45 protein-coding genes and 1 pseudogene are annotated in these 54,537 nt (G+C 73.0%); 15 read left to right on the top strand and 31 right to left on the bottom strand.

The genetic code is table 11. The features are described 5' to 3' along the window. Window positions 1-130 precede the first annotated feature (130 nt). Window positions 131-2,044: a DUF2264 domain-containing protein gene (locus ABD347_RS25405; RefSeq protein WP_344365441.1), complete on the top strand. Its 1,914-nt coding sequence runs from the start codon at window positions 131-133 to the stop codon at window positions 2,042-2,044. Window positions 2,045-2,285: 241 nt separating this feature from the next. On the opposite strand, the gene ABD347_RS25400 is transcribed toward ABD347_RS25405, so the two are convergent. The 6 genes from ABD347_RS25400 to ABD347_RS25375 all read right to left on the bottom strand — a co-directional run bounded on the left by ABD347_RS25400 (window position 2,286) and on the right by ABD347_RS25375 (window position 10,125). Next, window positions 2,286-5,021, bottom strand: a complete 2,736-nt coding sequence (locus ABD347_RS25400; protein WP_344365439.1) for an exo-rhamnogalacturonan lyase family protein — start codon at window positions 5,019-5,021, stop codon at window positions 2,286-2,288. A 135-nt stretch (window positions 5,022-5,156) separates the two neighbouring features. After that, window positions 5,157-5,720, bottom strand: a complete 564-nt coding sequence (locus ABD347_RS25395; protein WP_344365436.1) for a hypothetical protein — start codon at window positions 5,718-5,720, stop codon at window positions 5,157-5,159. Between the two features lie 4 nt (window positions 5,721-5,724). Then, on the bottom strand, window positions 5,725-6,579 hold the full coding sequence (locus ABD347_RS25390) for a carbohydrate ABC transporter permease (RefSeq protein WP_344365434.1): 855 nt from the start codon (window positions 6,577-6,579) through the stop codon (window positions 5,725-5,727). Then, window positions 6,576-7,577 (bottom strand): carbohydrate ABC transporter permease, encoded by a 1,002-nt coding sequence (locus ABD347_RS25385; RefSeq protein ID WP_344365432.1) that lies wholly within the window; start codon window positions 7,575-7,577, stop codon window positions 6,576-6,578. The genes ABD347_RS25390 and ABD347_RS25385 overlap by 4 nt, the downstream gene beginning before the upstream one ends. Next, entirely contained in the window at window positions 7,577-8,809 is a 1,233-nt protein-coding gene (locus ABD347_RS25380) for an ABC transporter substrate-binding protein (RefSeq protein WP_425575762.1), read from the bottom strand. Before ABD347_RS25380 ends, ABD347_RS25385 begins: the two co-directional genes overlap by 1 nt. Before the next feature lie 299 nt (window positions 8,810-9,108). Further along, complete coding sequence (locus tag ABD347_RS25375) at window positions 9,109-10,125, bottom strand: LacI family DNA-binding transcriptional regulator (protein WP_344365463.1); 1,017 nt, start codon at window positions 10,123-10,125, stop codon at window positions 9,109-9,111. 163 nt (window positions 10,126-10,288) lie between these two features. Here ABD347_RS25375 and ABD347_RS25370 point away from each other — a divergent pair, with 163 nt between their 5' ends. After that, window positions 10,289-11,527 (top strand): ABC transporter substrate-binding protein, encoded by a 1,239-nt coding sequence (locus tag ABD347_RS25370; protein ID WP_344365428.1) that lies wholly within the window; start codon window positions 10,289-10,291, stop codon window positions 11,525-11,527. Here ABD347_RS25370 and ABD347_RS25365 read toward each other — a convergent pair. The 6 genes from ABD347_RS25365 to ABD347_RS25340 form a co-directional block, all read right to left on the bottom strand. After that, window positions 11,521-12,498, bottom strand: coding sequence for an arabinan endo-1,5-alpha-L-arabinosidase (locus ABD347_RS25365; protein WP_344365425.1), 978 nt, complete (start codon window positions 12,496-12,498; stop codon window positions 11,521-11,523). The two genes, ABD347_RS25370 and ABD347_RS25365, sit on opposite strands and share 7 nt — an antisense overlap. After that, window positions 12,495-12,638, bottom strand: a complete 144-nt coding sequence (locus ABD347_RS25360) for a hypothetical protein (protein ID WP_344365423.1) — start codon at window positions 12,636-12,638, stop codon at window positions 12,495-12,497. Before ABD347_RS25360 ends, ABD347_RS25365 begins: the two co-directional genes overlap by 4 nt. Window positions 12,639-12,815: 177 nt before the next feature. Further along, on the bottom strand, window positions 12,816-14,381 hold the full coding sequence (gene arfA, locus ABD347_RS25355) for an arabinosylfuranosidase ArfA (protein WP_344365421.1): 1,566 nt from the start codon (window positions 14,379-14,381) through the stop codon (window positions 12,816-12,818). Between the two features lie 100 nt (window positions 14,382-14,481). Beyond that, window positions 14,482-15,312 carry a carbohydrate ABC transporter permease gene (locus tag ABD347_RS25350; RefSeq protein WP_344365419.1) on the bottom strand — a complete coding sequence of 277 codons (831 nt, stop codon included), beginning with the start codon at window positions 15,310-15,312 and terminating at the stop codon, window positions 14,482-14,484. Further along, entirely contained in the window at window positions 15,309-16,214 is a 906-nt protein-coding gene (locus ABD347_RS25345; protein ID WP_344365416.1) for a carbohydrate ABC transporter permease, read from the bottom strand. Before ABD347_RS25345 ends, ABD347_RS25350 begins: the two co-directional genes overlap by 4 nt. Further along, window positions 16,211-17,524 (bottom strand): extracellular solute-binding protein, encoded by a 1,314-nt coding sequence (locus tag ABD347_RS25340; protein WP_344365413.1) that lies wholly within the window; start codon window positions 17,522-17,524, stop codon window positions 16,211-16,213. Before ABD347_RS25340 ends, ABD347_RS25345 begins: the two co-directional genes overlap by 4 nt. A gap of 208 nt (window positions 17,525-17,732) precedes the next feature. On the opposite strand from ABD347_RS25340, the gene ABD347_RS25335 reads away from it, so the two are divergent. Then, window positions 17,733-18,470 (top strand): Clp protease N-terminal domain-containing protein, encoded by a 738-nt coding sequence (locus ABD347_RS25335; protein ID WP_344365411.1) that lies wholly within the window; start codon window positions 17,733-17,735, stop codon window positions 18,468-18,470. A gap of 256 nt (window positions 18,471-18,726) precedes the next feature. Here the strand turns inward: ABD347_RS25335 and ABD347_RS25330 are convergent. The 6 genes and pseudogenes from ABD347_RS25330 to ABD347_RS25305 all read right to left on the bottom strand — a co-directional run. Beyond that, window positions 18,727-19,461: pseudogene (locus ABD347_RS25330) on the bottom strand (alpha/beta fold hydrolase); the annotation flags it as partial. Beyond that, a complete protein-coding gene (pcaB, locus tag ABD347_RS25325; RefSeq protein WP_344365409.1) occupies window positions 19,458-20,714 on the bottom strand; it encodes a 3-carboxy-cis,cis-muconate cycloisomerase in 1,257 nt (418 codons plus the stop codon). The gene pcaB and the pseudogene ABD347_RS25330, both read right to left, overlap by 4 nt. Then, window positions 20,711-21,361, bottom strand: coding sequence for a protocatechuate 3,4-dioxygenase subunit alpha (gene pcaG, locus ABD347_RS25320; RefSeq protein ID WP_425575760.1), 651 nt, complete (start codon window positions 21,359-21,361; stop codon window positions 20,711-20,713). Before pcaG ends, pcaB begins: the two co-directional genes overlap by 4 nt. Continuing rightward, window positions 21,289-22,062, bottom strand: a complete 774-nt coding sequence (gene pcaH / locus ABD347_RS25315; protein ID WP_344365406.1) for a protocatechuate 3,4-dioxygenase subunit beta — start codon at window positions 22,060-22,062, stop codon at window positions 21,289-21,291. The genes pcaG and pcaH overlap by 73 nt, the downstream gene beginning before the upstream one ends. 20 nt (window positions 22,063-22,082) lie before the next feature. After that, window positions 22,083-22,718, bottom strand: a complete 636-nt coding sequence (locus ABD347_RS25310) for a CoA transferase subunit B (RefSeq protein ID WP_344365403.1) — start codon at window positions 22,716-22,718, stop codon at window positions 22,083-22,085. Continuing rightward, entirely contained in the window at window positions 22,718-23,497 is a 780-nt protein-coding gene (locus ABD347_RS25305) for a CoA transferase subunit A (RefSeq protein ID WP_344365402.1), read from the bottom strand. The genes ABD347_RS25310 and ABD347_RS25305 overlap by 1 nt, the downstream gene beginning before the upstream one ends. A 160-nt stretch (window positions 23,498-23,657) precedes the next feature. Between ABD347_RS25305 and ABD347_RS25300 the strand changes: the two genes are divergently transcribed. Beyond that, entirely contained in the window at window positions 23,658-24,170 is a 513-nt protein-coding gene (locus tag ABD347_RS25300; protein ID WP_344365400.1) for a MarR family winged helix-turn-helix transcriptional regulator, read from the top strand. Between the two features lie 187 nt (window positions 24,171-24,357). Here the strand turns inward: ABD347_RS25300 and ABD347_RS25295 are convergent, their stop codons facing one another. After that, window positions 24,358-25,728 carry an FAD-dependent oxidoreductase gene (locus ABD347_RS25295; RefSeq protein WP_344365398.1) on the bottom strand — a complete coding sequence of 457 codons (1,371 nt, stop codon included), beginning with the start codon at window positions 25,726-25,728 and terminating at the stop codon, window positions 24,358-24,360. 95 nt (window positions 25,729-25,823) lie between these two features. Between ABD347_RS25295 and ABD347_RS25290 the strand changes: the two genes are divergently transcribed. Further along, a complete protein-coding gene (locus ABD347_RS25290) occupies window positions 25,824-27,179 on the top strand; it encodes a phosphatidylethanolamine N-methyltransferase family domain-containing protein (RefSeq protein ID WP_344365397.1) in 1,356 nt (451 codons plus the stop codon). Here the strand turns inward: ABD347_RS25290 and ABD347_RS25285 are convergent. Genes ABD347_RS25285 through ABD347_RS25270 form a run of 4 tightly spaced genes read right to left on the bottom strand, consistent with a single transcriptional unit; the run spans window position 27,173 to window position 32,772 of the window. Next, on the bottom strand, window positions 27,173-29,248 hold the full coding sequence (locus ABD347_RS25285; protein ID WP_344365394.1) for a prenyltransferase/squalene oxidase repeat-containing protein: 2,076 nt from the start codon (window positions 29,246-29,248) through the stop codon (window positions 27,173-27,175). The genes ABD347_RS25290 and ABD347_RS25285 overlap by 7 nt on opposite strands. After that, window positions 29,139-30,320, bottom strand: a complete 1,182-nt coding sequence (locus ABD347_RS25280) for a Rieske 2Fe-2S domain-containing protein (RefSeq protein ID WP_344365391.1) — start codon at window positions 30,318-30,320, stop codon at window positions 29,139-29,141. Before ABD347_RS25280 ends, ABD347_RS25285 begins: the two co-directional genes overlap by 110 nt. Then, window positions 30,317-31,702: a cytochrome P450 gene (locus ABD347_RS25275; protein ID WP_344365389.1), complete on the bottom strand. Its 1,386-nt coding sequence runs from the start codon at window positions 31,700-31,702 to the stop codon at window positions 30,317-30,319. The genes ABD347_RS25280 and ABD347_RS25275 overlap by 4 nt, the downstream gene beginning before the upstream one ends. A 14-nt stretch (window positions 31,703-31,716) precedes the next feature. Next, window positions 31,717-32,772: an NAD-dependent epimerase/dehydratase family protein gene (locus tag ABD347_RS25270; protein ID WP_344365386.1), complete on the bottom strand. Its 1,056-nt coding sequence runs from the start codon at window positions 32,770-32,772 to the stop codon at window positions 31,717-31,719. Between the two features lie 137 nt (window positions 32,773-32,909). Between ABD347_RS25270 and ABD347_RS25265 the strand changes: the two genes are divergently transcribed. After that, window positions 32,910-34,256, top strand: a complete 1,347-nt coding sequence (locus tag ABD347_RS25265; protein WP_344365383.1) for an FAD-dependent oxidoreductase — start codon at window positions 32,910-32,912, stop codon at window positions 34,254-34,256. Between the two features lie 60 nt (window positions 34,257-34,316). On the opposite strand, the gene ABD347_RS25260 is transcribed toward ABD347_RS25265, so the two are convergent. The 4 genes from ABD347_RS25260 to ABD347_RS25245 form a co-directional block, all read right to left on the bottom strand. Beyond that, window positions 34,317-34,889, bottom strand: coding sequence for a hypothetical protein (locus ABD347_RS25260; protein ID WP_344365381.1), 573 nt, complete (start codon window positions 34,887-34,889; stop codon window positions 34,317-34,319). 16 nt (window positions 34,890-34,905) lie between these two features. Next, a complete protein-coding gene (locus ABD347_RS25255) occupies window positions 34,906-35,982 on the bottom strand; it encodes a DUF1295 domain-containing protein (RefSeq protein WP_344365378.1) in 1,077 nt (358 codons plus the stop codon). Between the two features lie 15 nt (window positions 35,983-35,997). Continuing rightward, window positions 35,998-36,312: a hypothetical protein gene (locus ABD347_RS25250; protein WP_344365376.1), complete on the bottom strand. Its 315-nt coding sequence runs from the start codon at window positions 36,310-36,312 to the stop codon at window positions 35,998-36,000. Window positions 36,313-36,389: 77 nt separating this feature from the next. Further along, entirely contained in the window at window positions 36,390-37,268 is an 879-nt protein-coding gene (locus tag ABD347_RS25245) for a class I SAM-dependent methyltransferase (RefSeq protein ID WP_344365374.1), read from the bottom strand. Window positions 37,269-37,568: 300 nt separating this feature from the next. On the opposite strand from ABD347_RS25245, the gene ABD347_RS25240 reads away from it, so the two are divergent. Further along, on the top strand, window positions 37,569-38,702 hold the full coding sequence (locus ABD347_RS25240) for an acyltransferase family protein (RefSeq protein ID WP_344365373.1): 1,134 nt from the start codon (window positions 37,569-37,571) through the stop codon (window positions 38,700-38,702). A 24-nt stretch (window positions 38,703-38,726) separates the two neighbouring features. Here the strand turns inward: ABD347_RS25240 and ABD347_RS25235 are convergent, their stop codons facing one another. Together ABD347_RS25235 and ABD347_RS25230 are read right to left on the bottom strand one after the other, a co-directional pair. After that, window positions 38,727-39,950, bottom strand: coding sequence for a flavin-containing monooxygenase (locus ABD347_RS25235; RefSeq protein WP_344365371.1), 1,224 nt, complete (start codon window positions 39,948-39,950; stop codon window positions 38,727-38,729). A gap of 99 nt (window positions 39,951-40,049) precedes the next feature. Further along, window positions 40,050-40,370, bottom strand: a complete 321-nt coding sequence (locus ABD347_RS25230; RefSeq protein ID WP_344365369.1) for an L-rhamnose mutarotase — start codon at window positions 40,368-40,370, stop codon at window positions 40,050-40,052. Between the two features lie 555 nt (window positions 40,371-40,925). Between ABD347_RS25230 and ABD347_RS25225 the strand changes: the two genes are divergently transcribed. Beyond that, on the top strand, window positions 40,926-41,630 hold the full coding sequence (locus ABD347_RS25225) for a helix-turn-helix domain-containing protein (protein ID WP_344365366.1): 705 nt from the start codon (window positions 40,926-40,928) through the stop codon (window positions 41,628-41,630). Here the strand turns inward: ABD347_RS25225 and ABD347_RS25220 are convergent. After that, on the bottom strand, window positions 41,590-44,040 hold the full coding sequence (locus tag ABD347_RS25220; RefSeq protein ID WP_344365365.1) for a glycoside hydrolase family 65 protein: 2,451 nt from the start codon (window positions 44,038-44,040) through the stop codon (window positions 41,590-41,592). The two genes, ABD347_RS25225 and ABD347_RS25220, sit on opposite strands and share 41 nt — an antisense overlap. Beyond that, on the bottom strand, window positions 44,037-44,795 hold the full coding sequence (locus tag ABD347_RS25215) for an HAD family hydrolase (RefSeq protein WP_344365362.1): 759 nt from the start codon (window positions 44,793-44,795) through the stop codon (window positions 44,037-44,039). The genes ABD347_RS25220 and ABD347_RS25215 overlap by 4 nt, the downstream gene beginning before the upstream one ends. Window positions 44,796-45,023: 228 nt before the next feature. Here ABD347_RS25215 and ABD347_RS25210 point away from each other — a divergent pair, with 228 nt between their 5' ends. The 7 genes from ABD347_RS25210 (at window position 45,024) to ABD347_RS25180 (ending at window position 54,495) form a co-directional block, all read left to right on the top strand. Next, the gene (locus ABD347_RS25210) at window positions 45,024-46,067 is read left to right on the top strand and encodes a tetratricopeptide repeat protein (protein ID WP_344365360.1); all 1,044 of its coding nucleotides are present in this window, start codon (window positions 45,024-45,026) and stop codon (window positions 46,065-46,067) included. Window positions 46,068-46,408: 341 nt separating this feature from the next. Next, a complete protein-coding gene (locus ABD347_RS25205) occupies window positions 46,409-47,398 on the top strand; it encodes a polyprenyl synthetase family protein (RefSeq protein WP_344365460.1) in 990 nt (329 codons plus the stop codon). Between the two features lie 433 nt (window positions 47,399-47,831). Next, a complete protein-coding gene (locus ABD347_RS25200) occupies window positions 47,832-48,053 on the top strand; it encodes a type A2 lantipeptide (protein ID WP_344365358.1) in 222 nt (73 codons plus the stop codon). 96 nt (window positions 48,054-48,149) lie between these two features. Further along, window positions 48,150-48,956: an HlyD family efflux transporter periplasmic adaptor subunit gene (locus ABD347_RS25195; protein ID WP_344365356.1), complete on the top strand. Its 807-nt coding sequence runs from the start codon at window positions 48,150-48,152 to the stop codon at window positions 48,954-48,956. Further along, window positions 48,953-51,184: an NHLP family bacteriocin export ABC transporter peptidase/permease/ATPase subunit gene (locus ABD347_RS25190; RefSeq protein WP_425575758.1), complete on the top strand. Its 2,232-nt coding sequence runs from the start codon at window positions 48,953-48,955 to the stop codon at window positions 51,182-51,184. The genes ABD347_RS25195 and ABD347_RS25190 overlap by 4 nt, the downstream gene beginning before the upstream one ends. Before the next feature lie 7 nt (window positions 51,185-51,191). Further along, complete coding sequence (locus ABD347_RS25185; RefSeq protein ID WP_344365355.1) at window positions 51,192-54,152, top strand: NHLP bacteriocin export ABC transporter permease/ATPase subunit; 2,961 nt, start codon at window positions 51,192-51,194, stop codon at window positions 54,150-54,152. Between the two features lie 121 nt (window positions 54,153-54,273). After that, complete coding sequence (locus tag ABD347_RS25180) at window positions 54,274-54,495, top strand: hypothetical protein (RefSeq protein ID WP_344365353.1); 222 nt, start codon at window positions 54,274-54,276, stop codon at window positions 54,493-54,495. Window positions 54,496-54,537: the final 42 nt, after the last annotated feature.

Genomic DNA, 54,537 nt, shown 5'->3' with positions numbered 1-54,537 from the left:
CGGCCCGCCGGCCCCGGGGCGGCGGTCCCGCCCGTCCCGCAGGCCCCGCCGGTCCCGTACGCCCCGCCCGGCCCGTGTGCCACGTACGCCCGGTACGCCCGGTACGCCCGGGCAGGAGGGCGTACCCCGCATGAGCGGGCGCCTGCGACTGCCTCCCGACGACCGGGAGCCGAGCCCGTACACCGGATTCACCCGCGTCCACTGGGAGGCGGCGGCCGACGGGCTGGTCCGGGCCGCCTGGCGCTGGGCGACGCCCCGCGGGGCGCTGCTGGACCTGCCGGGACGGCCGTCCGTCTCGGGGGTCCGCTCCGACGGGCTGGAGGGGTACGCGCGCACGTTCCTGGCGGCCGCGTTCCGGGTCGCGGGCGCCGGTGGCGAGGACCCGTACGGGCTGCTCGGCCGGTACGGGGACGGGCTGGCCGCCGGGACGCGCACGCCCGGCCGCGAGGACGCCGAGTCGTGGCCGCTGATCCTCGGCCACCGCGTCCAGGGCCAGCCGATGGTCGAGTCCGCGTCCGTGGCTCTCGGGCTGCGGCTGACCCGGCCGTGGCTGTGGGACCGCCTCGACGGCGACGTACAGGACCGTGCCGAACAGTGGCTGCGCGGTGCGCTGCGGCACACCCCCGCCCCGAACAACTGGTACCTCTTCCCGCTCACCGTCGCCGGGTTCCTCCAGTCCGTGGGGCGCGGGGACGCGGAGACGGACCGGGCGGTCGAGCGGGCCCTGGAACTGCTGGAGGGCTGGTACCGGGGCGACGGCTGGTACGCGGACGGCGACGGCCGGGCGTTCGACCACTACAACGGCTGGGCCCTGCACCTGTACCCGGTGCTGCACGCCCACTTGGCGGGCGACCAGGCGCTGCCGGCCGTGTACGGGCCGCGGCTGCGCGAGCACCTGGAGGGCTTCTCGCTGCTGTTCGGCGGCGACGGGGCGCCGGTGTACTTCGGGCGGTCGCTGACGTACCGGTTCGCCGCGGCGGCCGCGGTCGGGCTGGGCGCGCTGACCGGGCACACCCCGCTGGCACCCGGGGTCTCCCGGCGGCTGCTGAGCGGCTGCCTGCGGTACTTCCTGGACCGGGGCGCGGTCGACACCCGCGACGGGCTGCTGACGTCCGGCTGGCACGGTCCGCACGGGCCGACACTCCAGTCGTACTCCGGCCCCGCCTCGCCGTACTGGGCCTCCAAGGCCTTCGTGGCGCTGCTCGTCCCGGCGGACGATCCTCTGTGGACGGTACGGGAGGAGGCGGCGCCCGCCGAGCGCGGCGACCGCGTGCTGGCGCTGCCCGCGCCGGGGCTGCTGGTCCAGACGACCGGCGCGGACGGCGTCGCCCGGCTGCACAACCACGGCAGTGACGCCCTGCCGCCGTTCGCGGGAGACACCGCCGAGGGGCACGACGTGCTGTACGGGCGGCTCGCCTACTCCACCCGTACGGGGCCGTCCTCGGCCGCCAACGCGCCCGACAACCACCTGGCCGTCGAGGTCGGCGGGGTGGCGTCGGCGCGCTGCCGGATCCGGCCGCTGGGCGCGGGACACGGGGACGGCTGGGGCTGGGCCGCCTCGTGGCACCGGCCGGTGTTCCCGGCCGGGCCGCCGATGGTGCCGGGGCTGCGGGTGGAGAGCGTGACGGTGGCCCGCGGCCGGTACGAGCTGCGGGTGCACCGTTTGGTGGGTCTGCAACGCGGGGCCCGGGTGCGCCTGTCGGGCTGGGCGACCGGCCCGGACGAGCCGCTCACCTCGCAGTTGCTCGGCCTGCACGGGTGGGAGGAGGCGGACGCCGAGCGGCTGCGCGCCCCCGCGGGCACGGCGTTCACCCGCTGGGCGGTGCTCCCCCGGCTGACCGCCGCGCCGTCCGAGGTGGGCGGCACGGTCGTGCTGGTGGCGCTGGCGTCCCTGACGGCGGCCCCGGGCGCGGTACCGCTCGAGGGCACGGCGTCCGTGGAGCGGGCGGACGGCGAACTGGTCGAGGTGCGGTGGGCGGACGACGGGGCGCTCACCCGGATCGCGTTCACCCCGGCGCTGACGGTCACGCGCGTGCCCGGGTGAGGGCGCGGCCGGGGGACCTCGGCGAACGCCGGGCCCGGGTCACGCGCTGCTGGACCGGAGGGCGGAACGACCACGGTGCCGGCGGTGGGCCGCGGCTCGCGGCCGTGCACGGCGGTGACCGGGAGGTCGGGTCCGGTGCGCCCCGGCCGGCCGTCGGCAAGCGGGCGAGCGCCTCGTGGCGGGTCGCCGGCCGACCGGTGTCCCGCCCCGCCCCGGCAACCGGCGGTGGGGCGGGGCGGGTTCAGCGCGGGATCCTGTCGCCGATCAGTGCCAGGTTCTGGATGGCCGCCAGGCCGAACAGGGCCGTGGTGTTGGTACTGATCCACAGGTGTTCGTAGCCGGGTTCGAGGGCGGCGGGCCCTTCGACGGGTGTCTTGTCCCACTTCATGGCGGTGGTGTACCCGTCGCTGTTCAGGAACTTCTGCCAGGCGCGCGCCGCCAGTCGGTCGTCCCGCAGCTGAGCCGCCGCGTAGGCGTCCTGGCGCGAATGGCCCTGGAAGAGCAGCAGATTGCCGAAGTGCGAGCCGTACCGTGCCGTCTGTTCCGCCTTGGTGGCGTTGAAGTAGCGGCAGTAGTCCAGCCAGGCGTCCTTGAACGCGGGCAGGTCGATCAGGTCGATGAGCTCGGCGCACATCTCGACGAGCCCGAACATGGCCGACAGGTGGGAGACGCCGACGACCGGCTTGTCCGCGACCGCGAAGCGTCCGGTGTCGAGGTCGTACAGGCCGGTGCCCTGGACGAAGCCGTTGGGCTGGGCGGCGATGGTCTCCATGGTGGAACGCAGCCGTGCCTCCGCCTTGGCGGCCTTGGGCCCCCGGCGTTCCCACTCGGTGAGCCAGGCCGCCGCCAGGCCGCTCCAGTCGGTGCCGAAGCCGATGGACAGGGCGTTGCGGTCCGGGGTGTAGGGCTCGGTGCGGATCTTGCGGATCGGGTCGAGGACGAGGAACGTCTCGTCGGAGTCGACCAGGTCGCGCATGAGGTCGCCGACCCGCTCGTCGGCGGTGAGGAAGTAGTACGGGCGGCGGTAGACGGCGGTCGAGATCCGCTGCTGCTTCGCGCTGCACGCGAAGTGCTGTACGCCGTGCCGGGTGCCGAGCCCGGCCCACTTCCCCAGGTGGTACACGTCGACCTCGCCGGTGTGGCGGGTCATGGCTTCGGCGAACCGGAAGACGTCGGCGCGGCCGGAGCGGAGATAGGCGTACCAGAGCCACAGGTCGGGCGAGAGTTCGGAGTTGTCCCAGGCGTAGCCGCCGACGTCGTACCGCCACTGGTGGCGGTCCTCGTCGTAGGTGTGCATGATGTCGCCGTAGTCCCAGAAGCCGTACCAGCGGCGTTGCTCGACCTGGTCCTTGTAGTAGGTGAAGAGGAAGTCGAGCTGGTCCTCGATCCTCGCCTTCGCGGGTACCGAGCGGTCGACGGGTGAGAACAGGCCGCCGAAGACACCCGCGCGGGCGAGGTCGGCGGGGCTCGCGGCGAGCTGGGGAGGGGTGCGGACGGCGGCGGCCTGGGCGACGAGGGCGTCGGCGGACGGGGTGGCGGCGTTGGCCCAGAACATCAGCTCGCTGGTGCGGGCGATGCCGTAGGGGGTGCCGAACCCGGGCTCGTAGTCCTCGTAGGTGATGTTGAGGCCTTCGAGCTGCTCGGGGTGGGTGTCCTGGCCCATGCCGTCGTGGTAGAAGCGCAGGTCCATGGGCTGCGCCTCGGGCGACCAGAGCCACAGCGTCACCTCCGCCTCGTCTCCGGCCGCGCCCCGGATGTCGAGTTGGGCGGGGTGTTTCTCCCAGAAGTCCCGCAGTCCGAACGAGAGTCCGCCGCCGGCCCCTCCGACGTACCCGAAGCCGCTCGCCCGCCCGCCGCCCCCCGCCGTGATCCAGCCGTGGCCGGGGCCGGTGCGCTTGCGGAGGGTGAAGCCGTCGGCGGACAGCTGGGCGAGGGTGTAGTCACCCCACCGCGGAACGTATGCCAGGCGGCTGGTGACGCGCTGGTCCCAGGTCGCCGGGTCGGGCAGCTTCTCGCCTCTGACCTGTGCGGCGCGGACGGCGGCACCGGGGTCGCGGCGCAGCCCGGTGATCCCCTGGACGGCCTCGGTGAGGAAGCCCTCGCCCTCGCCCGCGATGCGGATGTGGCGGTCGTACGCGGCGTCGCGCATGGGCACGGTGAAGCGGACGCCGAGGCCGCGGATGAAGTCCTTGTCCTGGTCGCCGTCGTAGGTGATGGTGTGGACCATGCGGAACGACTCGGCGCCCGCGTAGAAGTACAGCCGTACGCTGAACGGCAGCCAGCGGCGGCGGCCCTTGCGGTGCTTGCCGTCGACACGGACGACCGCCCGTACGGGGCCGCGCTGTTCGACGGTCGCGCCGCTGATCTCGCCGTCGAACCGCTCCCACTTGGCGTTGCCCTGGTCGCCGTCGTCGAGGTCGCCCTGGCGCAGCAGGACGAGCCGCCCGTCGGTGGCGATCCTGGTCCCGTCCCGGGTGACGGACTCGACGAGCTTCTGGCCGTCCTTGGAGACGACGGCCCTGACCGTGCCGGTGTCGACGGTGATCCGGCGGTCGGTCTCGGTGACGGTGACCTGTCGGGCGGTGGCGGCCGGGGCCCCGGCGGTGAGGGTGAACTTCCCGGTCCCGGCCGCCTCGGGGCCGACCGCGTGGGCGGTCCACTTGAGGGAGCCGTCGGGCCAGTAGGCGGTGGCCCAGGTCTGTACGGGGACGCTCCGCCCGCCGTCGGCCGTGGTCAGGGTGAACGTCTGCGCGGCCGGGTGGGCGCCCTTGGGCCACGGGACGCCGAAGGTGGAGCCGGGCGCGGCTCCGAGCCCGCCGGGTTCCAGCCAGCCGACGCTCACCGGCGCGTCCCCCGCGGGGGCGGCGGCCGGGGCGGCCGCCCGGGCGGTGTCCTGGCCGAGCGTCCAGCTGAACTGTGCGGCGGCACCGGCGGCCGCAGCGGCCTTGAGGAGGCCTCTGCGCGCGATGGGAGTCATGGGTGTCCTTTCCGTGTACGTGCTGCTCCGGGCGTACGGGGGTGCCACGGAACCGTGGCGTGGGGGTGCCGTGGGGCGGGTCCGGCCGGCGGGGGCGGCCTGTACGGCCCGGTCGCCCCCTTCCGCTGCCGCTGCTCAGACGGGTGCTCGCCGCTCCAGCGCGAGAGCCGCCGCCGTGACGATGCCGAGCGCGGGTGCCGCGAGCGGCAGGGCGAACCACGCCGACGCCGCGACGACGGCGAACCCGCACACGAGCAGGAAGGAGCCCGCCGGGTCCCGTACCGTCCGCCGGACGGCGACGGCGGTCAGCGCCCGCCAGGAGGCGTCCGGCCGCCACGCCACGGCCGCCCGCAGCCCGGCGACGGCGAGGGCGAGCAGCGCCAGCACCCCGACGGCGCCGGCGAAGGTGCCGCCCGGCAACCCTCCCGCCCGTACGACCGCCAGGTCCGCCGCCACCAGGGCGAGCGCCGCCCATCCGGCCAGCCCGGCGAGCCAGCCGCGCCGGGCCGCGGCCCGCACGTCGGCCGCGTACTCGCGGAGCCCGCCGCGCTCGTGGGCGAGGTGGCGGCGCAGGTGGGCGGCGCCTGCGGCGACGGCCGCGGGCAGGGTGACCAGCGGCAGCGACGCGAGGGCGATCCACACGCCGGTGAGCAGGCACTCGGCGAAGACCCCGAAGCGCACCAGGCGCAGCGTCCGCATCGGCTCAGCCCTTCAGACCCGAGGTCGCCATGCCGTCGATCAGGTAGCGCTGGAAGGCCAGGAAGAACAGCAGCACGGGCAGCAGGGCGACCAGCGACATGGCGATCATGCTGCCGTAGTTGGCGATGCCGTCCTGGTCCACGAACATCTTCAGACCGAGCGAGACGGTGTACTTATCGGGTTCGTTGAGGTAGATCAGCGGGCCCATGAAGTCGTTCCACGCGTTGATGAAGGTGAAGATCGCGCTGGTGATGAGCGCGGGCCGGCACAGCGGCAGCACGATCGACCAGTAGATGCGCAGGTGTCCGCAGCCGTCCAGCCGGGCCGCCTCGTCCAGCTCCTTCGGCAGACCCCGCATGAACTGCATCATCAGGAAGACGAAGAAGGCGTCCGTGGCGAGGTACTTGCCGAGCAGCAGCGTGGTGTAGGTGTTGATCAGCTCCAGTTTCTGGAACAGCACGTACTGCGGGATGAGCAGTACGTGGTACGGCAGCAGCAGCGTGCCGATCATCAGCGCGAAGAGCAGGCTCCGCCCGGCGAACCCGATCCGGGCGAAGGCGTAGGCGGCGAGCGAGCAGGAGACCAGCACGCCGACGACCGAACCGAGGGCCAGGAAGAGGGAGTTGCCGAAGAAGGTGGAGACGGGGATGTCGGCGATGCCGTCGGCGAGGCGCCGGTAGTTGTCGGTGAGGGGGTTCGCCGGGAACAGCTCCAGGCTGCCGACGATCTCGTCGTTGGGTTTGAACGAGCCGCCGATCACCCACACCACGGGGTAGAGCACCACCGCCAGGACGGCGAGCGACCCGAGGTGCCAGGCGAGCGATCCGGCATGCCGGCGCGGGGACGTCACGGCGCTCATCGGGCGGCCTCCTCGTAGTGCACCCAGCGGCGCTGGGACCAGAACAGCACCGCCGTCACCAGGCCGACCGCGAGGAGCAGCATCCAGGCCATGGCGGAGGCGAAGCCCATGCGGCTGTTCTCGAAGCCCTGGACGTACAGGTAGCAGGTGTAGACGAGTGTCGCGTCGGCGGGGCCGCAGGTGCCGCCCTGGCCTCCGAGGATGTACGCCGAGCCGAAGATCTGGAACGAGTGGATGGTCTCCAGCAGGACGTTGAAGAAGAGCACCGGCGAGATCATCGGCAGGGTGATGTTCCAGAACCGGCGCCAGGGCCCCGCCCCGTCGACCTCGGCCGCCTCGTACAGCTCGCGCGGCACCTGCTTCAGGCCGGCCAGGAAGATCACCATGGGGGCGCCGAACTGCCAGACGGTCAGCGCCACCAGGCTGTAGAGGATCCAGTCCGGGTCGCCCGTCCAGCCGCCGACGTCCACGCCGAACAGGGCGCGCTGGGCGCGGTCGACGATGGCGTCGTCCGAGAAGATCGCCTTCCAGACGATGGCGACGGAGACGCTGGCCCCGATGAGGGAGGGCGCGTAGAACGCGGCCCGGTAGAAGGCCTGTCCGCGGCGCTTCTGGTTGAGCAGCAGCGCCACGCCGAGCGCGGCGGCGAGCTTGAGCGGGGTGCCGATGACCACGTACCAGAGCGTGACCTCGACCGACGTCCGCCAGCGGGGGTCGGCGAACATGTCGGTGAAGTTCTTCAGGCCGATCCAGCGGGGGGCGTCGAAGAGGTTGTAGTCGGTGAAGGCGAAGTAGAGCGAGGCGACCATCGGGCCTGCCGTCAGGAGCAGGAACCCGGCGATCCAGGGCGACATGAAGAGGTAGCCGGCGAGGTTGTCGCGCCGGCTCCGTCGGGTGCGGGGCCCGGTGGTGGCGACGGGGGGCGCCGGGGGTTCGGCCGTGGCCTTCGCGGGGGGTCCCGGTGAGGCCGTGCGGTGCTGTGTCACGGTGCTTCCCATCAGGACCCCAGGGCCGTCTTCGCCTCGGTGAAGAACTGCTCGACCGCTTCGGCGACGGACCGCTTGCCCATGGCCATGTCCTCGGCGACGCGCAGGAAGGCCGCTTCGGCCACGTCGGCACCGGCCGGGTGCGGGGTGATGGGCTCCAGTACGCCGGTGTCGACGAGCTGCTGCTCGTAGGCCGCGATCTGCTTGTTGACCTCGTCGGTCGGGGTGAACGCCTCGTACTGCGCCGTGGTGGCCGGTACGCCGCGGTCGTAGCCCATGATCTTCGCGACCTCGGGGTCGTGGACCATGAAGTCGATGAACCGGGCGACCTCCTCGGGGTGCCTGGTGCGCCGGGAGGCGCTCAGCATCAGCGACCCGAGGTACTGGCCGGTCCTCTTGCCGTCGGTGGTGGGGATCGGCGCGAGGCCGTACTGGCTCTTGCCCTCGGAGGTGTAGCGGATGGTGAAGTTGTCCCAGGTGAACTCGGCCGCGGCGAGTTCACCGGCGACGGCAGACTTGGGCTTGATCTGGGCGACCTTCTTGGGGTCCGCGTGGATGCCGGACCGCACGCCCGCCCGGGCCGTGGTCCACCAGTCGGTGAGATCGGCCTCGGTGAAGCCGAGTCCGTCCTTGGTGAAGAAGGCCTTGCCGTGCTGGCGCAGATGGAGGTCGTACAGGTACATGACGCCGTACAGGCCGCTGTCTCCGGCGCGTCCCTGGGTGTCGCGGATCTTCGTCATGGCCGCGTTGAACTCGCCCCAGGTCCAGCCGGGTCGCGGTGTGATGCCGGCCTTCGCGAACACGGCCCGGTCGATGACGAGCGCCATGGAGTTGGAGCCGACCGGGACGCCCAGCAGCTTGCCGTCGACCTCGCCGAACTTCTCCAGGCCGGCGCGGAAGCCGCGCATGCGCAGGTTGCCGGCGTCGGCCTGCTGCCGGAGGTCGAGGAGCACGTTCTTCTCGTCGTACTTGCGCAGGAAGCCGATCGCGTTCTGGAACACGTCCGGCGGGTTGCCGCCGGAGGCCTGCGTGTTGAACTTCTTCCAGAAGTCGAGGTAGGGCTGGAAGTCGGTCTTGACCTTGATTTTCGGGTGCTTCTTCTCGAAGAGCCGGATCGTCTCGTTGATGCGCTTGGCACGGTCGTCCGACCCCCACCACGCGTACCTGATCGTGACGGTGCCGTCGCCGCCGCCCGAGCCGCTTCCGGAGCCGCAGCCCGCCGCCGTCAGGCCGAGAGCGGCCATGGAGCCGCCCGCCACCTTCAGCAGGCCGCGCCGGTCAACAGTCCCATTGGTACGCACAGTTCGTCCTCCAGCGCGCTTTGAATCGTTTTAGGAAAGCGCTTGCCGAGACAACGTAAGGACCACCGCCGGGTACGTCAACGGTTCGGACGAGATCCGTCGCCCCGGGGGAAGCGCCGGGCGCGGCGAGCGCGGGCGGCACCGGGCCGGAGCAACGGCGGGCAGGTGCGGGTGGCCCCCCGGGGGGCCGGGCGGTGTTCGCGGGTGGCGCGGTACGCCACCACGGGGGGCGGCGGGGCGCGTCAGGGGTGGCGCGGCGGCATGCTGGAGGCACGGACGACCAGTTCGGGCCGGAGCACCACGCGCCGGTGCTCGTGCCGGCCGGCATCCTCGCCGGTCTCCTCGATGAGCAGTTCGGCGGCCATCCGGCCCATCCGGTGCGCGGGCTGGCGCACCGAGGTCAGCGGCACGGCCGCGGCGGCGGCGAACTCGATGTCGTCGTACCCGACCAGCGCGATGTCCCCGGGCACCGACACCCCCGCGGCGAACAGCGTCTGCAACACGCCCAGCGCCAGCAGGTCGTTGGCGCAGAACACCGCCGTAGGGCGGGGCGACATGCCCAGCAGCCGGGCACCCGCGTCGCGCCCGGACGCCACGTCGAGGCGCTCGGTGTCGACGCGCACCAGGGCGCCGGCCGGCAGCCCCGCCTCGGCGAGCGCGCCCAGCGCCCCCTCCCGGCGGTCCTGGACCTGCGGCAGGTGCGGCGGTCCGCCGACGTACACCAGGCCGCGGTGCCCGCCCTCCAGCAGGTGCCGGACCGCGAGCGCCCCGCCCTCGACGTCGTCCACCGAGACGGAGCACGACTCCTCCCCGGCGGCGGTGCGGTCGACCAACACGTACGGGATGCCGTGCCGGCCGAACGCCCTGAGGGTGTGCCCCTCCGGGTCCGCGGGCGTCACGAGCACCCCGCGGACCCGCTGCTCGGCGAAGAGGCCCAGGTACTCGGCCTCCTCGGCCGGGTCCTGGGCGCTGTTGCAGAGCATCACCCCGAGTCCGGCCTCCCGGGCGGCACGCTCGGCGCCGGTGGCGAGGTCCACGAAGAAGGGGTTGGCCATGTCCAGGACGAGCAGCGCGATGATCCGGCTGCGGCCGGCGCGCAGCTGGCGCGCCGACTCGCTGCGGACGTAGCCGAGCAGCTCGATCGCCGCCTGGACGCGCTCGCGCGTGGCCCGGGCGACCGTCTCGGGACGGTTGATGACGTTGGACACGGTGCCCACCGAAACGCCCGCCCGCTGCGCCACGTCCTTGATGCCCACCATGCGCCCCACGCCGCGCACCCCTCTCGGTCCTCTGCCACCCGTTCCGCCGCCGGACCGGAGGCTTCATCGTAGGAGGTCGCCGCCACCCTGTCATGAATCGATTCACACCACTCGTGGTGGCGGCCCTGCGTGACATCCGTCCCGCCGGGGCGTTGTGCGGGTCATGGATCGGACGAACGACGAAGAGGAACGGATGCCGGCACCCGGGTCGCCGGCCGTGGGCCGGGCGGCCGCGGGCGGGGCCGCCGTGGCGGTGCCGACGGTGGGCGTGGTCGTCGCGCGCACGGGCCGGCTGGCGCGGCTGGGGGATCCGCTGGCGTACGTGATGGACCTGCTGGCGCCGAAGCTGCGCGGGCGGCTGCGCCTGGTGGGCCGCGACAGCCGGTCCACCGCCGAGGGCGCGCGGCGGGCCGTACGGGAGCTGGTGGAGGTGGAGCGCGCGGGGATCGTGCTGACGCTGGCCGGCACGGAGGTGCTGCCCGCGGTCGCCGACGCCTGCGAAGAGGCGGCCGTCCCGTGCCTGTCGAGCACCTTCCCCTGGCAGGTGTACTACCACGGCGGCGCGCGGCGGCGCTGGACGTACCACTTCTGCTGGGGGCTCGACGACATCGCGGAGACCTTCGCCGACCTGTGGGAGGCCGCCGGCGGTACGGAGCGGACGGTCGGGTGCCTGTGGAACGACGGTCCGCAGGGCAACTGGTCGCGCCACCGGACGCATGGCTTCCTGCCCGCGGCACGCGCGCGTGGCCACCGCCTGGTGGACCCGCCCGGGTACCGGGAGCCGGCCGAGGCCCTGGGCGCTCATGTGGCGGCGTTCCGGCAGGAGGGCGTGGACATCGTCACGAGCGCGGCGACCGGCGCGGACCTGGGCGTGTTCCGCCGGGAGGCCGCCGCACGGGGGCTGCGGCTCCGGCTGATCACCTGCTCGCGGTGGCTGGCCTATCCCCCTGCCGCCACCGGTCCGGCCGCCGAGGCGCCGCAGACGAACGTGGCGACGCTGGTGTACTGGACCCCGGCCCACCCGTACCGCTCGTCCATCGACGGCACGACCGCCGCCGAGCTGGCCGAGGGGTACGAGCGGAGCACCGGCAACCAGTGGCTCCAGCCGCTGGGGCTCGCGTACGCCCTCGTCGAGGTGGCCGCGCACGCCCTGGCCACGGCCGGCGACCCGGCGGCCCCCTCCTCGGTCGCGGCCGCGCTCGGGGCCACGCGGCTGGAGACCGTCGCGGGCCCGCTGGACTGGACGTCCGGCCCCGTGCCGCACATCGCCACGGTGCGGCTGGCCGGCGGGCAGTGGCAGCGGGGCCGCCGGCATCCGTACGAGCTGGTGGTCGTCGACGACCGGGGGGTGGAGGGCCTCCCGGTCGGCGGCGAGCTGGTGCCGCTGGACGCCGGTCAGTAGGCGACGGGCCACCCGCTGCTCCAGTCGAGGAGGTTGACACCGAGCTTGGGCGTGCCGTTGTCCTGGCCGTCGTAGTAGTGGTAGACGAGCAGGTCCCCGTCGCCGTCCGCCATGACCGACTGGCCGCCGGGGCCGATGTAGCGGCCGTGGCTCTCCAGGACGGGCGTACCGCCGTTGTTCAGCAGGCTGACGCCGTTCCTGTCGTGGTACGGCCCGGTGACGCGGGTGGCGCGGCCGACCTTGATCTTGTATGTGGAGCTGGTGCCCGCGCAGCAGGTGTCGTACGACGCGAAGAGGTAGTAGTACCCGCCCCGCTTGACGATGTACGGCGCCTCGACGGCCTTGGTTCCGGTGGGCCGGGAGGCCAGGGAGTGGCGGGTGGTGTCGCCCGTGTGCCGCTTCCCGGTCGCCGGGTCCAGCCGGATCATTTTGATGCCGGTCCACCAGGAACCGAAGGACAGCCACCATTTCCCGTCGCCGTCGACGAAGAGGTTGGGGTCGATGGCGTTGTGGTCGCTGGAGGAGGTGGAGGTGTACACGGGCCCGCGGTCGGTCCAGCTGCCCGGCAGCCCGGTGGTGGAGGTCGCCAGGCCGATGGCGGAGGTGTTGGAGCCGAACGACGAGACGGAGTAGTACATCAGGTACCGGCCGCCGTGGTACGAGATGTCCGGCGCCCACACGTCCGAGGTGCTGTTGTAGTTCCGCCACCAGGTGGGGCGGGTGGGGAACGCGGAGCTGTTGCGGCTGAAGTGGACGCGGTCGGTGGACGTGCGCAGTTGGAGGCCGTCGCCGGTGGAGTACAGCAGGTACTGGCCGGACGAGGTGCGCAGCATGGCCGGGTCGTGGACGACGATGTCGCCGGTGACGCGGCCGGGGCCCGGGTAGGCGTGGGCGGCGGACGGGGTGAGGGCGAGGAGGACGGCGGCGGGGAGGGCGAACAGCCGGGCCGTACGGGCGCGTGTGCGGCTCACAGCTCCCCCGTTCCGGCGCCGGCGGTCGCCGGGGCGGCGACGGAGCCGATGGGCGCGGTCTCGGCGGCGCCCGCGGGGCGCGGGAGGGCCGGGGCAAGGGCGGTGGTGGCGGCGGTGAGGTGGGACCGGTTGGTACGCATGGGGATGCGTCCCTTCGTGTCAGGGTGAATGGGGATTGTTCAACCATCTGACCGTTGTTCGGAGTTTCGACCAGGAGTGGGGGCTCTCAGGTCGTGCGCACGAGTTGACGGACCTCGGTCACAACTCTGAACGGAACGTAGAATCGAAGTGGTGTACGCGTCAACGTGTCGCGTCGGCTACTTCCGGCCATCCGATGGCCGGGGCCCCTCCCCCGCCGCTCCGAGCCGGATGACGTTCCACGACATCGGCTCCAGTACGGCGCGCAGGACGCCGTCCGTCAGGGTGGTCGTCGGCACGGCGTGCGGGGTGACGCGCTCCGGGTCGTCGAGGGTGTTGCGGGCGTCGGGGTCGGCGTCGGCGAGCGCGGAGTGCTCCACGACGCGGGTCAGGTCCAGCCCGCGCAGGGACACTTCGAGCGGGAGGGGCGCGTGGCGGTCCCGGTTGACGGCGAACACGGTGACGGCGCCGTCGTCGCCGCGTACCGCCGTGGCGTGCAGCAGCGGCACCTCGCCGTACGCGGCCGTCGTGTACGTGGGTGAGTCGACCCGTACGTCCAGGACGCGGCCCCGCCCGTGGCGGGAGGCCTGGGCGAACGGGAAGAAGGTGGTCTGCCGCCAGGCGGGCCCGCCCGGCTCGGTCATGATCGGGGCGATGACGTTGACGAGCTGGGCGAGACAGGCGACGGTGACCCGGTCGGCGTGCCGCAGCAGGGCGATGAGCAGGGAGCCGAAGACGACGGCGTCGGTGACCGAGTAGCTGTCCTCCAGCAGGCGCGGGGCCTCCGGCCAGTCGAGGGGCTGGGTGGCGGCCTGGTGCTGGTAGCGGCTGAGGTACCAGACGTTCCACTCGTCGAACGAGAGGTTGATCCGCTTCGAGGACTTCAGCCGCGCGCCGACGTGGTCGCAGGTGGCGACGACCTCCTCGATGAAGGCCTCCATGTCGACGGCGGAGGCGAGGAAGGAGTCCCGGTCGCCGTCCCGTTCCTCGTAGTAGGCGTGGAGCGAGATGTAGTCGACGTCGTCGTACGCCTCGGCGAGTACGGTCGCCTCCCATTCGGCGAAGGTCTCCATGGAGCGTCCCGAGCTGCCGCACGCCACCAGTTCGACGTCCCGGTCCATCTGGCGCATGGCGCGCGCCGTCTCGGCGGCGAGCCGCCCGTACTCCCGGGCCGTCTTGTGGCCCAGCTGCCAGGGGCCGTCCATCTCGTTCCCGAGGCACCACAGCCGGATGCCGTACGGCTCCTTGTCGCCGTGGGCGACGCGCCGCTCGGACAGCTCGGTGCCACCGGGGTGGTTGGCGTACTCCTGGAGGTCGAGCGCCTCGGCGACACCGCGCGTGCCGAGATTGACTGCCATCATGGGCTCGGCGTGCGGCCCGATCTTCTTGAGGAAGGCCATGTACTCGGCGAGCCCGAAGCGGTTGGTCTCGGTGGAGCGCCAGGCGAGGTCCAGTCGCCGGGGCCGCTGCTCCACCGGGCCGACACCGTCCTCCCACCGGTAACCGGAGACGAAGTTGCCGCCGGGGTAGCGGATGGTGGTGACGCCGAGTTCGCGGATGAGGGCGAGTACGTCGGTACGCAGCCCGGCCTCGTCGGCGGTGGGATGGCCCGGCTCGTGGATGCCGGTGTAGACACAGCGGCCGAGGTGTTCGACGAACGAGCCGAAGAGGCGGGGGTCGACCTCGCCGACGGCGAAGGCGGGGTCGAGGGCGAAGCGGGCGGCGGGGCCCGTGGGGGCGGTCATGGGGTTCCTTTCCGGGGTCGGTGCGTGGAGGCGCCGGCGCAGGGGCGGCGGCGGGATTGTCGGGGCGTGTGCGGCGGTCCGCCGCCATGGGCGGCGCCCGCTACTGGCCGGCCAGGCCGGTGTGGGCGACGCCTCGGACGATCTGGCGCTGGAAGAGCGCGAAGACGATCAGGAGCGGAAGTCCCGCGATGACCACGGAGGCCATCATCTGGGCGTACCGCAGGCCGTAGGACGACTGGACGCTGACGAGCCCGACGGGGAGGGTCATGCCGTTGGGGTCGGTGGTGACCAGGAACGGCCAGAGGAAGTTGTTCCAGGTGGAGATGAAGGTGAAGATCGCGACCGCGGCGAGGACCGGCCGCGACAGCGGCATCACGATCGTCCAGAAGACCCGCCAGCGCCCGGCGCCGTCCACGAAGGCGGCCTCCTCCAGTTCGCGCGGCACGCCGTCGAAGAACTTGACCAGGATGAACACCATCGCGGGTACGGCGACCTGCGGCAGGATGACGCCCCAGTAGGTGTCGACGAGCCCGAGCTGGACCATCTCCGCGAACAGGGGGGCGATCAGCACCTGCGGCGGCACCATGATGCCGGCGAGGACGATCCCGTACAGGGTCCGACGGCCGCGGAAGGCGGTGCGGGAGAAGCCGTAGGCGGCCATCGCGCACAGGACGACGGTGAGCAGGGTCGTCATGACGGAGATGTAGGCGGAGTTGACCATCCACTGGGGGAGGTCGCCGGACGCCCACACCTGCCGGTAGGCGTCGAGGGTGAGCGTCGAGCCGAACCACTCCAGGGGCGTCTTCGTCGTCTCGCTCTCCGGCTTCAGGGAGGTGGCCACGGCCCAGGCGAGCGGCAGCACCCAGACCACCACCAGGGCGAGCGCGGCGAGCAGCATCGCCGCCCGGCCGGGCGTCCAGCGGGGTCTCATCGGGCGTTCTCCTCACGCGTACGGCGGGACAGGCGCAGCTGCACCAGGGAGACGAGCAGGATCAGGGCGAAGAAGACGTAGGAGACGGCCGACGCGTATCCGATCCGGTAGCCGGTGAAGCCGGCCTGGAAGACGTACTGGAGGATCGGCCGCGTCGCGTCGTCGGGGCCGCCGCCGGTCATGATGTAGACCTGGTCGAAGATCTTCAGCGAGGCCAGGACCTGGAGGACGACGACGACGCCCGTGGTGGTGCGCAGCATGGGCAGGGTGATGTGGCGCAGCCGGCGCCAGGGGCCCGCGCCGTCGAGTGCGGCGGCTTCGTACAGGTGCTGCGGGATGGCCTGGAGCGCGGCCAGGTAGAGCAGGAAGTTGAAGCCGACGGTCCACCACACGGTGGTGAGGACGATGGAGAGCATCGCGTACCGCTCGTCGGTGAGCCAGCCGATGCCGGGGTGCAGGCCGACGGCGGCGAGCGCCTGGTCGGCGAAGCCGAAGTCGGCCGGGTAGATCACCCACAGGAACAGCAGGCCCACCACGCCGGAGGGCAGCAGGAACGGCGCGAACCAGGAGAGGCGCCAGAGCCACTGCGCGAAGCGCAGGTGGTGGGCGAGCAGGGCGAGGCCCAGGCCGGTGAGGACCAGGGGGACGGTCGACAGGACCGTGAACCAGACGGTGTTCCACAGGGAGGACCAGACGTTCGGGTCCTGGAGTGCCTCGGCGTAGTTGTCGAGGCCGATGAAGTCGCCGCCGATGCCGGCGATGTTGTCGCTGCTCATGCTCATGCCGATGCCGGAGAGCAGCGGCCAGAGGAGGAAGAGTCCGTAGACGAGGAGGAAGGGGGCGATGAAGACGAGCCCGTGTTCGCTCCAGTGGCGCCGTACTGGCGGAGGTACGTGGCTCACGCGGCTCCTCCGAAGGGGTTGGGCGTTTCGAGCAGGGTGCGCAGCCGGGCCTTGGCCTCGGCGAGGGCGTTCCGGGGGGTGCGGGAGCCGGTGAGGACGCCGGAGAAGACGGCGCCCAGTTCGATCCACATGACGGAGGCGGAGCCGGCGAACCAGGCGGGCTCGTCGAGCGCCACGTCGTCGACGACCGAACGGTAGGCGGACTGCGGGGTGAGCTTCAGGTACTCGGGCTTCGCCAGGGTGGGGAGATAGGCGGGTACGTGGCCGCCCTTCGCCCACTCGACGGTGTTCTTGAGCATCCAGGCGACGAAGGCGTGCGCGGCCTCGTTGGTGGCTCCCCCTCTGCCGTTCTGGTGCGGCAGGACGAAGGCGTGGCAGTCGGCCTGGGCGGTGGGGCGGCCGAAGAGGTTCGGCACCCGGGTCACGGAGAACGGCAGTCCGGTGGTGAGGAAGGAGCTGATCTCCCATTCGCCGTTGAGGTAGAAGCCGGTCCTCCCGTTGTTGAAGACGCCGATGGCTCCGACGTAGTCGACGCGCCGGACGGCGAGGCCCTCCGCGACGAGCATGCGCATGTACTCGAGCGCGGTGAGCGCCTTGGTGTCGTCGATGGCGAGGCTCGTGCCGTCGGGTGACAGGACGGCGCCGCCGAGTTGGGAGTAGAGGGTGGAGAACAGCCGCCAGGGGCCGATGCAGTCGGCGCCGAGGGTCTCGGTGACGAGGGCGGGCCGGCCGGTGACCTCGGTGACGGCGCGGAGGGCCGCGGTGAACCGGTCGGCCCCCTTGATGGGGCGGAGCTTCCCGTCGGCGTCGAGCAGTCCGGCCCGCCGACAGATCTCGGTGTTGTGGAACAGCACCATGGGGTGGGTGTCGAGCGGGATGGCGTACTGCGTTCCGTCCACGGCGCCGCGCCGCCAGATGCCGTCGGGGAAGTCGTCGGCGTGGACGCCGTGCTGGGCGAGCAGGTCGAGGTCGAAGGGGTCGAGCAGCCGGCCGGGGGCGAATCCGGCGAGCCGGGCGAGGTGGAGTACGGCCACCTCGGGTGCCCGGCCGCCGGCTCCGGCCATGCCGAGCTTGGTGTAGTACGGGGCTCCCCACTGGAAGGTGGCGGCCTCGACGGCGATGTGCGGGTGCCGGGCCCGGAAGGCGTCCAGCATCGTCTGCATGTTGATGCCGTCGCCGCCTCCGAAGAGGTGCCAGTAGCGGAGCCTGGTACGCCCCTCTCCGACGGTCTGTGGCGCGGCGCAGCCGGCCGCCAGCACGCCGCCCGTCGCGGCGAGCACCTGTCTGCGGCTCAGGGAAGGAAGTCCCATCCCCACCCCCTGTATCACTCTCGTTCGGGATTTCGAATGACGCTCGTAACTTCGAACGGGACCGTAGATTCGAACGCCGTTGGCGTCAATGACTTGCGCAGACAATCTCCAACGAGCCGATCAATGTTCGGAGTTACGAACACGAGAGGGGCCGGTGATATGTCAACTTCGGGTTGACGCCACTCGGATGTCAACTTACGGTTGACGCATGACGAAACCAGTCGGAATGACGCCCCCCGTCCGCCTCGACGACCTGATCGAGGCCATCAAGCAAGTCCACACCGACGCGCTCGACCAGCTCTCCGACGCGGTGCTCGCCGCGGACCACCTCGGCGAGGTGGCCGACCACCTGATCGGCCACTTCGTCGACCAGGCCAGGCGCTCGGGCGCTTCCTGGACGGACATCGGCAGGAGCATGGGCGTGACCAGGCAGGCCGCCCAGAAGCGCTTCGTACCGAAGGCCGGCGAGTCCTCGGACCTCGACCCCTCCCAGGGGTTCGGCCGCTTCACCCCGCGTGCCCGCAACGTCGTGATGGCCGCGCAGAACGAGGCACGCGCGGCGGGCAACGACGAGATCCACCCCGAGCACCTGGTGCTGGGGCTGCTGCACGAGCCGGAGGGGATGGCGGCCAAGGCGGTCGTCGCGCAGGGAGCCCTCCTGGACACGGTCCGGCAGGAAGCCGCCGCCGCCCTGCCGCCGAAGGCGGACGCCGCCCCCGACCTGGTCCCCTTCGACGCCCGGTCGAAGAAGGTCCTGGAGCTGACCTTCCGCGAGGCCCTGCGCCTGGGCCACCGCCACGTCGGGACGGAGCACCTCCTGCTCGCCCTGCTGGAGTTCGAGGACGGCCAGGGGCTCCTCACCGGCCTCGGCATCACCAAGGCGGCCACCGAGACCCAGGTGGCCAAGGCGCTGGCCGCCGCCGGGACGGCACCCGGCGACGACTAGGACGCGACGCGCAGGCGGCTCGCGGCCCGGTGCGTGGACCCCGGGCGCGGGCGACCGGCCCGCGGTGGCGCGGCCGGCCGGGGACTCCGGACCGTCCGGTCGCGGCCCCGTCCGCCGGGCCCCGTTCCGCCAGGACCCGCCGGGCCCCGGGACGCCTCGGCGCACGAGGGGCGGGGGTCGGGAGCGGGACGGCGCTGATCGCGTCACGGGCGGGACCCGCGGCGGTGGCCGCCGCCAAGTCCGGTCACGCCGCGCCGAAGTGCTCGCGGAGTGCGGCCAGGACGGCGGCGGGCTGTTCCGCGGGGGCCAGGTGCGAGGCGTCCGGGAGCTCGGTGAGGACCGCGCCCGGGATCGCGTCGGCGAGCTCTCGGGCGTGGGCGGGCGGCGTCGCCGGGTCCTGGAGGCCGGCCACCACCAGGGTGGGAACCGTGACCGCCGGCAGGTCGGGGCGCAGGTCGTACGCGGCGAGGGCGTCGCAGCACGCGGCGTACGCCGCCGGGTCGGCCCGGCGCAGGTCCTCGACCAGGCGGGGGGCGGTGAACCCGGGGGTGAACCAGCGCGCGGGTGCCGTCGCGGCGAGGGGCGCGGTGCCCTCGCGGCGTACCAGGGCGGCCCGTTCGCGCCAGGGGCCGGGGGCGCCGAAGTGGGCGGAGGAGCAGACGACGGCCAGCCGGTGCAGCCGCTCGGGGTGGTGGACGGCGAGCCACAGCCCCACGGCGCCCCCCAGCGACACGCCCGCGTAGTGGAACCGCTCCAGATCCAGCGCGTCGGCGAGACGCAGGACATGGGCGGCGAGGTCCGCGACGGTGGCCCCGGGGGCGACCAGGCCGGCCGGGGCGGATCCGTGGCCGGGCAGGTCCCATCGGACGCACCGGTACGGCAGGCCGGGGGCGACGTCGTCCCACAGCGCGGTGGAGGTGCCGAGGGAGGGCCCGAGGAGGACGGGGGGCGCGGTGGCAGGGCCCTCGGCGACATGGTGGAGCAGGTTCATCGGCGTTCCAGTGCACGGTCGGTGAGCCGCGCCGCCGCGCCGGTGTAGTGGGTGGGATCGGTCAGTCCGGGCGCGATGCCGAGGACCTCGGCGAGGGGTCTGCCCGTCGTACGGACCTCCTGGGCCGCCTGCGTCAGGCGGTCCTTCGGGACGTGGGCCCGGAGCCGTTCGGAGACGATCAGTCCGTCGGTGAGGTCCAGGTCGGCGCGCATCCGCGCGGGGTGCACGCGCAGTCCCTCGGCGAGGCGCGCGGTGTCGTGGGCGGCGCCGCCGACGAGCCGCAGCAGGTCCCGCAGCGGCTCCCATTCGGCGTGCCAGGCCCCGGCGGGCCGCTCGTCCTCGGCGACGAGCGAGCCGTACAGCACGGCCGCGTGGGCGGGCGCGCGGCGGGCGGCGGCCGCGACGAGGGTGGCGCGCACGGGGTTGGCCTTGTGCGGCATGGCGGACGACCCGCCGCCGTCGCCCTCGCTCACCTCGCCGATCTCGGTACGGGACAGGACCAGCACGTCGGCCGCCGTCTTGCCCAGCGCCCCGGCGGTGAGGGCGAGGGCGCCCGCCAGGTCGGCCACCGGGGTACGGAGCGTGTGCCAGGGCAGCAGGGGCTCGGCGAGGCCGACCTCGCGCGCGTAGGCGGCGACGAGCGCGGGCGCGTCGTCGCAGCCGTGTGCCGTGAAGGCCGCCAGCGTGCCGGCCGCGCCGCCGAGTTGGGCGGGCAGCCGGCCGCGGACGGCCGCGACGCGGTCGCGGGCGTCCAGCAGCATGCTCCGCCAGCCGGCCGCCTTGAGGCCGAAGGTGGTGGGCACGGCGTGCTGGGTGAGGGTGCGTCCGGGCATCACGGTGTCGCGGTGCTCGGCGGCGAGCGCCCGCAGGGCCCCGGCGGCGCGTTCCAGGTCCGCCAGGACCGGGGCGAGGGTGCGGGCGGCGACGAGCATGGCGGCCGTGTCGAGGATGTCCTGGCTGGTGGCGCCGCGGTGCACGTACGGCCGGGCGTGCTCCGGTACGGCGGCGGTCAGGTCCGCGACCAGCGGGATCACCGGGTTCCCCCCGGAGCGGGCCCGCAGTGCCAGGTCCCGGGCGTCGAAGTGGCCCGCGCAGGCGTCCGTGATCGCCCGGGCGGCCTCCGGCGGCGCCTGGACGCGGGCGAGGGCGGCCTCGGCGTCGAGCATCGCCCGCAGGAAGGCCCTGTCGGAGGTGGTCTCCTCGGCCGGTGTCCCCGCCCGTCCGGGGGCCAGGAGCCCGTCGTCGTACGTCATGTGAACTCCAGGAAGACGGTCTCCCCCTCGCCCTGCAACCGGATGTCGAACCGGTACGTGCCGCGTGGTCCGGCCTGGGCGACGAGCGTCGCGCGGCGCGCGGGGTCGAGGGAGGCGAGGAGCGGGTCGGCGGCCAGGGCGTCCGTGTTCTCCGGCAGGTGGACACGCGTGAACAGGTGGTGGGTCAGGCCCCGGGCGAAGAGGCAGACGCTCAGGTACGGCGCGTTGTCGCCGCGCGCGCCGGGGCGGAGGGTGCGTACCGCCCAGTGCCCGTCGGCGTCGGTCGGTACGCGGCCGAAGCCGGTGAAGTCGGTCCCGTTGCGGCCGAGGTGCCCGCCGGTCACCGGGTCGCGGCGCATCGAGCCGCCGGTGCGCGGCAGTTCACCGTCCGGGCCGGGGCCCCAGACCTCGACCAGTGCGTCGGGCACGGGGGCGCCCTCGCCGTCGAGGACCCGGCCGTGGACCGTGATCGTGTCCGGGTGGCCGGCCGGCGCGACGTCGCCCCCGCCGGGGAAGGGGAGGGCGTACCCGTAGAAGGGGCCGACGGTGTGCGAGGGGGTGGGCCTCAGGGTGTTCAACGGCCTTCCTCCGTCCAGGTGGCGGCGGGGCCGTCGAGGACGATGTCCCAGCGGTAGCCGAGGGCCCATTCGGGCTGCGACAGGCTGTGGTCGTACGTCGCGACGAGCCGCTGCCGCGCGGCGGCGTCGGTGACGGACTGGAGGATCGGGTCGTGGGGGAAGAGCGGGTCGCCGGGGAAGTACATCTGCGTGACGAGGCGCTGGGTGAACGCGGAGCCGAAGAGCGAGAAGTGGATGTGGGCGGGGCGCCAGGCGTTGGTGTGGTTGCGCCAGGGGTAGGCGCCGGGCTTGACGGTCGTGAAGGTGTAGCCGCCGTCGTCGTCGGTGAGGGTGCGGCCGACGCCGGTGAAGTGGGGGTCGAGCGGTGCGGGGTGCTGGTCGCGCTGGTGGGCGTACCGTCCGGAGGCGTTGGCCTGCCACAGTTCGACGAGCTGGCCGCGTACGGGACGGCCGTCGCGGTCGAGGACGCGCCCGGTGACGGTGATGCGCTCACCGAGCGGCTCACCCGCGTGCTGCCGGGTGAGGTCGTTGTCGAGCTCGGTGACGTCGGTGCCGCCGAAGACGGGCGAGGCCAGTTCGACCGCCTCCGGGTCGCGGGCGGTGGCGATGGTGGCGAGCGGCTGGTGCGGGTGGCGCAGCAGGCTGGAGCGGTACGGCGGGTAGTCGCGGGCCGGGTGGTCGGAGCGCGGGGCGCCGTCGGCGACGGCCTTTTCGTACGCGTCGCGCTGCCGGACGATCCGGCGGTCCATCTCGGCCTGGGTGAGTGCCATGGTGGTGGGCTCCTTCCGGCCTAGCGGGCCGTGCGGACGGGGGCGGCGGTCGCCCGCCGGATCTCGTCGGGGGTGACGCCGGGGGCGGTCTCGGCCAGGACCAGGCCGTCACCGGTGACGTCCAGGACCCCCAGGTCCGTGATGATCCGGTGGACGCAGGCGCGGCCGGTGAGGGGCAGGGTGCACTCCTCGACGATCTTGGGGCTGCCGTCCTTCGCGGTGTGGGTCATGGTGACGATGACGCGGCGGGCGCCGTGCACGAGGTCCATGGCGCCCCCGATGCCGGTGACGAGCTTGCCGGGGACGGCCCAGTTGGCGAGGTCGCCGGTGGTCGAGACCTGCATGGCGCCCAGGACGGCGACGTCGATGTGACCGCCGCGGATCATCCCGAAGGAGAGTGCCGAGTCGAAGTAGGAGGCGCCGGGCAGGACGGTGACGGTCTCCTTGCCCGCGTTGACGAGGTCGGGGTCGACCTCGTCCTCGTACGGGTAGGGGCCGGTGCCGAGGATGCCGTTCTCGGATTCGAGGACGACGTGGACCCCGTCGGGGAGGTGTCCGGGGATGAGGGTGGGCAGGCCGATGCCGAGGTTGACGTACTCGCCGTCGCGCAGTTCGGCGGCGGCGCGGGCGGCCATCTCGTCGCGTGTCCAGGCCATCAGGCGCCCGCCTTCCGGGTCGTACGGCTCCGGGTCGTACGGTTCTCGATCTTCTTGTCGGCGGCCTGCTCGGGGGTGAGGGCCACGACGCGCTGGACGAAGACGCCGGGCAGGTGGACGTGGTCCGGGTCGATCCCGCCGGGTTCGACCAGCTCCTCGACCTCGGCGACGGTGATCCGGCCGGCCATGGCCGCGAGGGGGTTGAAGTTGCGGGCGGACTTGGCGAAGACCAGGTTGCCGTGGCGGTCGCCCCTGGCCGCGCGGACCAGTGCGAAGTCGGTGCGGATGCCGCGTTCGAGGACGTACGGCACACCGTCGAACTCCCGGACCTCCTTGGGCGGGGAGGCGAGCGCCACGCCGCCGTTCCCGTCGTACCGCCAGGGCAGGCCGCCGTCGGCGACCTGGGTGCCGACGCCGGCGGGGGTGTAGAAGGCGGGGATGCCCGCGCCGCCGGCCCGCAGCCGTTCGGCGAGGGTGCCCTGCGGGATGAGCTCGACCTCCAGTTCGCCGGCGAGGTACTGGCGGGCGAACTCCTTGTTGGCGCCGATGTACGAGCCGGTGACGCGGGCGATGCGCCCGGCGGCGAGCAGGACCGCGAGGCCGGAGTCCATGGCGCCGCAGTTGTTGGACACCACGCCGATGCCGGTGATCCCGGTCGCGTGCACGGCCTGGACGAGCACGTTCGGTACGCCGCTGAGGCCGAAGCCGCCGACGGCGAACGACGCCCCGTCGTACACATCGGCCACGGCCTGCGCGGCTGTGGCCACCACCTTGTCCATCCGCCGCTTCCTCCCGGTCGGCAATTACTCAGTACACTGAGCATCTGTCGTCGGTCAGCAGCCTGACAGCGGGACCAGCGCCGGTCAAGACCCTCAGTGCGGCTACATTCCCGTGAGACACTGACCCGGCTCACGACCCCTGGGGAGAGAGGAGTGCCCCGTGCCCGCACTCGACCTCGGCAGCCACCCGGGCCACCTGGCCAGGCGTCTGCAACAGGCGCACACACTGCTGTGGACCACGATGGTCTCGGAGGAGGTCACCTCCCCCCAGTTCGCCGTGCTCAACACCCTGGTCGGGGAGGACGCCCTGGACCAGCGCACGGTCGGCGAGCGCGTCGGGCTCGACCGCTCCACCATCGCCGAGGTGGCCCGTCGGCTGGCAGACCGCGAACTCGTCGACAAGGTGCGCGACCCGCACGACGGGCGCCGCTCCGTGCTGCGCGTCACCGCCGAGGGCCTGCGCGTGCACAAGCGGCTGGCCGTCCGCACCGCCCGGATGAACCAGGTGTTCCTCGCCCCCCTGGCCCCGGACGAGCAGACGGTCCTCCTCGACCTGCTGCGCCGTGTGTCGGACGCGGCGGAGAGCCTCCGCAACCCGCCACCGCCGGACACCCCCGCACCCCGCGCCCCGCACCCCGCCCCGGCCGGCGCGTCACGGCCTCGGGAGACATGACCCGGCGACGGTTCCGCGTGCGCCCGAGCCGCTCGCCGTACGCCTGCGCTCCCCCGTCTGGACGACCGCCCACAGGCACCGCACACCGACTCCGTGGCCCGGCATGCCGGCCCTCGCCGCCTCCGCCCTCCGTGGGGAGTAGCCCGGCAGCACGGCTACCACCGGCCGCGCGTTCCCGCTCGCCGCCTCAGGCGCCGCGGAAGGCACGGCCCACCACCATGCGGCCGTAGAAGTCGAACCAGACCCCGGCCTGCGGATCGTCTGCGAAGGGGTAGTCGGCGCCGAGCTGACGGGCCACGCTCAGCCCCGAGATCAGGGCATGCTCCTGGCTGTTGATGCAGGTGTGGGCCCCGCAGTACCAGGTGTGGTCACGGCCCTGGAGCCGGGGCAGCAGCGGCTGGAGGACCAGCACGTGCCGCAGGTCGTGAACGACGTGCTGGAACCACTCCCGGGCGACGACGGCGTCCGCACGCACCGGCCTTTCCGGGTTGTACGTCACCAGCAGGGGGCGGTCGGAGTCCCGGGCCCACGGTTGCTGATTGTGCATCAGGTAGGTGATCTCGTAGTTGTCCGGCCGACTTCCGTACTGCCGGACGAAGGTGCTGCGGGTGCGCAGGACGTCGGTGTCGTCCTCGGGCAGCACGGAGGGGTCGTAGTGCACGACGGCGTGATGGTGCAGCTCGCTGTTGTAGCGAACGGCACCCAGCAGGCGGCGTTCCAGGGCGGAGGGACGGTCCAGCAGGGGCAGCGCCTGATTGGCGTTGCAGGCCATGATCACGGCGTCGAACCGTTCCTCGCGGCCGGTGGCGTCCCGTACGGTCGCCCCCCGCGCGTCGCGACGGACCTCGGCCACCGGGCGGCCGGTATGGATGCGGTCGGCGAAATCCGCCGTCATCCGCCGGTAGATCTCCCGGGTGCCGCCCGGCCAGGTCGTCATGGGGGTGGACCTCTCCACGTCGAAGAAGTCCAGGTAGCGGGCGAACATGGCGGCCGGCATGGAGAAGATGTCGGTGGCAAGGACGAAGTTGATGAACATCGGCTTGAGGATCGCGTACCGGAACCCGGTGGAGATGCCCCACCAGTCCAGCGCCTGCCGCATGCTGACGAAGTTGAAGGGGTTGGCGGTGACGGCCGGCCGGGACGGACGGTTGCCGAAGACGCCGAACGTCCTGAGCGTCCGCAGCATGCGCCGGAATTTCCTCAGATCCTCGCGGTACCGCCGCTTCAGCGAACCGTCGAAATCATGGGCGTGGACACCGTCCCGGTAATGCACGGCGTAGGAGAAGCGGGTCTCGACGGGTGTGATGTCGCAGTGCCGCAGCAGGGCGACGAAATTCTGATATACGGAAGGGATGAAAGCCGTCACCGAGATGTCGACGGGGACAGTCCCCCCGGACGCCTGGGGCATGTCCACGGTGGCGGCATTCCCGCCGATCCGCTGCTTCTCCTCGAACACCTGGACATCGAAGCGGTCGGCATTCCTGCTCAGGGCCCACGCCGCGCCGAGACCGGCCATTCCGGCACCCACCACGGCCACACGTACGGGTCTGTGCACCATTACGCCTTCCTCGTCCGGTACTGAACATGAGCGGCGCCGGAATGGACCCGCGTGCCACGGGAAAGGCTAGTCACGGGCTGCTCTAGATTCCATTCATGGTCAATGACGAAGTGCGGCTGGACCGGCATGGAGTAACACCGGACCTGCCGAAATCCCGTTCACGTGTCCGTGGTTCCACGGTTTTCCTGCGGTGTTTTCTCTTCCCGCTGGTGCTGATCGCCGTCACACCGTCCGTCGTGTTGCTGCTGTGGGGATGCGGGGTGTGGCTGGACGGTTCACTGGCGGCCCTCGTGACCCCGGCCGGATTCGCCCGGGTACTGCGCCACCTGCCGGCGCCCAGCCTGTCCGCCGCCTTGATGATCTGCGGTTTCGTGCTCTTCCAGGCGGTACTGCTGAAGCTTTTGCCGGGGCGCGTCCACCGCGGGCCGGTCACCCCGGCCGGTGTGCGCCCGGTATACCGGGCCAATGGAATCGGTGCGCTCCTCGTCACCCATGCCGTCTTCCTCGGCGCGTCCGCCGGTCTCCGGCTGTTCCCCGCCGGAATCCTCTACGACCGGTTCGGCTCCCTGCTGATCACCGCGTGTCTGCTCTGTTTCGGGCTGTGCCTGGTCCTGTACTACAGAGGGTTGCGCCGGCCGTCCGGACCCGACGCGGGTTCCACCGGACATCCGGTCCTCGACTACTTCTGGGGTACGGAACTCCACCCGTCGGTCCGGGGACTGGACCTGAAGCAGCTCTTCAACTGCCGGGTCGGCATGATGTCGTGGAGCCTGCTCACGGTCTCGTTCGGCGCCGCCCAGTACGAGCGGACAGGATCCGTCTCCTCCGCCATGGCGGTCTCGGCCTTCCTGCAACTCGCCTACATCCTCAAGTTCTTCTACTGGGAGGACGGGTACTGCGCGACCCTCGACATCATGCACGACCGGTTCGGGTACTACCTGTGCTGGGGCGTGACCGTCTGGTTGCCGGGTGTCTACACGCTCGCCGGCCACTACCTCGTCACGCATCCCCGCCAGTTGTCCTGGACGGCCTCAGCCGCCCTGCTGCTGCTCGGGCTCACGGCTCTGGCCCTCAACTACTCGGCCGACGAACAGAAACAGCGCGTCCGCCGCACGCACGGCGAGACCCGCGTGTGGGGCAGCCCGCCGAAGCTGATCCACGCCCGCTTCACCACGGGCGACGGCGAGACCCACCGGTCCCTTCTGCTGTATTCCGGCTGGTGGGGCCTGGCGCGCCATTTCCACTACCTGCCGGAGTTCCTGGTCGCCCTCGCCTGGACGCTCCCCGTCGGGCACGGACACGCCCTCCCGTACTTCTACCTCGTCTACCTCGCGGTGCTTCTCCTCGACCGCTGCGGACGCGACGAACGCCGCTGCCGGGAGAAGTACGGGGCCGCCTACGAGGAGTACTGCCAGAAGGTGCGCTGGCGGATCATCCCCCGCGTCTACTGAGACCCCGGCCCACCCGAACCCGCGTCCGCCGCCCGGAGCCACCGGCCCAGCGCCCAGGCCGGGAAGTACGAGACGTACAGGCGGTAGTCGAGCATCGCGGTGCCGAAGAACACCCCGTTGACCGACGAGGAGACCCACGTGCCGTCGGGCTCCTGCCGCGCGCACAGCCACCGGACGCCCGCCTCGACCGCCGGGTCGTCCTGCCGCGCGACCTCCATGAGTGCGAGCAGCGCCCATGCCGTGGACACCGGCTGGCTGACCCGGTGCTCCACGTACCGGTTCTCGGTGCAGCCGCGGTGGTGCTCCCCCCAGCCGCCGTCCGCACGCTGCACCGCCCGCAGCCAGTCGGCGGCGCGGCGCAGCGCCGGATGAGCGGCGGGCAGGCCGGCCGCGCGGAGACCGCGCACGGCGAACCATGTGCCGTAGATCCGGTTGACACCCCAGGCGGCGGGCCAGGAACCGTCCCCGTCCTGGCCGCGGAGGAGGAAGGCGACCGCCCGCTTCCGCGCCCGGGCGACAGCGGCAGGGGACAGCCCGGGAACACCGGGCGGCAGCGATGCGAGAGCGACCAGCGCGGAGCCGGTGCACTCCACGTAGGACCCCTCGACGACGCAGTCGCTGAACATCTCCGCCGGATTGAGCGCCTCCAGCCACCGCGGGCCGCGCCGTCTCTCGTACGTGCCGAAGCCCCCGTCCCGGTTCTGCCGGTCCAGGAGGAACAGCGCGGCCTCACCCACCCGGCCAGGGGTGATCCAGGCTTCCCGGGGCAGTCGGCCGCGCACGTGCAGGAGGGCGGCGACGGCCTCCGCCGTACAGTCGCTGACGGGCCAGCGGTGCCCGCCCTCCGAGAAGCACCAGCCGCCCAGGGCGGGAGAGCGGCCGGTCACCGCGGGGTCGGGGACCTCCCGCGAGACCTGCGCGCCGCGCAGGAACGCGGTCGCCCGGTCCAGGGCCCGGCCGGTGGCCCCGGTGGCCGTCCCGTCGGCGAGCAGGGCCTCCACGGCGAAGGCGGTGTCCCAGGTGTGCGAGCGGGCCCCGGCGTACCGGATGCCGTCGTGGTCCTCCCAGCGCCAGTACGCCAGAGCGGCGAGGGCCTCGTCGGCCGCACCGGAGCCCGGCCGGCTGTGGTGCAGCACGAGGACGTTGAGCAGCGCGCTCACCGGGGAGATGCCGAGCCCGGCCGTGACCCGCTGTTCGTGCACGACCCGCAGGCGGCAGCGCTCCAGCGCGCGGTCCCGGACCCGGCGCGCCGGGCGGCGCTCGTACCCGCGGGCCAGCGCGTACACCGCGCGCAGCAGCCGACCGGGCGGGACGTGGACGTCCGGTCCGGACGCGCGCCGCCCGCGCGGCAGCGCACCGTGGCCGGAGGGACCTGAGCCCCCCGCGCGGGGCGGCGCGTCCGGCTCGCCGAACAGTTCGGCGCGCAGCTCCCCGCCGAGTGGTCCCAGGCCGGCCCGGTAGCGGCAGCCGTACAAGTACGCCATGGCCTGGTAGATGGCACGGGTGTGGCAGTAGAGCCGGTCCGGGTGGACCGGGGCCCGGCGCGGCAGGAGGAAGATTTCCGGCGGGGCGGGGGCGACGTCCCGGTAGTCGTACAGCCCCACCAGTGCCAGCCAGAACTTCCCCCAGCCGGGAACCGAGGGGACACCGCCCGGCTGGGCGCGCATCCAGGACACCGCCCGTCGGCACAACTCCCCGTCCGGGTCCTCCCCGAGCAGCCGCAGCGCCACATGGGCGAGCACGGTGCAGTACATGGAGGTTGCCGACTCCGGGTGCAGCCCCCACCCTCCGTCCGCCGTCACGGTCGTGCGGTAGTGCTGGACCATCGCCTCCCGCTCCCGCGGGTCCGTCGGCCTGCCGACGATGTGGGCCACGATGACGTACTGGGACAGGATCATGGTGTTCCACACCATCTCCCCTTCCCAGCAGCCGTCGGGGCGCTGCTGGGCGAGCAGCCGGTCAGTCGCGCGCCGGTGCGCCGTCCGTGGCGTGGGGAGCGGGGGCGCCGGGGCGGCGTGGGGGACGGCGGCGTGCGGTGCGGCGCTCGGCGGCTTCACGTTCTCGGTCAAGGTGGTCCTGCCATTTGCGGACGGTGAGGTCCTGGAAGAGGTGGACGGCCGGGTTCAGTTCGACGACGGGTGAAGTGAAGTTCTCCTCGTAGCCCCGCTGTTCGGCCTCGACGGCGTCTCCGTCCTCGCGCAGCAGCGGTCGGACCGCGAGCGCGCCGGCGGCCTTCATCAGGGGACCCATGAGGGGGCGGGGAACGCGCAGCCGGGTTCCCGGGACGGTGAGGGAGTCGAAGTAGAAGACGAAGAACACACGGGTGGTCGTGCGGTCCATCGGCAGGACGAAGCACCAGTGCTTGATGGACCCGCCGGTGTCGGAACGCTGGTACGGGTAGTCGAAGGCGAGGTCGATGGAGGTGGTGTCGACCCGCTCGCGGTCCACGAACCGCCCCGTCACGCGCCCGCCACCGATCTTGGTGCGGTAGGTGAGCCGGACGCTGTCGCCCACCGCCTCGCAGTGGGTCAGCCGTGCGTCCCAGAACGGGCGGTACTTGCGGTGCAGGTAGGCGTGGGTGAAGTCGCTGACGTTGTCGATGATCATCGAGTGGTGGGCGCGCCAGGTGTAGTCGGCGTCGATCCGCGCCCATGGCTTCGGCCCGTCCAGCTCGGGGATGTCCGGGATGGCGCGGTCCCGCGCGCGCGCCGGGTCACCCGGAAAGATCCAGATCAGGCCGTGGCGGGTGGTGACCGGGTAGCCGGTGATCCGCACCTCCGGCTCCGCCCGGCCGAACAGGTCGTGGGCGTAGTGCACCACCTTCCCGTCGCCGTCGTACGTCCAGCCGTGGTACGTACAGGTGAGGTGGCAGCCGTCGACCTCGCCGCCCGAGAGTTTGAGCTGGCGGTGGGCACAGCGGTTCTCCAAGGCCCGCAGGACGCCGTCGTGCCCCCGGTAGACGGCGATGGACCGGCCCCAGAAGCGGGTCTCCACGACCTGCCCGCGGGCTACCGCCCTGTCGTACTCGACCGGGTACCAGTAGTCGGGGTCCATGCCCGCGGCCCGCGCCCTCTGGCGCTTGTGGCGCGCCGTGGTGAAGTCGGGCGGTCCGGCGGGCGGGCGAGCGGCGGGGGTGTTCACCGGTCGGCCTCCGTGAGTCGTACGGACACGAGCGGCGCGCAGCGCCGGCGGTAGCGGACCCGGCAGGGGGCGCGTGGCGCGGGGACGAGGGTGGAGTAGTCGGGGACGTGCGGGCCGGTGGCGAGTTCGAGGTCGAACCGCCGCAGCAGCACACTCCAGATGATCTTCACTTGCTGGTAGGCGAACGCCATGCCCACGCAGCGGTGCTTGCCGCCGCCGAACCCGATCAGCGCGTACGGGCAGGCGTGTTCCTCGCGTCCCGGTCCGTACCGGGACGGGTCGTAGTGGTCCGGGTCACGGAAGACCTCCGGCTGCCGGTGCGCGACGGCCGGTGACACCATGACGAGGGTGCCCGCCGGGACGAGCCGGCCGCCGTACCGGAAGTCCCGCAGGGCCTTGCGCATCAGCACGACCAGCGGCGGGTGCAGGCGCTCGGCCTCGCGGACGCACCACTCCAGCCGCTCCATGCGGCGCAGCGCCCGGACGTCGAGGGGCGCGTCCCGCTCGATCGCGTCCTCCTGCTCCCGGACGAGGGCCGCCACCCGCACGGGGTCGTCCAGGAGCAGCACGCCGGTCCAGGCGGCGAGGACCGCGCTGGTGTGCTGCCCGGCGAAGATCATGCCGATGAGGAGGCCGGTGACGGTCTCGTCGGGCAGTGGCGCCCCGTCCGGGGTGCGTGCCGCCATCAGGGCGGCGAGCACGTCCTGCGGCTCGTCACCGGCCGGGCCGGCCGCGCGGCGCTCGGCGATGACGCGGACCAGGGTGGCGCTGAGCGCGGCGCGGGCCCGGTCCCTGCGCCGGAAGGACGGCAGTGGCAGCCGGGGGCTGAGCAGCCCCGCCAGCCGGATGCCGGACTCCAGGTCGTGGTAGAGACGCGGCAGCCCGGGACCCATGCGCTCGCGGAACCCGGTACCGAACAGGCAGCGGGTGGCGATGGCGACGGTGAGGTCGTTCATGACCTCGACCAGGTCCGCCTCACCGCGCTCGGCCCAGGCGGCGAAGTGGCTCTCGGCCTCCTCCTCCATGACCCGGGCGTATCCGGCGAGGCTGCGCGAGGTGAGGGCGGGGAGCAGATGGCCGATCTGCCGGCTCATCTCCTCCGGTTCGGCGTCGTAGGCGACGCCCGGTCCGAAGACCGGTGTCATGAAGCGGTACGCCTCCCTGGGGCTGAGCACCGCCTCGTCCGCGCGGAACACCGCCTCGTGCGCGGGGCGGCCGCACAGGAAGACCACCGGCTGTCCCAGGAGGGTGAAGGAGAAGTCGCCGCCCATCCGTTCACGGCCGCGGCGCAGGAAGGCGACCGGGTCGCGGCCGAAGGCGGCGGCGTGACCCAGCCAGGGAACGCGGCCGCCGGGGAGGCGGGGCGCTGTCCGGGACGGCATGCCGCCACCGGCCGTCACGGCACATCCGCCGTCACGGCCGGCGCGGTGCGCACACGGGGAAGCGGCGCCGGACGGGCGTGTCCCGGCCGGTCGATCAGCCGGCGCCGTACGAAACAGGCGTACGCCTCCTCCACGGCCTCGGCGATCCCGGTGGGCCGGTACCCCAGTTCGTCGAAGGCGCGTGAACAGTCCGCGCGCCGCCTCGAGCGCAGGAACCGGATGGCGGCCGGGGTGAAGCGCGCGTGGCGGCCCGGCGCGACCATGGACAGCACCGGCTCCGCCAGTTCCGCGACGCCCGCCATCAGTCCGGCCGGGATGCGCAGCGACGGCTTGGGCACCCCGCAGACGGAGCTGTAGATGTCCATCAGCTCGTCCACGGTCCGGAACTGCGTGGACAGCAGGTACTTGCGCCCCGGGCGGCCATGCCGCATGGCCAGGAGGTGCCCCTGCACCAGGTCGCGTACGGAGACGAACTCGAACCCGCCCGGCAGGTAGGCGCGCAGCCGCCCGTGGGCGAAGTCCAGCAGCAGCCGCCCCATCCGGGAGGGCGCGTAGTCGTGGGGGCCGATGATCGCGGTGGACGCCGCGATCACCACGTCGAGCCCCTCGGCAGCCGCCCGCAGGCATTCGTGCTCCGCCAGGACCTTGCTCATGGTGTACGGAGCGTGCCGGGAGAAGGGGTAGAACGGCTGGTCCTCGGCGCTGGGCCGCCCGGGCGCCTCCCCGGTGGCGCCGAACGAACCCGTGGCGACCACCCGCGTGACGCCGGTACGCCGCGCCGCCACCAGCACGTTGCGCGTGCCCAGCACGTTGGTGCGGTAGATCTCCTGCTTCGCACCGGAGGTCGTGGAGACCTGCGCCGCACAGTGGAAGACGCGGTCACAGCCCTCGACCGCACGGTGGACCGCCTCCGCGTCCCGCAGATCCCCGAAGGCGCGCTCGACGGCGAGACCTTCCAGGGCGGGCGGGCGGACGGCCCGGTCACCGCGGACGAGCACCCGGACCTCTTCGCCTTCGTGCAGCAGCCTGCGGACGAGATTGGCACCGAGGTGCCCACTGGCTCCGGTCACCAGGATCACGAAACACCTCTGGAGAATGTGTGGAGCCGTGGGCCCCAAGCCTCATGCGGCACTTAGAGTAGCCATATGCGGGCCTGTCGTTACTCTTCGTCAACATCCGCGTGTCGTCGCCCCGTCGGGACCCTTTCGTGACGCGCCCGCGGACGGCGGACGCCGCCGAAGTGGTGGTGATCGGGGCGGGACCGGCGGGCTGCGCGTGCGCGTTGGCCTTCGCACGCCGGGGAGCGCGCGTCACCGTGCTGGAAGCCGGCCGCTCCTCCCCGCGCCGTCTGGCCGGGGAGTGGGTCCAGCCCGCCGGTGTGGAGGCACTGCGCCGCATCGGCGTCGACCTCGTGGACCATGCCGGCGGAACACCCAACCGGGGATTCGTGATGCACCCGGGGGACGGCACCGCGCCGATCGCCCTGCCGTACCCGGAAGGCGGCGCGGTCAGCCTGTCCCACGCCCGCCTGACGGAGGTCCTGCGGCACGCCGTCACCGAGCACCCGGGCATCGAACTGACCGCCGGGGTCCGGGCGCTGGAGGCCGATCCGTACGGCACGGTCCGCACATCGCGGGGCACGGTACGGGGCCGCCTGGTCGTCGGCGCGGACGGCCGGTCCTCCGTGGTGCGCGCCTCCCTCGCCCGTACGGAACCCGGGGGCGGCCTGGCCCCGAAGGTGCCGCTCTCCCACATGGCGGGACTGGCCCTGGACGACGTCCCGCTCCCCGCCGAACAGTACGGGCACATCATGCTGGGCGGCCCCGGCCCGGCGCTCGCCTACCGGCTCGACGAGCGCACCGTACGGCTGTGCCTCGACGTTCCCCTGGCCCGTCCCGACCCGCGGGAGCTGCGCTCCTACCTGTGGCACGGCTACGCCGACGCGCTCCCCGCGCCCCTGCGCCCGGCGATGGCGGCCCAGTTGGAGGCGGGACGCGTGCGGTGGGCGGCCAACCACTTCCGGCGCCGCACCTTCTACGGTCGCGGTCGGTGCGCCCTGGTGGGCGACGCCGCCGGACACACCCACCCCCTCGTCGCCTCCGGCCTCAGCGCCGCGTTCCTGGACGCCGAGTGCCTGGCGCGCTCCGCCGGCGTGGCGGCCTACGCTCGCGAGCGCACCCTGCAGTGCTGGACGTCGGACCGCCTCGGCGCGAGCATCCACCGCATCCTCACCGAGCACACCCCCGCGACCCGTGCCCTGCGGCGGGCCATGTTCGCCATGTGGCGTGGCGACACGGGGAAGAGGGACCGCTCACTGCGCCTGCTGGCGATGACCGAGAACCGCAACCGCACCTTCGCGGCGGCGTTCCTCGACGTCCTGACCCGGGCCGTGTCCTCCTCCGCCCACCACGCGGTCACCACGGGCCGGTGGGAGGAACTGGCCCAGGAGATCGCCGGGTACCTCACCTGGCTGGAGTGGCTCGGCGGCCCGCGCGCCGGGATTCCCCCCAAGCAGTACGGCAGGCGCCCCCTGATGACTTTCCTCGGCCCATGACCCACCGGCCCGGTGGCCCGGCGGCCCGGCGGTCGCTACAGGGCGGCGGTCCGGCGGTCGCTACGGTCCGGCGGCTCCCACGGGCCGGGAGGTGACCCGCTCGGCCGGGTCCGCGCCCGAGGCGGGCCCCGTCCCCGGGCCGGTCGTACGGAACCGCCGGAGGACGGCGCGGAAGGCGAACCAGGCCAGCAGGAGGTTCCCGGCGAGCCAGGGAAGGTTGGGGGCGTAGAAGATGAAGTACCCCCACGCGGTCTTCTCCGGCATGTGCGCGTACCCGTCCAGTACGGCCGTCCAGAAGTACAGGACGACCGAGTACGAGACGTAGGACGACACCGCGAGCTGGAGTGGATAGCGGTACGGGCTGCCGCGCAGGACCGCCACGGCGATCAGTGCGTTCAGCAGCTGCGTGACGCACACGTGCAGCGTCTCCAGGGCCAGCGGGAAGTGGATGTCGCCCTGCCCGAAGTATGAGCGGTCCCCCGCCGCGTAGATGGAGAAGAGATCGGCGAAGAGATGGTTCTGCCGGTGGATGTCGTCGAAATGCAGGATGAAATACAACTCCAGGGTGAATGCGAGGAGAAGTGAGAAGGCCAGGAATCCCAGGGTGATCCTGTCCTCGGTCGTCCGGCGCATCAGGGCTCCTGAGGGTTCAATAGAGGAAGGGCACCATGCGGAATCTGGCCTTCTGGCAGTAGCGCTCCCACAGCGCGCCGTACTTGGCGCGGCAGCGCCGGTCGTCGCGGTGGGCCCGGTGCGCGAAGAGGACCAGAAGCCACACCACGACCGTGTAGGGCAGGAACGACTCGGTACCGCACAGCAGCGTCCAGCCGAGATAGACCAGCAGCTCTCCCGTGTAGTTGAGCTTGCGTCCGATCCCCCAGAAACCGGAGATCAGCAGCCGCCCTTCCAGCGCCCGGGCCGGCCTTCCCCAGATCCGGACGCGGCCGTCGCTCCGGAACCTGTGCTTCTGCTCGTTGGCGCCGCGGAACATCCAGAAGCCGAGGCAGAACACCACCCCGGACAGGGCGGCCTCCCAGCCCGTGAGGGGCGCGGTCATGTCGACGAGGGTGAGGCCCGGCAGCCCGTAGAAGAACGGCACCAGGACGAAGTCCCCCCAGACCAGCATCAGTCCGAACCGCTCCGACATGACGTCCCAGGTGTACATCATCCCGTATTCGAACTGGAAGTAGTTGGCGATGTAGAGGAAGAACAGGAACTGGTAGACCGCCATGCGGTCACTGATCGCGCCGTGTTCGACGAGCTGGACCGCCGCCCACGACACATTGACCAGGAAGAGGGCGATGAGGGAGGGCCGATAGGCGAACATCTTCAGATCGACCCCCGCGAGGCGGGGGTTGAGCCGCACACCGTAGAAGAAGTCGGCCAGCGGATGCCTGCCCGACGGCTCGGTGGCGCCCCGCCGGCCCGCCGTGTACAGCCCGGCGGCGATGACGAGACTCACCGCGTTGGCGGCCACGAACAGGGCGGCGGGATGCCGGGCCGGGTAGGCCATCACCTCCGGGGCCAGGAGCAGTCCGGCTCCGGCCGCGGCGGCGCAGAGCGCGAACAGCGCCGCCCCGTTGAGGTGGTACTCCTCACGGTGCCCGCCGGGCAGTACGGGCCCCCGCACACGCCGCCCGGGCAGCCACAGCGAACCGGCGAACAGCACGGTGAGGTACGCCGCCACGACGCCGGTCGCCACGGCGGTCTCCTGCAGGAAATCCATCGTGCGTCCCGGCGCTCAGCCGGCGCTGAGCTTGTCGAACGCGCCGACGAAGACGCCTCCGGCGCCGCGGGTCCGCCGGACCCGGTCGTACAGCGCACGGCCGGACGTCGCGCGGTCGCACATCGCACGGTCGGACATCGCGCGGTGCTCCTCCCGCGTGAGCCGGGACAGCGCGTACGGGGCCTGGTGGCCGCCCTGCCGGCCGACCGGGCAGACCCGCAGCTTGTCCGCCTCACGGTCGCGTACGAGCGCGTCGCGCGGCCGGGCGCCCGGCGATCTGCGGGAAGGAGCGGAGGGCGGCCGGGTGGCGCGGACGGAGGTCTGGGGCACGGGGTGTCACCTCTTACGGGTCGTGCCGCTCACGCGGAGCACCTCGGCCGGTACTCCGGGCGGCTTGCAGGCGGCGCTCAGGAGGGCTTGCGTGCCGTCCAGCAGCAGATGACGAACGCACCGGCGCGGGCTGCTTCGCACAGTGCGGTGCCGGCCCTCTCCATGAAGGCGAGGAGAGGAGTCATGTCCTCGCGGGGCACGGCCGCCATCAGCTCCTCCATCTCCCTCCAGTTGGGCTCCAGGTCCCCGTCCTCACCGAGGTCGTGCAGGTCCTCCACCACGAGGCCGGCCGCGGCCAGGTCCGCCCCGAGCGCGGCCGGGCTGGACAGGACGGGGAGCGCCAAGCCCTGGCACACCGGCTCCACATGACGCTCCTGCTGCTCCGGCGTCAGCCCGTCGGCCTGGAACCAATCGCTGCCGAGGTACACGCCGCCGGGCTTGAGCACCCGTGCCGCCTCGGCGTGGACCCGTGCCTTGTCCGGCGCGTGGCAGATGGCCTGGATGCTGTAGACGGCGTCGAACGACCCGTCCGGGAAGGGCATGTGCGTGGCGTCGCCCGTCCGGAAGTCCGTCAGATGGGACATCCCCTGCGCGGCGGCGTGCTCCCGGGCGTACTCCACCCGGTGCTCCACCAGGTCCAGGCCCGTCACATGGGCGCCGCTGTGGGCGGCGATGGTGACGGCGGGGCCGCCCACTCCACTGCCCACCTCCAGCACCGCCGTCCCGGGGCCGAAGCCGCCGCGGTCGGCGATGCTCCGCTCCGCCGCGGCCATCGCCTCGGCACGGCTCTCCCCGCCCATGAACGGGGGGAAGTGGTGCGACTGGCCCCAGGCGGCGCGGTAGAGCTCCGTGGAGAAGGCGTAGTACTCGCGGACCAGCGTGGTGTAGAGCCGCCTGCGCTCCTTCGGATCGCCGGCGAGCTCCTCGTAGGCGCGGGTGTCCGTGACGGTTTCCATGACTGCTCCCTCGAACGGAAGGGCCGCGCCGGCGTCGCGGGCCTGTCCGCGGATCAGAAGGCGGGAGCGAGCGCAGCGAACGGGCTGATCGGTTGCCGATCCTGGCACAAGCGGACGCTGCGGAGAGTGACCGTCGGCGCGCTGTTCACCCGGATGCCCTCACGCTCCGCGCTCGCGGGGCGGAGTGACCCCGGTGCGCTGATCCGGTGACGCCCCCGGCACCGGCGGGGTTCTCCGAGGCGGCGGCGACTCTACATTGAGGGGGTGACCGCCCCTCCGCAGCTCGAGAGGCTGCCGTCGTTGACGGGATTGCGATGCGCGGCCGCCCTCGCGGTCTTCGTCTGCCACGCCGCGATCCTCGTCGCCCAGGACCGGGGAGGCCCCATCCCGCGTGCGCAGGTGTTCGCCGTCGTCCTCGGGCCGGTCGGCGTCTCGTTCTTCTTCGTCCTGAGCGGGTTCGTCCTGACCCACTCGGCCCGTGCCACGGAGACGGCGGGGCGCTTCTGGTCGCGCCGGGGTTTCCGGATCTACCCGGCCCATCTGGCCGTCTGGGGCCTGTGCATGGTTCTCTTCCACGGCGCGGGTGTGCCGCGGGTGACGGCCGCCGGCCCGGCCGGCGACCTGGCCGGGGCTCTCCTGGTGCACACCCTGATCCCGGTCGGCCGCATCCCCGCGGGCGGCAACAGCGTCACCTGGTCGCTCACCTGTGAGCTGGTCTTCTCCCTCTGCTTCCCCTTCCTGCTCCCCGTGGTCCTGCGTTTGCGGCACCGGCACCTGCGGTACGCGGCCGCCGGCGCCGTGCTCGTCACCTGGGCGGTGCCGCTCGCCGCCATTTCCCTGCCGGGGGCACCCGTCGGACTCCAGTTCCCGGGGCTCGACATGACCGAACCGCAGGTCTACCTGGTGTACCTGTTCCCCCTGAGCCGCCTGGCCGAGTTCGTTCTCGGCATGGTCCTCGCCCGGATGCACGCCCGGAAACCCGCGGCGGGACCGGGCGTCACCCTCAGCGGCACGCTGGTCCTCGCCACCGCGGCGGCTGCCCTGGAGTGGCTGCCCGCGCCCTTCCTCCTGGCCGCCGCCACCACGGTCCCCAACGCCCTCCTCGTCCGCGCCGCTGCGGCGGCCGATGTACGGCGAGAGGGCTACTGCCTCCTGCGCAGCCGAGTCGTGGTGCTGCTCGGGGACTTGTCGTACGCGTTCTACCTCCTGCACTACCCCGCCCTCATGGCGGTGCGCCATGTCGCCGGCCCTTCCTGTCCGGTGTTCGCGCTCGTCGGCGTCGCCCTCGGCGCGAGCCTCATCGGCTCGTGGCTGCTCCACACCCGCGTCGAACGCCCCACCATGCGCTGGTTCGCCCGGCGCACCGCCTCTGCGCGGGGGGACGGCCCTCCCCATCCGCTCACTGGCACACCGTCGAGTCCCTCACCCGGCTGACGGACGGCAACGTCCGCGCTGCCGTCATGTGCGCTGCATCGTCTGACGGGACCCCGACCGGGGGCGGGGGAAGAGGGAACGGACCTGTGCGCCGGTGCCGTTGATCGCGCGGGCGATCCGGTGGGCGTCGACTCCCGCCTGGTAGAGCGCCCCGTAGAGCGGATTGCCGAAACCGGCGAAGAACAGGCCGGGCGCGTCCGGACAGGTGCGAGCGCCCGTGATCAGTGGCCGTCCCCGGGGACCCAGCATGTCGGCGGCGTCGATCAGGTCCTCGAGGCCGGTCCGGTAGCCGGTCGCGGCGATGACGACGTCGGGGGCGAGGACCGAGCCGTCGGACAAGTGGACGAGGGCGCCCTCGAAGCGGGTTGTCTCGGCGACCGGCTGGACACGGCCGTCGAGTACGGCGGCGACGATGCCCCGGTCGTGTACGGGACTCGTTCCGTCCCGTGCCGACCGTGTGTACAGGCCCTCTTCAGGCAACGGCAGGCCGTGCGCGGACAGGTCCGGGAGAAGCAAGCGGCGGATGAGCCCGGTGGCGCTGTCTCCCCAGGCGGGAGGGAGCCGGCGCGCCCAGATCCCCGCGGCCTGCCAGCGGCTGCTGTTCTTCGGGACGATGTTCGGTGCGGCACGCACCGACAGCCAGACGCGGGCTGCCGCGGCCCGGCTGAGGGCGACAGCGATTTCCGTGCCGCTGTTCCCGGCTCCCACGACCAGGACCCGCCGCCCTTCGTAGGACGCGGGGTCACGGTAGTCCTTCGAGTGCAGAAGCCGACCGGTGAAGGAGCCGGCACCGGGCCAGTCCGGTACGTGGGGTGTGTGGTTGCGCCCTGTGGCGAGCACGACCGCGCGGGCGGTCAGGACATCGTGCCGGGTGTGGACGAGCCACTCGACTGGCGTGGAGCCGGCCCCGGGCCGGCGCCGACCGAGGGTCACCCGCTCGACATGCGTGCCGGTGCGCACATCGAGCCGGTGGTGGGCGGCGTACTGCTCCAGGTAGGCGGCCCAGTCGTCGCGCGCGACCCAGGTGCCGGCACTCCGGGGTACCGGCAGGCCGGGAAGGCCGGACAGACGGCGGGGAGTGTGCAGTCGCAGGTGGTCGTAGTGGGCGCGCCACCCGTCGCCGATGCGGTCCGACCGCTCGATGACCACGACGGGCACCTGGGCGCGGCGCAGTATGGCGGCTGTCGCCAGGCCGCTGGGACCGCCGCCGATCACGACCACGGGGCAAGAGGCATGCGTGTTCGCCATAGTTCCGTGGGAACGACCGAGTCGGCCCCCGGGTCACGACGCGGGGGCGGCGGCGCGGCCGCGCCGGGCCGAGGTGGCCGCGTCCTGGCGCGTACGCCGTCAGGCGAGGTGGAAGACCTCGGTCAGCGGCCGCATCTCCTCGTCCGGTCCCCGGCCGTCCAGGTCCTCGAAGAAGTCCGCCATCTCCGCCTGCCAACGGGCGTTGACGTCCGTGGCGGCCATCGCGGCACGGGCGGCGTCGAAGTCCGGGGTCTCCAGGTAGCCGACCAGGAGACCGTCCTCGCGGAGGAAGAGCGAGTAGTTGTGCCAGCCGCTCGCGGTGAGCGCGGCCAGCATCTCCGGCCACACGGCCGTGTGGCGGGCGCGGTACTCGATGAGCCGCTCCGGACGGACCCGAAGCAGAAAACAGACGCGTTGCACGGGTGTGGGACCTCTCCGTCGATGGAGCGTGATGAAAGCATTCAAGGGGAGTCAAGGCCACGTCCATGGGCATGTCAACCCCCTTCCCCGGGAGCCGCGTTGATGCGTTTCAGTACCACTCCGAGCCTTCGCCCCGCCACCCCGCGCGCTGCCGCGGCCGGACCCGTCGCGGCCATCGGCCTGGGTCTGCGGTCCTTTCTGCCACCGGCGACACCGAGCTCGCGGACGCAGTGAACGTTCATCGTGCCGGTGCCGGTGCCGGTGCCGGCGAGAGGGAACCGGGCCGTGGGGACGCCGGACGCGTTGCGCGAGTGGTGCGCTACGGACGGTACGCACACCCATGCGCGTGGCGGGCGGCGTCGTGGCGGTCGGCTTCGTGGGGCTGACGGCCCGGCCTCACTGCGTACGGGTAAGGGGGCTGCCTCCCCTGCCTGCTGATCGCGGCGGGCCCGGGCGCGGGGACGGGGGCGGGCCTCGGGTGCGGGAGCGCGCCGAGGCGTACCGTGGGCTGGTAGGCAGCCTGCCGTCGCGCACCTGGAAGGGACGGTGCCTCCCATGCCCGAGGAATCGCTGTTGCGGGGACGTGTCACCGGTGCCCACGCTCACGGTACCTGCCGGGGGGACATCGGCCGGCGCGTGGCCGCGCGCCGGAAACAGCTCGGCCTGAGCCGCGAGGAAGTGGCCGTCCGGTCGGGCTCCGCGCCCGGGTACATCCAGTACCTGGAGGAACAGCCGGCGACACCCGGGATCGGCTTCCTGCTGCGGTTGGCGGACGCCCTGGAGACCACCATCACGGAGCTCGCCGGCGGTACCGCCGACCTGCCGCCCGGTACCGGCCACGCCCCGCTCCGCCCCCGGCTCGTCGACCTGGACCTCGAGGAGTGCCGCACGCTGCTCGGCACGCACGGCGTGGGGCACGTGGCCGTGACCACCCGCGACGGCCCCGCCATCCTGCCGGTGAACTACCTGGTCGCCGATGGTGAGGTCGCCTTCCGCGTGGCGCCGGACGCGCTGGCGTCGATGGCCGAGGACGGCCGGGTGGCCTTCGAGGTGGACCACATCGACGACGCGCTGTGCCGCGGCTGGAGCGTCCTGGTCGTCGGCGCCCCCCACGCCGTCACCGAGCCCGATGACGTGCGCGGCCTGGACGAGCAGGCGGGCGGCACCCCGTGGACCGGCGGTGAGGAGGCCCGCTGGGTGGCCGTGACGCCGGCCCGGGTCAGCGGCCGGCGGATCGACGTGCCGTTCGCCCACGCGTAGGGCCTCCGGCGCCCTCGTCGGGGAGCGGCAGCTCGCACACCTCCCCCGGCTCGACCGGAACGGGCACGCCGCCGGCCAGTTCGACACCGATCGGTTCGCTGCCGGAGCCGGGCACGGCGATGCGCAGATGGCCGGGTGTCATGTGCAGCCGTACGCCCCAGTGGCCGCGGTAGCGGAGGGTGAAGTCGTACTCCGACAGCTCGGGCAGCGGCACCGGGTCCAGCCGGAGGACCCCGCCCCGGGTCTCCAGACCGGTCAGGCCGCGCTGTACCAGGTCGAGGGTGCCCGCCATGGCACCCAGGTGGATGCCCTCCCCGGTGGTGCCGCCCTGGACGTCGGCGATGTCCCCCTCGAGCGCCTCCTGGCAGAACCGCCACGCCTCGGCGCGCCGTACCCGGGCGAGGACCCAACCGTGCACCAGGCCGCTGAGTGTCGAGCCGTGACTGGTGCGGTGCAGGTAGTAGTCCACGGTCCGGTGCCAGGTCGCGTCGTCCAGGTCGTGGCCCAGGCGCCGCAGCAGCGCCCGGAGCTCGGCGGGTGAGAAGAGGTAGCCGAGCATCAGGACGTCGGCCTGCTTGGACGCCTGGTAGCGGTTGACGGAGTCGCCCTCGGCCTCCAGGATCCGGTCGAGCCTGCGGATGTCGCCGTAGCGGCGGCGCCAGCCCTCCCAGTCGGGCTCGGCCAGGTCGCCGAAGCCCTCGAACTGGCTGATGACGCCCTGGTGGAACGGGACGTGCAGCCGGCGTGAGACGTCCTCCCACAGTTCCAGCTCGGTGTGGTCGAGCTCGGTCCGCTCCACGAGCTCCCGCCGGCGCGGTTCGGGCAGGTCGCGCAGGAGCTCCAGGGTGCGCGCCAGCACCCAGGCGGCCGTGACGTTGGTGTACGCGTTGTCGTCGAGCCCCGGCCGGTCGGCGTCCGGGTAGGCGTCGTGGTACTCGTCGGGGCCGAGAACGCCCCGGATGCGGTAGCGGCCGGGGCCGGGGTCCCAGGTGGCGCGGCAGGCCCAGAAGCGGGCGATCTGGAGCAGCATCTCCGCGCCCTTGGTGTGCAGGAACTCGGTGTCGCCGCTGGCCTCGCAGTACTGCCACACGTTGTAGGCGATGGCCGAGCCGACGTGGTGCTGGAGGTGGGAGTGGTCGGGCAGCCAGCGTCCCGAGCGGGGGTTGAGGTGGAGCCGCTGGGTCTCCTCGCGGCCGTCGCTGCCGCTCTGCCAGGGGTACATCGCGCCGGTGCAGCCCGCGTCGCGGGCGGCGAAGCGGGCGCGTTCGAGCCGCCGGTGCCGGTAGGTGAGCAGGGCCCGGGACACCTCGGGGAAGTGCAGGTTCAGGTAGGGCAGGACGAACAGTTCGTCCCAGAAGATGTGACCGCGGTAGGCCTCGCCGTGCAGGCCCCGGGCCGGGACGCCGACGTCGAGGTCGGCGGTGTGCGGGGAGAGGGTCTGCAGGACGTGGAACAGGTGCAGGCGCAGGATGCGGCCCGCCTGGTTCGGCACCTCCAGTTCCGCCCGGCGCCACAGCTGCCGCCACGCGCCGCGGTGGGACCGCAGCAGCGCGTCGAAGCCGGGGGCGCGGCGCACCCGGTCGACCGCGGCGTGCAGCGGGTCGCTGATCGCCGCGTCCCGCGAGGTGTGCAGGGCGACGGTCTTGTCGACGACGACCGGGCTGCCGGGCCTGAGCGTCAGCCGGAGGCGCTGGGTGGCGCGGCGGCCGGCGTGGTGGACGGTGAGCCGGGAGCCCTCGGCACCGGTGACGGTCGTGCGGGCGGCCATGCCGACGCGGATGTCGGAGGTGCGGGTGCGGCAGCGCAGCCACACCGTGTCGGCGGCGGCGTCGCCGGTGTGGACGTGGGTGAGGTGGCGGGAGGCGAGCTGCCGGTAGCGGGCCACCCCGCCGTTGGTGACGTCACCGTCGAGTTCGGCCTCGACGTCCAGCGTGCCGGCCCAGTTCTCGGCCGTGAACTCGGTGCGCAGTGCCGCGAGGTGCGGCGAGGCCATGTGGACGACCCGGGTCTGGCGCACCGCCAGGCGCCGGCCGTCGTCGTCCTCGTACCGGATGTGGCGTTCCAGGGTGCCCGCCCGCAGGTCGAGCGTCTGGCGGTGGTCGATCAGCTCGTCGCTGTCGGGTCCCAGCCAGGCGCCGGGGGGCTCGGAGTCGTCGATGCGGTAGCGCAGCGGCAGCCAGTTCGGCAGGTTGACCATGTCCTCGTTCTCGACCGTGCGGCCGGCCACGTCGGAGGTGAGGCGGTTGTAGCAGCCCGCCACGTAGGTACCGGGGTAGTGGACGCCGTCGGCGGGGCGTTCGGGGGCCGCGCCACGGGTGGCGAAGTAGCCGTTGCCGAGGGTGCACAGGGATTCGCGGAGGCTCTCCCTGGCGGGCTGGTACCCCTCGTACTCCCAGGTCCAGGCCGTCACGACGGCGTGCCCTCGCCGGCGGCGGTGAGCAGTTCCACCGGGTCTCGTACGACGACGTCGGCGCCCGCGCGGCGCAGCGCGTCCCCCATGCCGCGGCCCGCCGTGCGGTCGACGCCCACGACCAGGCCGAAGCCGCCGCGCCGTCCGGCCTCGACCCCCGCGAGGGCGTCCTCGACGACCGCGCAGTGGGCGGGCCGCGTGGCGAGCCGGCGGGCCGCCTCCAGGAAGAGCGCCGGATCGGGCTTGCCGGGCAGCCGCAGCCGGGCCGCCTCCACGCCGTCGACGCACACGTCGAAGAGGTCCAGCACCTTCGCGGAGGCGAGGACCTCGCGGGCGTGGCGGGAGGCGGAGACGGCGGCCAGCGGGACGCCCGCGCCCCGCAGGGTGTCCAGCAGCCGCACGGTGCCGGGGTAGGCGCGTACGCCCCGCTCCCTGATCAGTTCGGTGAACAGTCGTTCCTTCTCACCGGCCACGGCCTCGATCTCGGCGGGCGCCGGGCGCAGCCCCCGGGCGGCGAGGAAGGCGGCCGCGCCGTCGGGGCGGGACTTGCCGTCGACGTACCGGAGGTAGTCCTCGGTGGCGTCGAAGGGCCGGTGGGCCGCGGGGCCCGGGTCCCCCCGGCCGCGCAGGTGGGCGTCGAAGGCCGCCTTCCAGGCCGTGGCGTGCGCCCCGGCCGTGTCGGTGATCACGCCGTCGGTGTCGCACACCACCGCGCGCATGGCGCTCAGCCGGTGGGCGGGGGCCTGTGCGGTCATGGACGGTCCTCCTGGTCGCGCTCCGGACCTCGGCGGGTTCCCGGCTATGGGCGGCGTACGCGGCGAGCGGTCACGATCCGTCGGCCGGGAGTGGAACCTCTCCGGTCCCTTGATCCTCTTTCCTGCCGAAGCGCGCGCAGTCAGCTGAAGGAAGACGAGAGAGAGGGGGGCCGCGTCGATGGCACACATGCCGTACGGCCCGCGGCCGCCCCTCGCGGAGAGGTACTTATGTTCAGCAAGGCACTCGCGCCGGAGTACCAGGGCGCCCTCAGCGCGCTGTCGGTGAACTCCTCCCTCACGGACGTGCTGGCCGCGGCCACCGAGCAGCTGGCCGGCGCGCGGCGCGCGGGGGACGCGCACGAGACGGCGCGCGCCGCGCTCGCGGTGGCGGAGGCGCACCGGCGGCTCGGCCACGTCGAGGCGGCCGACCGGGCGTGGAAGTCGAGTTACCGCACGGCCCGTTCCGCCGGGGACGTACCGGCCATGGCGTGGGCACTGTGGAGCGGGGGCACGCTGGCCCGGCAGCGAGGCGCGCTCCCGCTCGCCTTCCGTCTGCTGCGGTACGCCGCCGACCTGGGCAAACAGGGCGGTGACATCGTTGCCCACGGTTACTCGCTGGCCGGGCTCGCGGAGACGGGCCGCATACAGGGCGACTACGAGGCGGTCGGCGCGCTGCACGACGAGCTGCTCGCGGAGGCCCGCGCGCGGGGCGAGGCCCGGCACACCGTGTGGGCGCTGGAGGGCATCGCCCAGATGCACCGCAACAGCGGCCGGTACGACACGGCGTACGAGCTGTTCGAGGAGGCCGCCGGGATAGCGGCCGCCGCGGACGACCGGCGCGGTCGTGCGTGGGCGCTGCGCGGCCTGGCCGACATCGTCTCCGTACGCGACGGGGACGCCGCCCGGGCGCTGGAGCTGCTCGGCGAGGCGGAGGCGAGCTGCCGCGAGATGAACCTGTCCAGCGCGCTGGCGTACAACCACAAGATGCGGGCGAACGTGCTGTACCGGGCGGGGCGGTACGCGGAGGCGCTGGCGATGTACGAACAGGCGCTGGGCGAGTTCCGCGCGATGGACGAACCGCGTGGTGAGGCCCTGTCGCGCCTGGGCTCCGTCAAGGCCCGCGCCCGGCTCGGCGCGGACCCGGCCGCCAGGACCGCCGCCGAGCTGGCGGAGCTGGGCGGCATCCTGGACGGCATGGGTCTGCGCCACGCCCGCGCCATGGTCGACAAGGCCCTCGCCGAGCTCTGCCCGTCCTTCGAGGAGACCTGCTGATGACACGCCCGCAGAACGTGCCCTTGACGCCGCCGGTCGCCGGCGAGGCGCAGCGTCCCCCGGCGAGGGCGACCCCGGCCGACCCGGCGACCCCGGCTGCCCCGGCTGCCCCGGCTGCCCCGGTCGCCGTCGGGGGGCCGGGGGCCGGGCGGCCGGGCGCCGTGGAGGGACCGGACGCCCTGGAGGGACCGGCCGCCCTGGAGGGACCGGCCGCCCTGGAGGGGCCCGGCGGTACCGGGCACGCGGCCGTTCCGGAGGGCGTCGGCGACGGCGGCGGGCGGGAACACCCGCCGCCGGCGGACGCCGGCGCCGTGGAGGCGGTGCTGGCGCGGTGCCGGGGCATGGTGGAGCCGGCGCTGCGGGCCAGGGTCGCGGGGATGCACGCCTGGCCGGCCGAGATGGCCGGGTACACCTTCGGGTGGTGGGAACGCGGGGGCGCGCCCCGTGCCGGATCGTCCGGGAAGGGTGTGCGCCAGGCGCTGGCCGTGCTGTGCGCCGAGGCGGCGGGGGCACCGGCGGAGGCAGCCGTCGACGGCGCCGTGGCGGTGGAGCTGGTGCACACGTTCTCCCTCCTCCACGACGACATCATGGACGGCGACGAGACCCGCAGGCAGCGCCCCTCGGCGTGGAAGGCGTACGGGACCGGGCCGGCCGTCCTGGCCGGGGACGCGCTCTTCGCCCTGGCCTTCGAGGTCCTCGCCGGCTCGCCCGGCCCGCACGGAGGGGCGGCGGTGCGGCGCCTGTCCGGGGACATGGCGGACGTGGTGGCCGGGCAGGCCGAGGACCTGCTGTTCGAGGGGCGGCCGTGGACGGGCGCCGGCGCCGTCCCGGTCGACGCGTACCTCCGCATGGCCGAGCAGAAGACGGGCGCCCTGCTGGGCTGCGCGGCGGCGCTGGGCGCCCTGCTGGCGGGTGCGCCGGGGGCGACGGTGGACGCCCTGTCCACGGCGGGGCGGCAGCTCGGCGTGGCCTTCCAGGCGGTCGACGACGTGCTGGGCCTGTGGGGCGATCCGGCGGCGACGGGCAAGCCGGTCCACGGCGACCTGCGGCGCCGCAAGAAGACGCTGCCGGTGCTGACCGCCCTGGCGACGGGTACGCCGGCGTCCCGGCGGCTGGCGGACCTCCTCCGCGCGCCGGGCCCTCTGGACGGTGCCGCGCTGCGACGGGCGGCCGCGCTCGTCGAGGAGGCGGGCGGGCGGGAGGCCGCGACGGCGGAGGCCCACCTCCGCCTGGACCGGGCGCGGGCCTGCCTGGACGAGGTCCCGTTGGCCCCGGAACCGGCCGGCCGGCTCCTCGCGCTGCTGCCGTACGTGGTCGGCCGTTCTCTGTGACCGCGGAGCGGGACGGACGGCTCCGACATAGGCGGTCAACACCAGGAAATCACCTGATTACCCACCCGGCGGACACATCCGTCATGGGGCAATGCCAGGGAATCTGCACACCGAATGTACAGGCGTCACAGCGCCTCCCACGGCCCGTCATGACATCGGCCCGGCCACCGGGCCGTTGATGCCGGAATGCCCCGTTCCGAAATGCTGGTGACCAAGGCGGCGGAAAGACCGGGGGCCGACCGTGTGAAGAAGCTGCCACCAAGTCGTGGACCCGCCTGCACACAGGCGTAATTCCGCAGCGCGGGAAGGCCGTTGCGGCTACTCGGCGGATTGGCTGAGCAACACGCCTCCGTGCTTTGATCCTTCGCACTGCGGCGGTCGCACAGAGACGCGTTCCGTGGTCATTTCGAGTTATTCACGCGAAGGGAACACCATGAACCCCCAGATCCAGACCCAGGAGATCTCCGACGCCGACCTGGACGCCGTCTCCGGCGGCCTGCACAGCGCCGTTGCCGACGGTGCCGTCGGCAGCGCCACGGCCACGCTCGACTCGGTCGCCCCGGTCTCCGCCGTCGCCACGTCGGCCGTCGGCGCCGTCGAGTCCTTCGCGGGCCTGAACACCTCGGCCCTCACCGGTTTCGCCGCCGGCCTCTGAGACGGTACGGGTGAGCCCCGGGACTTCTCTCGTTCCGGGGCTCACCTCACTTTCCGCTTCCTATACACGGACATGCGCAGTTGAGGGAAGAGTTACGTGCAGTTCCGCCAAAAGGCCCTTTCCAAGCTGCAATCGCCCGAGGAAATAGACCTGCCGGTGCGTCTCGCCCGGCCGCAGGGCCTGCTCGTGCTGGCCGTCACCGTCGTCACCATGACGGCCGCGGCCGTCTGGGCCGTCACCGGCTCGGTGTCGTCCACGCTCACCGCACCCGGGATCCTCACCCACGGCAAGGGCGGTTGCGTCCTCCAGAGCCCGGTCGCCGGCCAGGTCACCGGTGTGCTCGCCGAGGAGGGCGACCACCTCCCCGCCGGCGCGCCGCTGCTGGAGGTCCGTACCGCCCAGGGACCGTCCGTCGTCCGCACCGTCGCCGCGGGCCGGGTGACTGCCCTCGCCGCGACGATCGGCTCCGTGGTCACCACCGGCTCGGACGTGGCGTCCGTCGAGCGGGTCGACACGGAGGACGCCCCCCTGACGGCGACGGTCTACGTCCCCGCAGAGCGCGGCGCGACCGTACCCGTGGGCGCGCCCGTCGACCTCACCGTCCAGTCGGTGCCGACACAGACGTACGGCGTCCTGCGCGGCCGGGTGAAGACCGTCGGGCGGACCGCCCAGACCCGCCGTCACATCACCGCGTTCCTCGGCAACAGCCAGCTCGGCGAGGAGTTCTCGCGCACCGGCCTGCCCGTGGCCGTCCTGGTCGAGCTGGAGCGGTCGCCCTCGACGAGGACCGGGTACGCGTGGTCGGCGTCCGACGGCCCCGCGTACGCGCTCACCTCCATGACCCCGGTGAGCGCCTCCGTGCACCTGGCCTCGCAGCACCCGGTCGATTGGCTGCTCCCGTGAGCGCGCCGGGCGGCCGCCGCCGCGCCCGGCCGGCACCGAGGGGCGGGGCCGGAAGCAGGATCCGGACCAAGCGGCCCAAGCCCGTCCGCACGCCCACCGTGCTCCAGATGGAGGCCGTGGAGTGCGGAGCCGCCTGCCTCGCCATGGTGCTCGCCCACCACGGACGGCACGTGCCCCTGGAGGAGCTGCGCATCGCGTGCGGGGTCTCCCGCGACGGCTCACGCGCCGGCAACGTACTGAAGGCGGCTCGCGGTTACGGGCTGGAGGCCAAGGGCATGCAGATGGAGCCCGAGGCACTCGCCGAGGTGCGGGCCCCGGCCATCCTGTTCTGGGAGTTCAACCACTACGTCGTCTACGACGGGACGGGACGCCACTTCCGCCGCCGGGGCGTGTACGTCAACGACCCGGCCAAGGGACGCCGTTTCGTCCCGGCGGAGGAGTTCGACACCAGCTTCACCGGTGTCGCCCTGGTCTTCGAGCCGGGCCCCGGCTTCCGCAGGGGCGGCCGCAGACCCCGGTTCCTGAGCGGCGTGCCCACCCGGCTGCGCGGCACGACGGGCACCCTGCTCACGGCGCTGCTCGCCAGTCTCCTGCTCGTCGCGGTGGGCGCGGCGGTGCCCGCGCTGAGCCGTACGTACATCGACATGTTCCTGATCGGTGACCAGACCTCGGTGCTGGGGCCGCTGTTCACGGCTATGGCGGCGACGGTCGCCCTGACCGCCGTACTGACCGCACTGCAACAGGCGAACCTGCTGCGTGGGCGCGTCATCGCCTCCACCCTGGGCAGCGCCCGCTTCCTCGGGCATCTGATGCGGCTGCCGGTCACGTTCTTCGCCCAGCGCGGCCCCGCCGACCTGGTGCAGCGGCTCCAGTCCAACGACGCGGTGGCCGAGACCCTGGCGAGGGACCTCGCCGCCGCCGGGGTCGACGGCGTCGTGGTCGTCCTCTACGCACTGCTGCTGTGGACGTACGACCCGCAACTGACCGTGGTGGGCGTGCTGATGGCGCTGCTCAACATCGTCGCCATGCGGATAGTGATCCGCCTGCGGTCGACGCACACGCAGAAGCTGCGGGCCGACAGCGCACGGCTGACGAACACCTCCTACACGGGTCTCCAGCTGATCGAGACCATGAAGGCGACCGGCGGCGAGAACGGCTACTTCCGCCGCTGGGCCGGCCAGCACGCCACCACCCTGGAGGTGCAGCAACGCCTGGGTGTGCCCAGCGCCGCCCTGGCCGTCGTCGCCCCCACCCTGGCCACCCTCAACAGCGCGCTGATCCTGTGGATCGGCGGCCTGCGGGCGGTGGAGGGTCACCTCTCCATCGGCCTGCTCGTCGCCTTCCAGGCCCTGGTGACGCGCTTCACCGCGCCCATCACCCGGCTGAACGGGGTGGCCGGCCGCATCCAGGACTTCGCCGCCGACGTGGCCCGGCTCAAGGACGTCGAGAGCTTCCCCGCCGACGCCCTCTACGCGCGCGTGGAGCCGGACGGCGACACCCGCCGCCTCAAGGGCCACGTCGAGCTGGAGGACATCACCTTCGGTTACAGCCCGCTGGACGCGCCCCTGCTGAGCGGTTTCTCCCTCACCGTGCGCCCCGGCCGCCAGGTCGCGCTGGTCGGCGGCTCCGGCAGCGGGAAATCGACCGTGTCCCGGCTGATCGCGGGCCTCTACGTCCCGTGGGAGGGCACTATCCGCATCGACGGCCGGCGCCTGGAGGACATCCCACGCGGCGCGCTGGCCGCCTCCGTGTCGTTCGTCGACCAGGACGTGTTCCTCTTCGAAGGGACCGTACGGGACAACGTCGCCCTCTGGGACCCCTCCATACCGGACGACGCCGTGGTCGCCGCCCTCAGGGACGCCGCCGTGTACGACGACGTCGTCGCCCGCCGCCCCGGGGGCATCCACAGTCGCGTCGAACAGGACGGCCGCAACTTCTCGGGCGGTCAGCGCCAGCGCCTGGAGATCGCCCGCGCACTGGTGCGGCGGCCCAGCGTCCTCGTACTCGACGAGGTGACGAGCGCCCTGGACGCCCGCACCGAGCAGGTCGTCATGGACAACCTGCGGCGGCGCGGCTGCGCGTGCGTGGTCATCGCCCACCGGCTGTCCACGGTCCGCGACAGCGACGAGATCGTGGTGCTGGACCACGGCACCGTCGTGGAGCGGGGCCGCCACGAGGACCTGCTCGCAGCCTCCGGAGCGTACGCCGAGCTGGTCAAGGAGCGCTGACGCCGACATGTCCGTCCACTCCGAGGTGGCCGCCGACCCGGTGGTCCACGCCCTGGGCGCGCTGGGCCACCCCGTCGCGGGCGCGGGCCTGCGGAACGTACCGCTGGAAGGGCCGCACGTGCTGTGGCTGGTCGTCGGGGGCGGGCTCGACCTGTTCGCGGTCGACGCCGCCCAGCAGGGTCACTGGCACTTCCTGGGCCGCCTGGCGGCGGGGAGCCTGCTCCTCGGCCCCGTCGAGGGACCGCAGCACACGCTGGTGGGCCGCCCCACGCAGGACTGCGCGCTGCGCCGGATCACGCTGCGCGAGCTGTACGCGGGGCACAGCCCATACGCCTCGCAGGGCCCGTACGACCCGCACAGCCCATACGCCTCGCAGGGCCCGTACGCGTCGCAGGGCCCGCACGGCCCGCGGCCTCCCCACGACGCATACGCCCCCGACGACCCGTACGGCGGGGCCACCGCCTTGGAGCACGCCTTCGCCCTGGGCCACGCCCGCAGCCTGGGCGTGCTGTTCGAGGCACCGCTCGGCGACGGGCGTGCTCGGGGCGGCGGGACCGTGACCGGGTCAGGGGCCGGGGCCGGGGCCGGGGCCGGGGCCGACGACATGTTGTGGATGCCCGTTCCGCCCGGCAGCGTCCGGTACGGCGCCACGTACACGGGCGTCCACGCCACCGACGCGGCCGGCGACCTGCTGGTCGACGCCACGCTGTGGCAGCGGATGGTGAACCAGCAGTACCGGCTGCTGTCCGCCGTGGACCGCTGGATCGAGCAGCTGGAGCGTGCTCACGAGGACCGTGCGGCGGCCGGCGTCAAGGCGGGCCGGGCGGTCCGCGCGCGGGCGGACCAGGCGCTCCTGGCGTCGATCGGCCGGCCGGGGCGCGGGGGCCGGAAGAAGACCTCCGCGGCATCCGACGACGCCACGTTCACGGTGTGCCGGCACGTCGCCCGCGCGGCCGGGATCACCTTGGCCGAGCCGTCGGCGAGCGGCGTCGCCGACGAGCGGACCGGCGCCGTGGAGCGCATCGCGGTCGCCTCCCGGACCCGTACCCGCGCGGTGCGGCTGGAGGGCCGCTGGTGGCGTACCGACTCCGGACCCCTGGTGGGGCACTGGGCGAAGTCCGGTGCCCCGGTGGCACTGCTGTGGCGGCGCGGCCGGTACGAGGCGGTGAACCCGGCGTCGGGTCTGCGGCTGCGGATCGACGCGCGGAAGGCCGCCGAGCTGGAGCCCCGGGCGGTGATGTTCTACCGGCCGCTGCCGGAGCGGCCGATGACGCCGGCGCGGCTGCTGCGCTTCGGCCTGCGGGGCGCGGCGGGCGACGCCCGCAACCTGGCCCTCGCCGGGCTGGTGACGGTGGGGCTGGGCGCGCTGGTGCCGGTCGCGACGGGGAAGATCCTCGGCGAGTACGTGCCGGCCGCGCAGACGGGCCTCATCGTGCAGATGGCGTTCGCCGTCATGGTGGCGGGTGTCGTGTCGGCCGCGTACATGCTGATGCAGAACCTGACGGTGCTGAGGATGGAAGGACGCGTCGAGAGCGTCCTCCAGCCGGCCGTGTGGGACCGGCTGCTGCGTCTGCCGACGAAGTTCTTCGCCGGACGCTCCACCGGCGAGCTGGCGAGCGCCGCCATGGGGATCAGCGCGATCCGCCGCGTACTGACCGGCGTCGGTCCGGTGGCCGTGCAGGCGAGCACGGTCGGTGCGGTCAACCTGGTGCTGCTGCTCGTCCACAGCGTCCCGCTGGCACTGGCGGCGATGGCCATGCTGCTGGTCATGGCCGTCGTCTTCCTCGGGCTCGGGCTGTGGCAGGTGCGCTGGCAGCGGCGGCTGGTCGAACTGACCAACAAGCTCAACAACCAGGCGTTCCAGACCCTGCGGGGGCTGCCTAAACTGCGTGTCGCGGCGGCGGAGAGCTTCGCGTACGCCGCTTGGGCACGGCAGTTCGCCCGCTCGCGCGAGCTGCACCGGAAAGCGGGCCAGATCCGCAACGTCACCACCGTTCTGGACGCGGTCTACCTGCCGCTCTGCACGCTCATCATGTTCATGCTGCTGGCGGGCCCCGCGCGCGGCAGCATGACGGCCGGTGAGTTCCTGACGTTCAGTACGTCGGTGACGATGCTGCTGACGTCCGTCACCCAGCTCACCGGCGCCCTGGTGTCGGCGGTCGCGGCGCTGCCCCTGTACGAGCAGATGAGGCCGGTGCTGGAGGAGACACCGGAAGTCCGCGGCTCCGCCACCCGGCCCGGTGTCCTGTCGGGCGCCCTGGAGGCCCGTAACCTCTCCTTCCGCTACTCCGACGACGCGCCCCTGGTCCTCGACGACGTATCGCTCGACATCCGCCCGGGCGAGTTCGTGGCGATCGTCGGCCCGAGCGGCTGCGGCAAGTCGACGCTGCTGCGCCTGCTCATCGGCTTCGACCGGCCGGTCTCGGGCAGCGTCCTGTACGACGGCCAGGACCTGACCGCCCTCGACCAGGCCGCGGTGCGGCGCCAGTGCGGTGTGGTCCTGCAGAACGCCCAGCCCCTGACCGGCTCGATCCTGGACTGCGTCAGCGGAGCCGAGTCATTCCCCCAGGAGGAGGTGTGGGCGGCGGTGGAGATGGCCGGCCTGGCGGAGGACATCAGACGGATGCCGATGGGCCTGCACACGATGATCGCCGGCGGCGGGGCGATCTCCGGCGGGCAGCGCCAGCGACTCATGATCGCCCAGGCCCTGATCCGCCGCCCCCGCTACCTGTTCCTGGACGAGGCGACGAGCGCGCTGGACAACGAGGCGCAGCGCGTCGTCATCGACTCCACGCGCCGGCTCGACGCCACCCGGCTGGTGATCGCCCATCGCCTGTCGACGGTCATGGACGCCGACCGGGTGATCGTCATGTCGGCCGGCCGCGTCGTCGAACAGGGCCCCCCGGCCGCGCTCCTCACCGACCCGAACGGTCACCTGTACGAACTGGTGCGCCGCCAAATGCGCTGACCGGGGGCCCCTCGAAAGGGTGGGATCCCCCCTGAGGGGCGCGCCGGTCCCCGCGGCGGCGGGAACCCCTCCCTACGAACCCCGCCCGGACGGACCGGGCGGCGCGTCCACGGAGGAACAGATGCTCAGGAAGGCTTTCGCCTGCGCGGCCCTCGTCACCGCTGCCATGGCTCTCGGCACCGCCCCCGCCGCCGCCTACGGCGACAAGGACAAGGACGACCACGGCAGCTACCACGCTTTCGAATGGAACAAGGGCAAGTTCGCCGCCCTGGAGTCCGCCGGCGGCTCGAAGATCGCCGTGGGCGGGTTCAACCAGGGCGGGGCCATCGGCGCCCAGTGGTAGCCGATCCACCCGTCGCACGACGGCCGCCGGGACGACAGTGTG

It is taken from the genome of Streptomyces gobitricini, assembly GCF_039532985.1.
Taxonomy (GTDB): Bacteria; Actinomycetota; Actinomycetes; order Streptomycetales; family Streptomycetaceae; genus Streptomyces; species Streptomyces gobitricini.
This window is presented reverse-complemented; position numbering and strand designations above follow the sequence as displayed.

Bases quoted from the DNA above. Each gene is read 5' to 3' on its own strand.
- ABD347_RS25405 (WP_344365441.1), top strand. From the start codon at position 131: ATGAGCGGGCGCCTGCGACTGCCTCCCGACGACCGGGAGCCGAGCCCG.
- ABD347_RS25400 (WP_344365439.1), bottom strand. From the start codon at position 5,021: ATGACTCCCATCGCGCGCAGAGGCCTCCTCAAGGCCGCTGCGGCCGCC.
- ABD347_RS25395 (WP_344365436.1), bottom strand. From the start codon at position 5,720: ATGCGGACGCTGCGCCTGGTGCGCTTCGGGGTCTTCGCCGAGTGCCTG.
- ABD347_RS25390 (WP_344365434.1), bottom strand. From the start codon at position 6,579: ATGAGCGCCGTGACGTCCCCGCGCCGGCATGCCGGATCGCTCGCCTGG.
- ABD347_RS25385 (WP_344365432.1), bottom strand. From the start codon at position 7,577: ATGGGAAGCACCGTGACACAGCACCGCACGGCCTCACCGGGACCCCCC.
- ABD347_RS25380 (WP_425575762.1), bottom strand. From the start codon at position 8,809: ATGGCCGCTCTCGGCCTGACGGCGGCGGGCTGCGGCTCCGGAAGCGGC.
- ABD347_RS25375 (WP_344365463.1), bottom strand. From the start codon at position 10,125: ATGGTGGGCATCAAGGACGTGGCGCAGCGGGCGGGCGTTTCGGTGGGC.
- ABD347_RS25370 (WP_344365428.1), top strand. From the start codon at position 10,289: ATGGATCGGACGAACGACGAAGAGGAACGGATGCCGGCACCCGGGTCG.
- ABD347_RS25360 (WP_344365423.1), bottom strand. From the start codon at position 12,638: ATGCGTACCAACCGGTCCCACCTCACCGCCGCCACCACCGCCCTTGCC.
- arfA (WP_344365421.1), bottom strand. From the start codon at position 14,381: ATGACCGCCCCCACGGGCCCCGCCGCCCGCTTCGCCCTCGACCCCGCC.
- ABD347_RS25350 (WP_344365419.1), bottom strand. From the start codon at position 15,312: ATGAGACCCCGCTGGACGCCCGGCCGGGCGGCGATGCTGCTCGCCGCG.
- ABD347_RS25340 (WP_344365413.1), bottom strand. From the start codon at position 17,524: ATGGGACTTCCTTCCCTGAGCCGCAGACAGGTGCTCGCCGCGACGGGC.
- ABD347_RS25335 (WP_344365411.1), top strand. From the start codon at position 17,733: ATGACGAAACCAGTCGGAATGACGCCCCCCGTCCGCCTCGACGACCTG.
- pcaB (WP_344365409.1), bottom strand. From the start codon at position 20,714: ATGACGTACGACGACGGGCTCCTGGCCCCCGGACGGGCGGGGACACCG.
- pcaG (WP_425575760.1), bottom strand. From the start codon at position 21,361: ATGGGCCCTCGGCTACCGCTGGGACATCGTCCTCGACGGCCCCGCCGC.
- pcaH (WP_344365406.1), bottom strand. From the start codon at position 22,062: ATGGCACTCACCCAGGCCGAGATGGACCGCCGGATCGTCCGGCAGCGC.
- ABD347_RS25310 (WP_344365403.1), bottom strand. From the start codon at position 22,718: ATGGCCTGGACACGCGACGAGATGGCCGCCCGCGCCGCCGCCGAACTG.
- ABD347_RS25305 (WP_344365402.1), bottom strand. From the start codon at position 23,497: ATGGACAAGGTGGTGGCCACAGCCGCGCAGGCCGTGGCCGATGTGTAC.
- ABD347_RS25295 (WP_344365398.1), bottom strand. From the start codon at position 25,728: ATGGTGCACAGACCCGTACGTGTGGCCGTGGTGGGTGCCGGAATGGCC.
- ABD347_RS25290 (WP_344365397.1), top strand. From the start codon at position 25,824: ATGGTCAATGACGAAGTGCGGCTGGACCGGCATGGAGTAACACCGGAC.
- ABD347_RS25275 (WP_344365389.1), bottom strand. From the start codon at position 31,702: ATGCCGTCCCGGACAGCGCCCCGCCTCCCCGGCGGCCGCGTTCCCTGG.
- ABD347_RS25260 (WP_344365381.1), bottom strand. From the start codon at position 34,889: ATGCGCCGGACGACCGAGGACAGGATCACCCTGGGATTCCTGGCCTTC.
- ABD347_RS25255 (WP_344365378.1), bottom strand. From the start codon at position 35,982: ATGGATTTCCTGCAGGAGACCGCCGTGGCGACCGGCGTCGTGGCGGCG.
- ABD347_RS25245 (WP_344365374.1), bottom strand. From the start codon at position 37,268: ATGGAAACCGTCACGGACACCCGCGCCTACGAGGAGCTCGCCGGCGAT.
- ABD347_RS25235 (WP_344365371.1), bottom strand. From the start codon at position 39,950: ATGGCGAACACGCATGCCTCTTGCCCCGTGGTCGTGATCGGCGGCGGT.
- ABD347_RS25225 (WP_344365366.1), top strand. From the start codon at position 40,926: ATGCCCGAGGAATCGCTGTTGCGGGGACGTGTCACCGGTGCCCACGCT.
- ABD347_RS25215 (WP_344365362.1), bottom strand. From the start codon at position 44,795: ATGACCGCACAGGCCCCCGCCCACCGGCTGAGCGCCATGCGCGCGGTG.
- ABD347_RS25210 (WP_344365360.1), top strand. From the start codon at position 45,024: ATGTTCAGCAAGGCACTCGCGCCGGAGTACCAGGGCGCCCTCAGCGCG.
- ABD347_RS25205 (WP_344365460.1), top strand. From the start codon at position 46,409: ATGGTGGAGCCGGCGCTGCGGGCCAGGGTCGCGGGGATGCACGCCTGG.
- ABD347_RS25200 (WP_344365358.1), top strand. From the start codon at position 47,832: ATGAACCCCCAGATCCAGACCCAGGAGATCTCCGACGCCGACCTGGAC.
- ABD347_RS25185 (WP_344365355.1), top strand. From the start codon at position 51,192: ATGTCCGTCCACTCCGAGGTGGCCGCCGACCCGGTGGTCCACGCCCTG.
- ABD347_RS25180 (WP_344365353.1), top strand. From the start codon at position 54,274: ATGCTCAGGAAGGCTTTCGCCTGCGCGGCCCTCGTCACCGCTGCCATG.